The sequence below is a fragment of the Solibacillus sp. FSL K6-1523 genome, assembly GCF_038005225.1.
Lineage (GTDB): Bacteria > Bacillota > Bacilli > Bacillales_A > Planococcaceae > Solibacillus.
Genome location: NZ_JBBOSU010000001.1, coordinates 3224259 through 3281929, shown reverse-complemented (window position 1 = coordinate 3281929; position 57671 = coordinate 3224259). Strand labels below are relative to the sequence as shown.

Sequence of the window (57671 nt, the reverse complement as noted above, 5' to 3'; positions counted from 1 at the left end):
AAAACGTGTCGATAAGAAAAAATAAATTAGAAAATTTCATAAATCTAATAATTTATAATTTATTGTAAATTCAATAAATTTAACTACTATTTTTTTCATAAAATTGGTAGAATAGATTTGATTCACTAATTGTTCTTGGGGAGGAATAAGCGATGAAAATAGGGGTACCGAAAGAAATTAAAAATAATGAAAATCGAGTGGCAATGACGCCAGCTGGTGTTTTATCACTTGTAACGTCTGGACATGAAGTGGTAATAGAAAAAGGAGCAGGTTTAGGTTCTGCGTTTACTGATGCAGATTATCTTTTAGCGGGGGCAAAAATCGTTGATAGTGCAGAAGAGGCTTGGTCTGCCGAAATGGTTTTAAAAGTGAAGGAACCGGTTGAAAGTGAGTATGGCTATTTCCGCGAAGGGTTAATTTTATTTACGTATTTACACTTAGCAACCGAGCTAGCATTAACAAAAGCATTGAACGACAAAAAAGTAGTAGGCATTGCATATGAAACGGTACAATTGCCGAACCGTTCATTACCATTATTAACGCCGATGAGTGAAGTTGCAGGTAAAATGGCAACGCAAATCGGTGCACAATATTTAGAAAAGCTACCAGGTGGAAAAGGGATTTTATTAGGTGGTGTATCAGGCGTTCAGCGTGGAAAAGTAACGGTGATTGGGGGAGGAATTGCTGGTACGAACGCAGCTAAAATTGCTGTTGGCATGGGAGCAGACGTGACAATTATTGATTTAAGCCCTGAGCGATTACGTCAGTTAGAGGACATCTTTGGACGAAATGCACAAACATTAATTTCAAACCCGTATAATATTGCACAGGCTGTGAAAGAAGCCGATTTAGTTGTAGGGTCTGTATTAATTCCAGGAGCAAAGGCACCAAAGCTTGTGACAGAGGACATGATTCGTTCGATGTCACCTGGTTCAGTTGTTGTAGATATTGCCATTGATCAAGGAGGCTGCTTCGAAACATCTGAAAAAGTAACAACACATGACAAACCAACATTCGTGAAGCATGGTGTCGTACATTATACAGTTGCAAATATGCCAGGTGCAGTTCCACGTACGTCAACGGTTGCATTAACAAATAATACCGTTCCATATGCATTACAAATTGCTAACAAAGGCTATGTGAAAGCATGTTTAGACAACCCAGCTTTAAAACTAGGTCTGAATACATTAGAAGGTCATGTAGTGTATGAGGCAGTGGCCAATGCACAAGGTGTACCATGTGTTTCAGTAGATGATCTATTAGGTGTTTCATCTGGTTTAACGAATTAATAATAAGAAGCTGACGAATTCAAGGTTCGTCAGCTTTTCCTATGAGTAATTAATTTTCCACCGCAATAAGCTCTGTTGAAGTATTGCCCTCATAATCCGTTATTTTAATAATGCCATAACCCTTTGCAATAAATAATGTTGAGCCGTTTGGATAGTTTAACACAACTACATTATTGAACATGCCGGCTTTTGTATGGACGATTTCGGTAGTACTAACCACCACCACTTCAGTATACTCACTTTTTTCTACTTCATAATCCATGTCGCGAATAGTTGACGTTGCGTTCATTGGTAAATCTAATGAAAAATAGAAAACATCTGAATTGGCATCGCCCATTGTAAAGCTTTTAGGGGATTCAATATACGTATAGCCTGTGTATTCATCTTCTAATAAATTGACAGCATTGTCGAAGTAGGGATTTTTTGTAGCGATATACGTCGTTTTTTCCGGTCCTTGAAAAGACGGTTCGTATGTGTAGCTTTGATCTGTTTTAGGTAGGAGGCTGGATATTATTTGTGTGGAAGTTATTGTATTTATTTCGGTCGATTTGTTCGTCTGAGTTAATCCATACATCGTGTTAAGTCTCGCTTGATACTCTACCGAAGCCCATTTGTTTTTTACTGCATGAACAATTCCTATTAGGTGATTTTGAAATAGTGCTATTTTTTCAGTATGCATTGGAGACGCACCATGAAAGAATAGATCATTTTTAATTTGAAAATCGTACACAGATGCAGCCTGAATGAAAGCGGATTTAGGAGAACTAAGAGGCGATACGATTAAGACGAATGAAATGAACGTAATTTTAACTATTTTTTTCATGGCGCACTCCCTTTCTTACTTCTGTTATTTTGCCTATTAAAACAAGGGAAAGAATGTAAAGGAAATAGGTTTCCTTTTATGAAGTTAATAAAGTTTTAATAGAAAAAGCCGTTTTGAAATCTATCAAAACGGCTTTTTACAATTATATGAAACTATATTTTATAAAATGACTAAATCTTTTGTGAATTTCGTTAAAATTTCTACGCCATCCGCTGTAACGACCACATCATCCTCGATGCGAACGCCCGCAACGTCCGTTTTATAAATTCCTGGTTCAATTGTAAATACAGTACCCGGATTTAAAACCATTTCGTTTGTCCCTGTAATGGACGGGAATTCATGAACCGAGATGCCAAGTCCATGTCCAAGACGGTGCGTGAAATATTGTCCGTAGCCTGCTTCTGTAATGACATTACGCGCAATTTTATCTAAATCCATCGCAATTACACCTGGTTTTACAGCAGCAATCGCATCTTCATTTGCTTTGCGAACAGCATTATAAATTTTTACTTGTTCTTCATTCGGCTGACCGAACGCCACAGTACGCGTAATATCAGAGCAATACCCTTCATAAACAACGCCTAAATCAAATAAAATAAAGTCCCCTTTTTGAACTTTTCGATCTCCAGGTGTCCCATGTGGAGAAGCTGCTTTTTCACCTGCGAGCACCATTGTATCGAAACTCATCGAATACCCTTTTGCTTTAATAGCAGATTCAATCGTATTTAAAATGTCCATTTCCGTTTTGCCTTCAGCAATCGCATCACAGCCGACTTGAATAGCGTAGTCCGCCAGTTCTGCAGCTTTACGCAGTTTTGCCAATTCATCTTCATCCTTTTGGATACGCATTGCATTAACTTTTGTATCAATACCCGCAAATTGAGCTGCTGGATAACGCTCTTGTAACGCTTCTAAACGTTCAACCGTAAGATGTGCTTTTTCAATGGCAAGTGAAGATAGCTGAACATTTTTTGAAGCAACTGTTTTCGCTAATACATCCCAAGCGATTTCCGTATCTTCATGACCGACGACATCATATGCCCAGCCCGCAGCTTTCGCATCAGGCACTTCCATCTTCGGACAGATTAAAAAAGGTTGCTCCTGTTTAAATACCATAATTCCTAATAAACGTTCATGTGGATTGCTTTTGAAACCCGAAAAATAAAAAACATTGTCCGGTGTTGTAATGAAGGCAGCTTCTAAATTGTTTTCAAACAGATAATTTTGTAATTGTTGTAGTTTTGACATATGCAAAACCCCCTTCTTTTTAATTGAACTATGCAGTATAGTGAAAGTTCTGACATAGAATAGCATATCAAAAAAAGGGATTTCTGCATATTCCTCGAATTAAAGATATAATGGCTAGAATAGGAGGGGTTTTTATGCGAATTTCATTTCATGGACATTCAGTTGTAAAAATACAAACGAATAAACAAACGATCTTAATTGATCCATTTATTAATGGGAATGGTCAAACAGATTTACAAGTTGAAAAGGAGAATCCCGATGTTATTTTATTAACACATGGGCATAATGATCATGTTGGGGATACGGTGGAACTTGCGAAGAAAAATGATGCACTTGTTGTAGCACCGAATGAATTAGCGAATTATTTAGGTTGGCAAGGGTGTCGTGTACACAATATGCATATTGGCGGTGCGCATGTATTTGATTTTGGTAAGGTGAAATATACGCAAGCTTTTCATGGGTCATCTTATGTAACCGAAAACAATGAAATGATTTATACGGGTATGCCTGGAGGGATTTTATTTACGGCGGAGGATATTACGATCTATCATGCAGGAGACACGGCGTTATTTGGGGATATGGAGCTGATTGGCAAACGTCATCCAATCGACGTAGCATTTTTACCAATTGGGGATAACTTTACGATGGGACCTGAGGATGCGGCATATGCAGTGTCGTTATTAAAGCCGAAAATCGTTGTACCAATTCATTACAATACATTCCCACCAATTGTTCAAGATCCAAATGATTTTGCAAAATTAGTAGAAGATGCAGACGTTCAAGTTTTAAAAGTTGGTGAAGAAGTAAACTTTGAATAGTTGATAGAAAAAAGTAGCGAAAACGGCTACTTTTTTTTATGTGTACAATAATATCAAATGAGCATCATCATACGTATGACCAATAGTTAAAATTGTATAAATGTAACTTGATTTAGCAAAAGTCCCTTACTTCAATAAGTGGGATAGATGCCAAATAGGCAATTCTATTTTTGTGGGTGTTCAAACCTTGGCTGCACTTAGGAAGAAAGGCTAAACCCACAACGCCTTTGTGACCAACATCGTGTTGGCCCAAGCCCCGGCGGATGTCACAGATTTTTTAGAGGAGCTTTTCGAGCGTGCTCGAAAAAAAATCCGGACACAATTACGCAAGGGCGTAATTGATTAGTCAAATATGGTACACTAGGGAAAGAACGAATGATGGGGAAATAGGTGATAATATTGTCAACAAAACACGAAAAAATACTACAATATATCGAATCATTACCAGTTGGCGATAAAATTTCAGTACGCCAAATTGCAAAGGAAATGCAAGTAAGTGAAGGGACAGCTTACCGTGCGATCAAGGAAGCCGAAAATCGCCGTTTAGTAAGCTCGATTGAACGAGTAGGTACAATTCGTATTGAGAAGAAAAAGAAAGAAAATATTGAACGCCTAACATTTGCAGAAATCGTCAATATTATAGATGGACAAGTATTAGGTGGCAAAACAGGTTTACACAAAACATTAACAAAGTTCGTCATTGGTGCTATGAAACTCGATGATATGATGCGCTACACTGATGCAGGTAGTTTACTTATTGTTGGAAACCGTACACAAGCACATGAATACGCATTGAAAACGGGCGCAGCTGTATTAATAACAGGTGGCTTTGATACAACCGATGAGAATAAATTACTTGCAGATGAATTGGATTTACCGATCATCTCAACGAGCTATGATACATTTACGGTGGCAACAATGATTAACCGTGCCATTTATGACCAATTAATTAAAAAGGATATTTTGTTAATTGAAGATATTTATGTTCCGATGGAAGATACAGCGGTGCTACGTAATACGCATTTAATTGCGGATTATCATAAACAAAATATGCGTACAACACATGGGGCGTTCCCGGTTGTCACTGCTCAAAATAAGCTAGTCGGAATGATTACAAGTAAAGATGTCATCGGACGTGATGAATCGGAAGCGATTGATAAAGTCATGACGAAAAATCCAATTGCTGCTTCGATGAAAACAAGTGTTGCAACTGCAGGGCATCGCATGATTTGGGAGGGTATTGATTTACTTCCGATTATTAATGAAGATGGTTTATTGCAAGGTGTTATTACCCGTCAAGATGTTTTGAAAGCGCTGCAATTAGCACAACGTCAACCGCATCATGGTGAAACAATTGATGATTTAGTGAAAAATGAGATGCGTGTGTTAGGTGATGAGGATCTAGTAGTGGAGTTTAAAGTGACACCGCAAATGACCAACCAGTTTGGGGCGATTTCTTACGGTGCTTTTACAACATTGCTAGCTGAAGTAGGCTCATTTGCATTAAAACGCCGTAAACGTGGGGATGCCGTGGCAGAAAATATGACCATTTATTTCATTAAGCCAGTGCAAATGGAGAGCATATTAACTGTTCGCCCACAAATTTTAGATATGAGTCGTAAGTTTGTAAAAATGGACTTTGAAGTATTTAATGGCTCGCTTTTAGTAGGAAAAGCATTAATGATGTTCCAGTTATTAGAGAGATAATGAAAAAGGGGCAACCCTCAAAATAGGACGCCCCTTTAATCAATTACGCCTCGGCGTAATTGCGTCCAGATTTTTTCGAGCTAGCTCGAAAAACTTCCCTTAAAAATCTGTGACATCCGCCGGGGCTTAGGTCAACACGAAGTTGATCACAAAGGCGTTGTCACAGGACGTGACGGGTTTAGCCTTTGTTCCCCAATGCAGCTGGGGTTTGAATCCCAACGGAATAGAATTGCACATTTTGGCATTCATCCCCCACTTATAGAAGTGGAGGAATACAGCTGGATCAAGTCAGAATTTATTCAGTTCGTATTCTTCAAGTACATATTTACCTTCGTGACGCATACGTTTAAAGTTATTCACACTAAGTCCAATACCAATAACGGCAAAAATAGCCGCTACAATAAAGCCGATTACATCAGGGTAAAGAATGATGGCATTACAACTAAAGAAAATAAGAAATATACCTAATGCAACACCAGCTTTTGCTGTATACCACTTTTTGCGAATTGGTAAAGTAGCGCGGAATTGTTTCGTTTTAAAATAAAAGTAAAAAACGAATGAAATAACAATAGCTGCGACAAAAATAAAGTTTAAATAAATCATAGTGAACCTCCCAAGTAGCATAGCTAATAAGTATTGTACCGATTTTTTAGCAAAATTGCGACTGGAATTCACTGACTATTAGGGGGAAACACTTGTGAAACGACAAATCATCGACACAATTCAGCAATACGAAACAATTATTGTACATCGCCATGTACGTCCAGATCCAGATGCATATGGGTCACAGTTTGGCTTAGCAGAGCTTATTCGAGTAAATTATCCAAATAAAAAAGTTTATACCGTTGGAGAGCATGAGGAGTCGCTTACATTTTTAGCGCAGCCACAGCAAGTCCAAGACGAAACATTTAATGGGGCGCTAGTTTTAGTAACAGATACTGCTAATACGGAGCGTATCGATGATCAGCGCTATAAAACGGGCGCATTTGTTATTAAAATTGATCACCATCCAAATGACGATGCTTACGGAGACTTGCTTTGGGTAGATACGAATGCAAGTTCTTGTAGTGAGATGATTTATGAATTGTATGAGGAAGCGAAAAGTCATGCCAATTGGACGATGTCAGATGAGGCAGCACGTTTACTATTCGCAGGAATTGTAGGAGATACGGGGCGCTTTTTATTCCCAAGCGCAAGTGAAAAAACATTCGAAGCAGCAGGTCATCTCGTTTCGTATAATTTCAACCGAAGTGAATTATTTGATGCGATGTACGAAATGGATCGTAAATTACTGCATTTACAAGGGTATATGTATCAAAACTTTACAATGGATGAACATGGCGCGGCCCATATTAAAATTACAAAAGAAGTTTTAAAAGAATTTGATGTTACCCCTTCTGAAACGTCATTATTAGTAGGTTCTTTAGGTAATGTAAAAGGCATTTGTGCATGGGTTATCTTTATTGAAGAAAATGATACAATTCGTGTGCGATTACGTTCAAAAGGACCGGTTATTAATACGTTAGCGAAAAAATATAAAGGTGGTGGACATCCATTAGCATCGGGTGCCACAGCTTATTCTTGGGAAGAAGCGTACCAAGTGATTGAAGAGTTAAAAGGAATTTGTAAAAATCATTCATAAAGTGAGGAGGGATGAATAGTGTCAATTGGTTATCCACAAATACGGACAAGTGCAGATTTATTGAAAAGTACGATTCGTATCGAAGAGCTCATCCCTTTTTTACAACACCAAGAGGCAGAAGCATGTGCAATCGTGAATACGAAATTGTACGGGCTTTTGCCTTTTTGGCATCAAATGAAAAAAGCTGGGATTCATCCTGTCATAGGTTTAACGCTTCAAATTGAAGTGGCGGAAAATCAGTTATTACCGTTAGTCCTCTATGCAAAAAATGATGCAGGTTATAAAAATTTATTGAAAATTTCAAGCAGCATTGCAATCCGTCCTCAAAATACGTTGCCTTTAAGGTGGTTAGTTGCCTACGGAAAAGGACTTGCTCTCGTTGTACCGGTACTCGAACAGCAAGCAAATTGGACTCGTGATACACATTATTCCACGGCTCAAAAGTTAAAAGAACAATTTGCGGACGACTTTTTTGTTGCCATCTCGAGAGCAAATGGAATTTCCGAAGATGAGCCATTTGCATTACAATGGGCGGAAAAAATGGGTGCAACAATACTTGCGACACATGAAAGTTTGTTTTTAAAGCGTGAAGATTCTTTTGCATTTGAAGTCGCACAAGCAATTGATACGGGTCAAAAACTGAGTGAATCGACGCAAAATAACGAACAAAATGAAAGCTATGTGTTATCAAAAAGTGAGTGGGAGCAGCGTTTTGCGGATAAATCAGAGTGGCTTCATGCAACGAGGAACCTATTACTAAGCTGTCGTGTAACGGTGGAAAGTAATACTGTGCATATGCCGAAATTTCCTGTGGGACCAGATCAAACGGCAGAGCAATTATTATATGATGAAGTGAAAAGAGGACTGCAAGAGCGTCTACATGCCGAACAACTTCCGGAACAGTACGAGAAGCGTATGCATTATGAGCTGCAAGTCATTCAAACGATGGGCTATTGTGATTATTTTTTAATCGTAGCAGATTTTATGCGTTTTGCGAGAGAGCAGCAAATACTAACAGGGCCTGGACGTGGATCTTCGTCATCATCACTTATTGCTTATGCACTACGAATTACGCAAGTGGACCCGCTCCAATATGATTTATTATTCGAACGGTTTTTAAATCCTGAGCGCGTCTCCTTACCCGATATTGATATCGATTTTCTCGATACACGTCGCCATGAAGTCATTCAATATGTTGTAGGGAAATACGGAAAGCAATATGTCGCACAAATTATTACGTTCGGTACGCTGTCTGCAAAAGCCGTAGCTAGGGATGTTGCGCGGATGTTTAATTTCGATAGTGAGACGCTTGAAATGATTTCTAGAATGATACCGAATAAACCAGGTATTACGTTAAATGAGGCATATGCGGGGTCCGAGAAGCTAAGACAGTGGATCATGGCTGAGCCGGTCCACCAAAAGTGGTATGAAGCGGCATGTCGCCTAGAAGGTTTACCACGAAATTCCTCAACGCATGCAGCAGGTGTTGTGTTAAGTCCAGTGCCATTAGTCGACGTTGTACCGATAGAAGAAGGACATGAAGGCATTTATTTAACGCAATGGCCAATGAATGAAGTGGAGCAAACGGGCTTATTAAAAATTGACTTTTTAGGCTTACGAAATTTAACGATTATTGAACAAATTCGACGTTCGATTCAATTTTCACATCAAATACAACTAGAATTAAATAATATTCCGTTGGCGGATGCGGCAACTTTTACATTATTACAGCATGGAGATACAGCGGGAATATTCCAGTTAGAATCAGATGGCATGAAAAATGCGTTGCGCGAAATTCAGCCGACTCATTTTTTAGATATCGTGGCTGTCAATGCTTTGTATCGACCAGGTCCTATGGAATTCATCTCGAATTATGCACGTCGGAAGCATGGTCAAGAGCAAGTGCTCATGCCTCATCCCGCACTCGAGCCAATTTTACGTGAAACTTACGGGGTCATTATATACCAAGAGCAAATTATGCGCATCGCCAACGTGATGGCAGGTTTTACAATCGGTGAAGCAGATTTATTGCGCCGCGCAGTGAGTAAGAAAAAACGAGAAGTGCTCGAGCAGCAGCGAAATGCTTTTGTACAAGGAGCCCGCAACCAAGGATTTACCGAGCAAGTGGCAGATGAAGTATATGCATTAATTGTTCGTTTTGCAGACTATGGTTTTCCGAAAAGCCATGCTGTGGCGTACAGTATTATTTCTTATCAAATGGCGTATTTAAAAGCGAATTTCCCTGTAAACTTTTATGCGGCGTTATTAACAAATGCTACAGGAAATGCTGACAAATTAGCTCAAATTATGGCTGAAGCAAAGTCGCGTGGCATTGAATTTTTGCCACCATCAATTAATCGTAGCGTGCGCCATTTTAAAGTGGAAAGCGGGAAAATCCGTTTTAGTCTTTCGGCGATCAAAGGAGTTCCGCAACCATTTTTACAAAAATTAATGGCGATACGAGAGGACAAAGAGCAGGCATTTCAAGATATTTTTGATTTGGCAATTTCATTAAGTGCCGCTCATTTTTCAAGGAAAGTAATGGAGCCTTTAATTAAAGCAGGTGCGTTAGATGAATTTGGAAAGGAGCGAGCGACATTATTAGCGACAGTGGATGGTGCGCAAAAACAAGCAGAACTCGTGCGCCCAAATGAGGCAGCATCGTTATTCGCCAATTCAATGTTTGTATTTGGAAAGCCTAAACATAATGAAGTACCACCACTTTCAGAGAAAATAATATTACAATTTGAAAAAGAAGTACTTGGTTTGTATTTATCAGATCATCCACTTGTCAAAATTCGTCCGCAATATCCGCAAGCGACGACAACGGTGCAAATATTAGCTTCGTTAAAAGATAATACGTATGTAAAAATGATTGGCTTTGTAAATGAAATCCGTCAGTTGCGTACAAAAAAAGGGGAGATGATGGCTTTCGTTCAAATGGAAGATGAGTTCGGTAGCGTGTCATTAACATTATTCCCAAAAGAATATGAGCTCGTTGCTGGAAAGTTAGTCGAAGGAACATTTGTAGCGATTGAAGGTTTTTTCGAACAACGATTTAATAAACAGCAAGTGAAAGTGAAACAAATTATTATAATATAAATAGTAAAAGAGGTTGTTCTATGTATTAAAAATAGAACGACCTCTTTTCTTATTGTGAAAAATATTGTAGAAAAAGTAAGTTTATTAGTTATAAAAGTTGAATAATTCTTATATATAATAGGAGCCCAAACTATTTTTTACTTTACATTTCTAAAAACATTTTGTATTCTATGGTAAGAAAATGGTCAGACCACTTTTACCTTCAGTCAGTAGAAAGCTCACCTTTTGATTAGTGGTGAGAGTAATGCCCTGTTTGTATTTTTCAAACGCTTATTGAATTAGTGGGACTCTGACAAAGAACGCCAAGGTGTAGTTGATAATGAAGAGGTGAAAAAAAGTGGAGCAAAAGCCTACGAAAAAAATGTTTCTCCAAATTGTGAAGCAGCTACGCGATTTAATTGCTGTGCAAAATATTCAAGAAGGAGAAAAATTACCTTCCGAAAGAGTATTGAGCGAACAGTTAAATGTAGGGAGGTCTTCTGTAAGAGAAGCTTTGCGAAGTCTGGAACTACTTGGATTAATTGAAACAAGGCATGGTGATGGTACTTATTTGACAAGTATGAAGCAACATCATTTAGTAGAAATTGTCGGATCATTTATTTTACAAGATGCAAGCTCTGTTGCTGATGTACATGCAACACGTGAAATGCATGAAAAAGAAGCAATCAAAATTATTTGCCAATCGGAATCATTGAGGAAACTCCCAGTTTGGGAAAGTATTTTTGTAAAAGTTGAATTAGAGCAACCGTTGCAACGTGAAGCGATATTGCGTGAATGTATGATCGTAACGGAAAATAGGCTAGCGTTTAAAATATGGCTACAATTATCGGCATATAGTAATAGTGCATTAGTGAATGATGTGACAAATGAAGAAAAACCACACTTACAAATTATGCTTGCTTCAATGCAAATGGGCTATTTACCCGAGGCGATGGAAGCTTATGAAAAATGGATAAAAGCAATGAAGTAATAATATTAGCAGTGATAACAAAGGGGGATTCTCATGGCAATTCGTGATTTATTTTCGATTAACCGTAAGAAGAATGCAGCAAGTTTAATTAAAAAATCGGACGAGAAGCACTTTCCAGAAGGTATCGTAACAAAATGTCCGAAGTGTAAAACGATTCATGTAACAAAGGAAATTGAAAAGAATATTAAGGTATGTCCGAAATGTACACATCACTTTAATATGACAGCGCACGAACGAATTAACTGCTTTTTAGATAAAGATTCTTTTACTTCAATGGATGACCATTTACAAACAACCAATCCGTTAAATTTCCCAGCCTATGTTGAGAAAGTAAACGCTGATATGGCAAAAACAGGGTTAAATGAAGCAGTTTTAACAGGGGTAGGCACATTAAAGGGAAATCCGGTTGCTATCGCTGTGATGGACTCTCATTTCCGTATGGGCTCAATGGGTTCGGTTGTTGGCGAAAAAATAACGCGAGCGGTTGAAAAAGCGACAGAATTACGTATTCCTTTCATTATTTTTACGGCGAGCGGTGGTGCGCGAATGCAAGAAGGCGTACTGTCATTAATGCAAATGGCTAAAACAAGTGTTGCATTGAAACGCCATAGTGAAGAGGGGTTATTATATATTTCGATTATGACACATCCAACGACGGGTGGTGTATCTGCTAGTTTTGCGTCGATTGGGGATTTAAATATTGCGGAACCACAAAGTTTAATTGGCTTTGCGGGAAGACGTGTAATTGAGCAAACTGTACGTGAGAAGTTACCAGAAGATTTCCAAACGGCGGAGTTTTTACTCGACCATGGCCAATTAGATGCTATTATTAGCCGTTTAGATATGCGTGATAAAATTGCAACGATTGTGAAATTACATGTACAAGGAGGCGTGTCTCATGTCTAAATTAATGGCGTTTGAAGAACCCGTTGTAAAGCTACGTGAAAAAATTGATGAGTTAAAGACCATCGCAGTAGAAGCAGATGTCGACATGAGCGGTGAGATTGAAAAGCTAGAAACGCGCTTGTCACAATTAGAGCAAAGTCTGTATGCCAATATGGAACCATGGAATCGCGTTCAAGTCGCTCGTCATCCGCAGCGACCAACAACGCTTGATTATATTGAACGAATTTTTGAGGATTTTATTGAATTACATGGCGATCGTAGTTTTAAGGATGACGAGGCAATTGTTGGTGGAATCGCGTCATTTAATGGACAACCGATTACGATTATTGGACATCAGCGAGGAAAAACAACGAAGGAAAATATTCGTCGTAATTTCGGCATGCCCCATCCTGAAGGGTATCGAAAAGCACTACGATTAATGCAGCAAGCTGAAAAGTTTAAGCGCCCAATTATTTGCTTTATCGATACGAAAGGCGCTTACCCAGGAAAAGCTGCAGAAGAGCGTGGTCAAAGTGAAGCGATTGCGCGTAATTTATTTGAAATGGCAGGCTTTAAAGTACCGATTATTAGTATTGTCATTGGTGAAGGTGGAAGTGGCGGCGCATTAGCACTTGGGGTAGCAAATAAAATTTTTATGCTTGAAAATTCAACGTATTCAGTCATTTCACCTGAAGGAGCGGCATCGATTTTATGGAAAGATGCAAGCTATGCAAAACAAGCTGCGGAAGCAATGAAAGTTACTGCTCCTGATTTAAAACGATTGGGTGTAATCGATGGCATCATCCCTGAAGTTGCAGGAGGCGCACATAAAAATATTGATCAACAAGCAAGCGCGATGAAGGAATGCATCGAAGACACGTTAGCTCATTTAAATCAACTATCCGTAGAGCAATTAATTGAAGAACGTTATGTTAAATATAAAAATATTGGACAGTATACCGAATAGATGATGGAGTAGCAATTCTTATGAAAAATCAATTACACGTTCGTGTAATTGATTTTTTTGTAAAGCTTTTAATAATTGTTCCTCAGAATAGTTACATATCAACCGTTTTTCTGTTAATGTGAATAGTAGCATAGGAGGAGAACATTTGATGAAGAAGATAGCAGTTTTAACGAGTGGGGGAGACGCTCCAGGGATGAATGCTGCCATCCGTGCTGTAGTTCGTAAAGCACGATATCATGGCGTAGAAGTCGTTGGAGTTTATCATGGCTATGAAGGGCTCTATAATGAAAATTATAAACCTCTAGATATAGGCTCAGTTGGAGACATTATTCAGCGTGGTGGTACAATCTTATATTCTGCTCGTTTCCCAGAGTTTAAAGAGGGAGATTATCAGGAAAAAGCAATTGAACGCATGAAAAAAGCAGGCATTGAAGGATTAGTCGTTATCGGTGGTGACGGCTCTTACCGTGGTGCGATGCAATTAACCGAAAAAGGTTTTCCGTGTGTTGGAATTCCGGGGACGATTGATAATGACGTTCCTGGGACAGAATATACAATAGGTTTTGATACAGCATTAAATACAGTGGTAGATTCAATCGATAAAATTCGTGATACAGCAACAAGTCATGAAAATACATTTGTCATTGAAGTGATGGGTCGTGATGCGGGAGATATCGCATTATGGGCAGGACTCGCAGGGGGAGCAGAATCGATTTTAATCCCTGAAGAAAATTTTGAAATTGAAGATGTCGTGACGCGTTTAGAGCGTGGGGCTTCACGAGGAAAGCGTCATAGTATTATTATCGTTGCTGAAGGTGTGATGAAAGGCCATAAGCTCGCAAAACAATTAGAAGGACGTACTGGGGTAAAAATTCGAACTTCTGTATTAGGACATATTCAACGTGGTGGTTCACCATCCGCACGTGACCGAGTTTTAGCCGGTTTATTCGGAGCGCGTGCAGTAGAACTTCTAATAGAAGGTAAAGGCGGACGTGCTGTCGGTATTAAAAGTCATGATGTAATTGATTATGATTTTAAAGAAGCATTTGAGCAAAAGCATCAAGCAGATTTAAGTTTATACACATTATCAAAAGAACTATCAATTTAATGCCCCGGCATAATTGATATTACACAAACGGAGATGACATAGGATGAGAAAAACTAAAATTGTATGTACGATTGGACCAGCAAGTGAATCACCAGAAATGTTAGAAAAATTAATTACAGCAGGTATGAATGTTGCGCGATTAAATTTTTCACACGGGGGTCATGAAGACCATGCTGTTCGAATTGCGGCGATTCGCGATGCGTCGGAGCGTATGAAGAAGCCTGTCGGAATTTTATTAGATACGAAAGGACCAGAAATTCGTACGCATACGATGGAAAATGACGAGGTTCATTTAGTATCGGGACAAGTAATTGATATTTCAATGACTGAAGTAATCGGAAATGAATCTTGTTTTTCTGTAACTTATGATCGTCTTATTGAAGATGTAGAGCAAAATGACCGAATTTTATTAGATGACGGCTTAATCGAACTACGTGTTTTAGCAAAGGATACAGAACAAGGTCGAATCCATACAATTGTAGAAAATGCGGGCGTTTTAAAAAATAAAAAAGGTGTAAATGTACCAGGTGTTTCAGTGAAATTACCGGGAATTACTGACAAAGATGCATCAGACATTTTATTTGGTATTGAGCAAGGTGTAGACTTTATTGCAGCATCATTCGTTCGAACAGCTAAGGATGTTTTAGAAATCCGTGAATTGTTGGAACAAAATGAAGGAAGCCATATTCAAATTATTCCTAAAATCGAAAACCAAGAAGGCGTTGATAATATTGACGCAATTATCGAAGTTTCAGATGGCTTAATGGTTGCGCGTGGGGATTTAGGTGTAGAAATTCCTGCTGAGGAAGTACCGTTAGTACAAAAAAACCTAATCAAAAAATGTAATCAAGTAGGGAAACCTGTTATTACAGCAACACAAATGTTAGATTCTATGCAACGTTTCCCACGTCCAACACGCGCAGAAGCTTCAGACGTGGCCAATGCAATTATCGATGGTACAGATGCGATCATGCTTTCAGGTGAGACGGCAGCTGGATTATACCCAGTGGAATCAGTAGCAACGATGAATAAAATTGCAGAACGCACGGAAGACTCTTTAGATTACCGCGCAATCGTTTCACAACGTAGCCGTGAAAGACAAGCAAATATGACAGAAGCCATTTCTCAGGCGGTAGCTTTCACTTCAATTAACCTAGGTGTAAAAGCAGTATTAGCGCCAACTGAAAGCGGAAATACGGCACGCATGATTGCCAAATATCGCCCAGGGGTTTCAGTTATTGCCGTTACAAGTCAGCCAACAACTGCTCAAAAATTAACATTAGTTTGGGGCGTTAAACCAATCGTTACTTCTCGCGTATCAACAACGGATGAAATTTTAGAGCTATCTGTTGACGAAGCGTTAAAGCATGAGTTTGTCAATCATGGTGATGTTGTAGTTATTACAGCAGGCGTACCAGTTGGTGAAGCAGGTACAACAAACTTAATGAAAGTTCACGTAATCGGGGACTTATTAGCGCGCGGGCAAGGAATTGGTAAAGCATCCGTTGTCGCAAAAGCAGTTGTAGCGAAAAATGCAGGAGAAGCATTAGCGTACGATACAGAGGGTGTTATTATCGTAACGGTTGGTTCGGACCGTGAAATGATGCCTGCCATCGAAAACTGTGTAGGAATTATTACAGAAGCAGGTGGGTTAACGAGCCATGCAGCAGTAGTCGGCCTGAGCTTAGGAATCCCAGTAATTGTTGGTGTAAAAGAAGCAACAACATTAATCCGTCATGGTCAAGAGATTACAATGGATGCCGAAACAGGTGTCATCTATAAAGGTCATGCAAGCGTATTATAATAAAATAAATTTATAAACAAAAAAACATCATTAGATTATTTTATCTAAATGATGTTTTTTTGTTGTGATAACTTGAAACTTTTTTGCCGAGAAAACGTATATAAGTTAAGTAACAATAGGAGGAATATGCATGAAAAAATTATTAGTAGGACTATTTGTTTTAGTATTTGCTGAAATTGCGACGTTTATCATTGTTGGTAAAGCAATCGGCGTTTTATATACATTATTATTAATTATCGTGACATCCGTTGTGGGCGTGTTAATTGCCAAAAAGCGCGGTACAAAATCTTTCCAAGCAATTCAAAACAGTGTTGCACAAGGTCAGCCTCCTGGTGTACCAATGATTGAAACGTTTATGATTTTTATCGGAGGAATTTTATTAGCTTTACCAGGCTTTTTAACAGATATTATTGGACTATTATTTGTATTAGGCATTACAAGAAGTTTATTTAAGCCGCTTATTTTCTTGTGGTTACGCAAAAAGATGAAGCATGGACAAGTCGTTATTTTGCAAAAATAGCACTTTGTTTCACTTTTACCGCAAGCATTAATAAAATCGGGCTTAAGAGGATACCGTAAAATCCGAATAGTAAAATCGAGGCAGCACTGATTAAAAAAGTATGGACCATGCGTAAATGTAGCGTATGTGACCATAATTTTGATTCAGCTAGTTGCCTTGTTATTTGGACGAATACATAAAGTAAGATGAGCGCTATCGCTAATGTTAGCTTGTTTACAAAAAAATAATAGGCTGCGAGTGGAAGTAAAAAGATCCCGATTCCTAAAAAAGGAAGCGCATCCGCTAATGCAATTAAAAAAGCTTTGCTTACAGGCGCATCAAATTGTAAAAAATAAAAGCCTGTACAAAGTAAAATAAAAGTCAGTGTAAATAGTTGGAGCTCGACAAAAATAAAATAGCTAATGAGTTCCATTGATTTCGAGAAGTAATGGGACCATTCTTTTCGAAAAGATTTTGGTGTGTAAGTGAAAAACCAAAGTCTATTTTTTTTGCTCTCAAAAATAGAAAAGTAGAAAACGATAAAGAAAATAAATAACTCGAAAATAGAATTGAGTAAACCTTTTATAAAACTAATAAAAAATAACATAGCATCATTCAAAAGTGTAGAAACTTTCTCAAGGAAAAAGGGCAGTAAGGGATGTGTAATATAATGACTTGAAAAGGTCTGAAGTGCGTTTTGTATTGTAGGGAGTAATTGAAGTGTACTTTGTAGAAATAAAAACAATAACGTTGCTATAAATGCAAGGAAAAGTAGCGTAACAAAAATGACCGCAATGAAAAAGGGAATCTTTAATCGCCCTTTTAAAAAAGCGATGACTGGATAGATGATGTACGCGGCGAAAATACCTATTACGATTGGAAAGGTGAAAAAAAGTAAGGAAATATAGAGCAATAGGACGACATATTTCCAGGTCCGATTCAAAAGTCCGCTAAAATTATACATTTCTTTCAATTAATCCACTCCTATTTTATGCCGGATATATCTCGTTAGAAACTCGAAATTCTCTTTAGAGCGTTAAATCGATTAGATTTTCTTTTTTTTACTAAAATAATGGGAATACATTCACAAAGCCGTCAAAATTGATTATAATGAATTATGTAAGCGATTTACTTATAGGTTCATTGAGCAGAACAAAAATGAGTGTACTTTTATATTTTTAAGAAAGCACTTACAAAACTAATTTATCATGTGAAGGAGCGATTTTTTTATGTCAGCAACTAAAGGTTTAGAAGGTATCGTTGCAGCGGAATCTAAGATTAGTTCTATCATCGATGATACACTTACTTATGTAGGTTATAACATTGACGATCTTACTAACAATGCAACGTTTGAAGAAATTATTTACTTATTATGGCACACTCGTTTACCAAAAGCGGACGAGCTAGCTGAATTAAAACAACAACTTGCTGAGAACATGTCTATCCCGGCGGCAATTACAGACTTATTCAAATCTATGCCAATCAATACAGTACATCCAATGGCTGCATTACGTACAGCAGTATCAATGTTAGGTGCATTTGATGAGGAAGCAGACGTAATGGAAACAGAAGCTAACTACCGTAAAGCAATTCGTTTACAAGCGAAAATTGCTACAGTAGTAACAACTTTTGCTCGCGTTCGTCAAGGTAAAGAGCCAATTGCTCCGAAGCCGGAATTAGGCTATGCAGCAAACTTCTTATATATGCTATCTGGTGAAGAGCCAGAAGCAATCGCAATTGAAGCATTCGACAAAGCGTTAGTATTACATGCTGACCACGAATTAAATGCTTCTACATTTACAGCTCGTGTATGTGTAGCAACATTATCAGATGTATATTCTGGTGTAACAGCTGCAATCGGCGCATTAAAAGGCCCATTACACGGTGGTGCAAATGAACAAGTTATGAAAATGTTAACTGAAATCGGTTCAATTGATAAAGTTGAATCTTGGGTTCAAAACAAATTGGATAACAAAGAAAAAATCATGGGCTTCGGTCACCGCGTATACCGCAAAGGCGACCCACGTGCGCCACACCTACGCATTATGTCTGAGAAACTAACTAAATTAACTGGTAAACCAGAATTATATGATATGTCTGTTAAAATTCATGACATGATCGTAGAACAAAAGAAATTACCAGCTAACGTAGATTTCTTCTCAGCATCAGTATATGACTCTTTAGGTATCGAGCATGACTTATTTACACCAATCTTCGCAGTATCTCGTACTTCAGGTTGGGTAGCACATATCCTTGAGCAATATGCAAACAACCGTTTAATCCGTCCACGTGCAGAGTATGTTGGACCAGGTATGCAAAAATACATTCCAATTAACGAGCGTTAATCAGAAAAGTATGATAACATGTTTAGGACTGTGCGGATGCCGGTCCTAGATTTACGATTATTAGGAGGCAATTTTCAATGACTAACAAAATAGTAGTAGATAACGGTAATTTAATCGTTCCAAACAATCCAGTGATCCCTTTCATCGAGGGTGACGGTATCGGTCCAGATATTTGGGCAGCAGCTTCTCGCGTAATCGACGCGGCTGTAGCAAAAGCTTACAACAATGAAAAGAAAATCGAATGGTTAGAAGTTTTAGCTGGTGAAAAAGCATTTAACAAAACTGGTGAATGGTTACCACAAGAAACTTTAGACAAAATCAATGAATATTTAATCGCAATTAAAGGTCCTTTAACAACTCCAATCGGTGGCGGTATTCGTTCCCTAAACGTAGCATTACGTCAACAACTTGACCTTTATGTTTGCTTACGTCCAGTACGTCACTTTGACGGTGTTCCTTCACCAGTTAAACGTCCTGAAGATGTAAACATGGTTATTTTCCGTGAAAACACAGAAGATATCTATGCTGGTATCGAGTTTGAAGCTGGTTCAGACCAAGCTAAAAAAATCATCGACTTCTTACAAACAGAATTCGGTACAAAAAACATCCGTTTCCCAGAAACTTCAGGTATCGGTATTAAACCAGTATCTCAAGAAGGTACTCACCGTTTAGTGCGTGCTGCAATCGAGTATGCAATCAAGCACAACGAACCAACAGTTACTTTAGTACACAAAGGTAACATCATGAAGTACACAGAGGGTGGATTCAAAAAATGGGGTTATGAATTAGCAGAAACTGAATTTGCTGATCAAACTTTCACTTGGAACCAATACGATGCAATTAAAGCTGAACAAGGTGAAGCTGCTGCAAACGCTGCACAAGATGCTGCACTAGCTGCTGGTAAAATCTTAGTTAAAGATTCAATTGCTGATATCTTCTTACAACAAATCTTAACTCGTCCAAATGAGTTCGACGTAGTAGCTACTATGAACTTAAACGGTGACTACATCTCAGACGCATTAGCTGCTCAAGTTGGTGGTATCGGTATCGCTCCAGGTGCTAACATTAACTACGTAACTGGTCACGCGATCTTTGAAGCTACTCACGGTACAGCTCCAAAATATGCTGGTCAAGACAAAGTTAACCCATCTTCAGTATTACTTTCAGGCGTATTAATGCTTGAGCACTTAGGATGGCAAGAAGCTGCAGACTTAGTTACAAACTCAGTTGAGAAAACAATCTCTTCTAAAGTTGTAACTTATGACTTTGCACGCTTAATGGATGGCGCTACTGAAGTAAAATGTTCAGAGTTTGCTAGCGAATTAATTAAAAACCTATAATTTGTAAACGACTTTGCCTATTCATGTGAAATAGTGCACAAATTATTAATAGTGTAATTAGAAAAGGGAGAGACTTTTAAGTTTCTCCCTTTTTGTTCGATAGAAACGCATTTATTTGTTATTTAAGTTAATCCCCCGGCGGATGTCACAGATTTTTTAGGGGAGGGAAGTCAGCCTAAAGACGTCACATCGTGTGACAACGTCTGACTGACCCACGTCCTGTGGGCCCTCGAAAAAATCTGGACTAAAGTTAGCCAAGGTGTAATTGATATACGAACAATCGTAAAACAAATGAAGAGGAGTGGATTGGACATGTCATTGAATCGTAAAAAAATCTCTGTAATTGGCGGTGGCTTCACTGGGGCGACTGCTGCGTTTTTAGTAGCACAAAAAGAGCTAGGTGATGTTGTTTTAGTAGATATTCCAGAAGTAGAAAATCCAACTAAAGGTAAGGCACTTGATATGTGGGAAGCTGCACCTGTGCAAGGCTTTGACTCTTATGTAAAAGGGACATCAAATTATGAAGATACGGCAGATTCAGACATTGTTCTAATTACTGCGGGTGTGGCGCGTAAACCAGGCATGAGTCGCGATGATTTAGTACAAATCAATCAAGGTGTGATGAAGTCAGTGTCTAAGCAAATCGCAAAGTACTCTCCAAATGCAACAATTATCGTATTAACAAATCCTGTTGATGCGATGACCTATACAGTGTTCAAAGAAACGGGATTCCCAAAAAATCGTGTTATTGGACAATCAGGTGTGTTAGATACCGCGCGTTTCCGAGCTTTCATTGCAGAAGAGCTTAATATTTCGGTCAAGGACATTACAGGCTTTGTATTGGGCGGTCATGGTGATACGATGGTTCCGCTTACTCGTTATTCATTTGCAGGTGGAATTCCACTAGAAACGCTCATTTCAGCGGAGCGTTTAGAAGAAATTGTTCAGCGTACGCGTGGTGGTGGTGGCGAAATCGTAAATCTATTAGGAAATGGTTCTGCTTATTATGCCCCTGCTGCTGCAATGGTTGAAATGACCGAAGCGATTCTGAAAGATCAAAAACGTGTATTACCGTCAATTGCCTATTTAGAAGGCGAATTTGGTTATGAAGGGATTTATTTAGGTGTCCCGACATTATTAGGCGCAAATGGCATTGAAAGAATATTTGAATTAGAGCTTACAGTAGAAGAAAAAGCAGCATTAGATCACACAGCCGAAGCGGTTAAAGAAGTCATGAATGCGTTAATTTAAACTTTGAAAAACCCAAGCAGGAAGAATAATCTTGCTTGGGTCTTTGTTTTGAATATCTATTATAAAACAATTTTAAAAATTCCTTACACCTGTATTTGTACTTTATTGAAAAAGTTGATACTATGAAGATAATCTCAAGATGAAGGGGTTGCGCATATTTGTTGAAACCGAATGGAAAAGTAGGTAGGAAAATTGATGAACTGGAAATTGGTGAGCGGTTACACATTACAGAAACGATAGAGGATAAGGATTTATTATTATACCTAGGTTTAACAAATGACAGTAATCCATTATATATCCAGCATGATTATGCAGTAGACACACCGTTTGGCAAACCAATCGTACCAACGATTATGCTAAATGGTATTATTACTTCTGCTATTTCTAAACATATGCCAGGACCGGGTTCAAATATTTTAGAGCAACATTTAATCTATTCACATCCTGTCTATCATTACGAAACGATTGAATTCACATTACAATTGGAACAAATTGATGAGGCGAAAAATAGGGTTGAAATTAGCGTGCAAGGATATAATGCACAAAAACAATCGATTGTTGAGGGAATTTTAAAAGTTTCACCACCATATTAATGGAAGTAATTGATTTGAGATGGGGGTTTCAAATCGATTTTGGAGGAAGCAAAATGACAAAAACAATTTTAGTAGTAGAAGATGAATTACCGATTGCAACGTTATTAAAATATAACTTAGAACAAGCTGGCTTTGAAGTACTGCTTGCACATGATGGGCAAACAGGGTTAGATATTGCTGTTGAGCAGTCACCAGATTTAATGCTGCTCGATTTAATGTTACCAAAATTAGATGGCGTAGAAGTTTGTAAAGAGCTTCGCAGGTTGCGCATTAATATTCCAATCATCATGCTTACGGCAAGGGATGATGAGTTCGATAAAGTGCTGGGGCTTGAACTAGGGGCCGATGATTACATGACGAAGCCATTTAGTCCAAGAGAAGTCATTGCACGTGTAAAGGCCGTATTACGACGCTTTTCAACTCCAATTGTAGAAGAAGTGGTTGAGCCAGGTGAGGTTGTTTACTCATATGGAAAATTACAAGTGTATCCAGAAAGATTTGAGGCATTTATCGATGAAAAATCTTTGGAATTTACGCCAAAGGAATTTGAGCTTTTAGTGTATTTACTTGAAAATAAAAATCGAGTATTAACGCGCGATCAATTGCTAAGTGCTGTTTGGAACTATGATTTCGCAGGGGACACTCGAATCGTCGATGTACATATTAGTCACTTACGAGATAAAATTGAAGAAAATAGTCGAAAACCGATTTATATTAAAACAATTCGAGGGTTAGGCTATAAGTTTGAGGAGCCTAAAAAATAATGAATGCCATGACAAATCGCTTATTTCATACGTTAATATTTGTTTTTGGATCCATTTTAGCTGTTCTAGTATTATTTATAGGACAGCTTTTCCCTTTTTTTGCCCAGGATTATGTAGAAATTACAACAAGTTTAAATCAACAGCAATTTGAGCAAGTATTAAATGAGCAGCAAATCCAGCTTTCTACTACTGAAAAAGAAGCATTGCTAAAAACGTATGAAATAGATAAAACCGCCGATGATTTTGTCCCAATTCATAAACGGCTTTACTTATTTCTTGGCGTATTAATGTTTATTTCATTCGTACTAATGGTGATGATGTCACTTCGAGTAGCTAATAATTTCATTCATCCGATTATTAATATTACGAGGACTGCTATGGAATTATCGAAAGGGAATTATCGGGCAAGAGCATTTGCGAATGGACCGAAAACGGTAGTAGAGCTACGAAATTCAATCAATTTATTAGCAAGGAATTTACAAGATATTACAAAGTCGAGAATGATGGAAGAAGAACGATTGAAAACATTAATTGAAAATATGGGCAGTGCCCTTATGATGATTGATCGTGAGGGAAATGTTTCAATCGTCAATCGGAAATTTCAAAAGCATTTCGAATTGGATAAAAATCAATTAATAGGGAAAAGCTTTTTAAACCTTGGATTGCCAAATGTTTTAGAAGAATTTATTGATCATGTATTTTTAACAGAAATGCCTTATCGTCAACAATTGGAAATGAAAATCGAACATGAATGTTATATTGAACAAGTATATGGTGCACCTGTTGTAGGGGAGCATGGACGCTGGTTAGGTGTCGTCATCGTCATGCATGATATAAGTGAACTCATTCGTTTAGAGCAAATTCGAAAAGATTTCGTTGCCAACGTATCGCATGAATTGCGTACGCCGATTACTTCAATTAAGGGATTTTCAGAAACGCTGCTTGATGGTGCTTTTAAAGATGAGCAAATGATGCTGTCGTTTTTAGGAATCATTAATGAAGAAAGTAATCGCATTCAAGTACTTGTAAATGATTTATTGGAACTATCTAAAATTGAACAGCACGGCTTTACAGTAGAGGCTTTGCCAACCCGTTTGCAAGATATTTTAGTTCGTGTAGTGGACATAACGAGCGCTCAACTGGAAAGTAAAAATATGCAGTTTGAAGTGGAAATTGAACAAGACTCTATAATTTTAGGGGATGCAAATCGATTAATTCAAGTTTTTACGAACTTAATTAATAATGCAATTGCTTATTCGAAAGAGGGTACGATGGTTACAATACGAGTTAGTGCTAATGATCAATATGGCATATTTGAAGTGAAAGATCAGGGAATGGGTATTGAAAAAGCAGAAATTGCCCGCATTTTTGAACGTTTTTATCGGGTAGACCGAGCGCGTAGTCGAAATTCCGGCGGCACGGGATTAGGTTTATCCATCGTGAAGCATTTAATTGAGGCCCATCATGGGAAAATTCAAGTAACGAGTGAAGTCGGAAGTGGAACGAGCATGAAGGTGTATTTACCCCTTTCACAGGAAGTTTAACAAAGTCTTTACAAATCGTTTATATATACTTTATATTTGGATGCTAAAGTTATTTATAGAAACCCCCAGTTTCAAAAATAGCTCACCCCTAAATAATACATCGCACAGCTTGTCCAATTGTTAATGGACGGCTGTGTTTTGTTTTGGTTGAAATGATGCAATTCCCAAAAAACTGCCCTTTCAGCGCAAATATTGTTTAAAAATTCCCTAAATTAATAATCTTACATAAAAATGAAACTAATTACTCGCCATTTCCGTAAATGTAATAGAAATGCAAATATGGATAGGAGGTTTTTTTACAATGGGCGTAAAACGTACATTATTATTTATCGGTCTTAGTCTTTTCGCACTTATTGCACTTCTCGCTGTGACGACGTCTTGGTATACCGTTGACGAATCGGAGCAAGCAGTTGTTATTACTTTTGGCCAGGCAGGTGAAACGGTGCAAGATTCGGGGTTACATTTTAAGCTCCCATGGCCGATTCAAACGGTGGAAGTTTTATCGAAGGAAACATATAGTTTACAATTTGGCTATAAACAAAAAGCAGATGGCACAATGGATACATTTGATAAAGAAACGAAAATGATTACAGGAGATGAGTACATTGTATTAACGGATTTAGTTGTACAATGGCGTATTATTGATCCAAAGAAATATTTATTTAATTCACAAGAACCACAACAAATTTTACATAGTGCGACATCGAGTGCAATACGATCCGTTATTAGTAGCTCAACAATTGATGCCGCACTAACAGATGGAAAAGCAGATATTGAAGCGAAAACGCGTGATATACTCGTGTCACTTATTGAAAACTATGATATTGGGATTGGCATTATGGGGGTCAAACTACAAGATGTCGATGTTCCGAATGAAGAAGTTCGAGCTGCCTTTACAGCTGTGACCGACGCAAGAGAAATGCAAAGAACAAAAAATAATGAGGCAGATAAGTATCGAAATCAGCGTCTAAGTGAAGCAGAAGGAGAAAAGAAAGCGATTATTTCAAAAGCGAATGGTGAAAAAACAGCCCGTATCGAACAAGCAAATGGTGAAGTGGCAATCTTTAATAAATTATACGAACAGTACCGATTAAATAAAGAAATTACTCGTGAGCGTTTAGTGCTTGAAACGTTAGAAGCGGTGTTACCGAATGCCCAAATGTACATTATGAATGATGATGCGAATGGGACGATGAAGTATTTGCCGATCCAGCCCGTTCAAAAAACACCTCCAGCTGAAAAACCAACAGAAGGGAGTTCAAACTGATGAGCAATAATAAAAATAATTTTGATGGAGATTTAGATAAGTTTGTAAAAAAACTATTTGGCAATAAAAAGGCAGCGAAAGTTGTAAAAGACGTGACTTCTGATGAGCAAAAAGAGTCCAATCAATCTAGCGGCCCAACACCGATCAAAAAGAATAAAAAACCAGCGAATGTGCGTCAGTGGCTCGCATCTACAATTATTGTGACGGGGGTATTTGCCGCACTTGTCGTTGTATTAGCGAATTTATATGTAGTAAAGGAGAATGAATTTAAAGTTGTTCGTCAGTTTGGTGAAGTTGTAAAATATGAAAAAGAGCCTGGTCTTCATATGAAAATCCCATTCATTCAAAGTGTCACGACATTACCTCGTAATTTAATGACACATGATATGATGGAAGAGGAAATTAGTACGAAAGATAAAAAACGAATCATTATTGATAACTATACGGTTTGGCGTGTGACCGATCCGAAAGCATTGATTTCTAATGCAGGTCAGTTGTTAAATGCAGAAAGTCGTATGGAAGAGTTTATTTACTCCGCATTGCGTACTGAATTTGGTCAAACGATGTATGATGATATTATAAATGAAAAAAATTCATCGCGTGGGGATATTAATGACCGCGTGACAGAGCGTGTCAATGAATTAATTACGGATGCGAATTTTGGTATTGAAGTGATGGATGTGCGAATTCGTCGTACAGATTTACCAGCAGAAAATGAGCAATCTGTTTATACGCGTATGGTTTCTGAACGTCAATCCATCGCCCAAAAGTATTTATCTGAAGGGGACGCAGAAAAACGTAGTAAGGAAGCGAATACAGATCAAGAAGTGCAAGAAATGCTAGCAACAGCGAAAAAAGATGCAGCACTTATTCAGGCTGAAGGGGAATCACAAGCAGCGCAAATTTATAATAATGCTTATTCCAAAGATCCTGAGTTTTATAGCTTATTCCGTACACTAGAATCGTATAAGAAAACGATTAATGAGGAAACGATGATTATTATTCCATCTGACTCACCGTATGCAAAATTATTATCGGGCTCTTTAAAATAAATGAAAGCACCTTTAATGGCGGTTTATCCATCAATTGAAGGTGTTTTTTTCTCTGTATTTATGAATCCTATTCATAGAGTTAAACTATATTACTTTAAAATAATATGTTTTTTGATATAATAGCATATGTAACTTGAAAAAGGAGTGATTGCATTTGAGTAAGTGGATTCAAAATACATTAATAGCCTTTATTATCGCAACTTCCGTAACAGCATTATTCCAAGGGACAAGTTTTACTTGGATCAATGCAACGATTTTTCATATACCCGTTCTATTTATTATTCTATTATTTTTAGGCTTTATCATTGCAGAAGATGTAAGAGATTCGTTTAAAAAAGTATTGTGGTTCGAAAAGCGTAAGGATAAGCGACCAATTTGGCAAGTTGGTATTGGGATGATATTTTACTTCACGCAAATCGGTTTTGTGGAAGTATTTGCGCTCTCACTTATGCATTATGATTTAGGTGGGATGCCCCTGTATTTTGTGATACCATTCTTAAATGCGTTTCTATTAACGGTGATTTTTGAAGAGATTTTTTATCGTGAAGAAAAAAGTACAGTGGAAAATTATAAATTTAAGAAGCTGAAATAATAAAAAGATAAACGATACAAACGTTCATTTTGCATAGAAGCGAAATGGGCGTTTTTTTTTGCGCATTTTTATTGTTACTAATAAACTAAAATATAAGGGGAATGGAAATATTCATTGACATGGAAAGGGAATAGTTGCAGAATTTATGTGATTGATTGTTATAGGTGAAAAGTTTTTCGGTAAACTAAATTGGACCTATGTAATCCATAAGGGAGGAGGAACTCACCTATGAAAACGTTAAAACGAATGCGCAAGGATCTAATTTTATATGTCATGTTACTTCCAGGGATTATTTACTTCACGATCTTTCATATTATCCCGATCGTTAATATGAAGCTTGCGTTCCAAGATTATAAAATCATTGGAGAAAATACATGGGTTGGCATGAAGCATTTTAATACGCTTTTCAGTTCGCCAGCGTTTCAGGATGTACTAATGAATACGATTATTATTAGTACGATGAAAATTATTTTTATTTTCCCAATTCCGATTATACTTTCACTACTTATTAATGAATTACGTTTTGGTCCTTATCGGAAATTTATTCAATCCGTTTCTTATTTACCTCATTTTCTATCTTGGGTAGTTATTGCGGGGATTTGGATAACACTATTAAACCCTGCTGATGGTGCAATCAATATCATTCGAAATTTTTTCAACCTTCCTTCGCTCGATTTTATGACGAGTAAAGAGCATATCCGTTGGGTGCTTGTGTTCTCGGAAATGTGGCGAAGTGCCGGATGGGATACGATTTTGTATATTGCAGCAATATTAAAAATTAGCCCATCTCTTTACGAAGCAGCGAAAATGGACGGTGCATCAACGCTTCAACAAATGCGCTATATTACACTTCCAGCGATGATGAGTACGGTTATTACTGTATTTATTTTAAATTTAGGTTTTTTCATGAATGCTGGATTTGACCAAGTTTTCAATTTAATGAATGATTCGGTTTTAAGTGTCATTGATATTTTGGATACATATGTATATCGAATTGGATTAATGAATGGGCAATATGCCTATGCAACAGCGGCAAGTTTATTTAAAGGTGTAATCGGTTTAATTTTAATTTTAGGGACACATTTTGTATCGAAAAAGCTTACGGGTAAAGGCGTATGGTAGGGGATGATTAAAGTGAGGACATTTTCTGTTACAAAATCGATTATTCAATTTATATTGTTTTTATTCGCGCTTGCGATTTTAATCCCATTACTAAACATTTTAGCGATGTCATTATCTGATCCGGCCCGAGTAAATGAATTATCCGGCTTGGATGTGTTACCTAAAGGATTTTCGTTCATCAATTATGAAATTATTTTTTCGAACCCATTAATTATAAAAAGCTTACTGAATTCCTTATTTATCACGATTACTGGCACGTTATTAAACTTATTTTTAACAGCTATGACAGCGTACGTATTAGCGCGTACGGATTTTATAGGGAAGAAGTTTGTGTTGTTTGTATTAATCGGCATTATGGTATTCGAGCCATCGATGATTACAGAGTATTTACTAATGAAGGATTTAGGGTTATTAAATTCCTATGCGTCGGTCATTTTGTATAAGGCGATTAATGTGTATTACTTGTTTATTTTAATGCGATTCTTCCAAGAAATACCGGATAGCATTGTGGAAGCAGCACGTATTGATGGTGCGGGGCATTTCCGTATTTTTACCCGTATCATACTGCCGCTATCAAAGCCTGCATTAGCTACAATGGCACTATTTTATGGTGTGTATCATTGGAATGAATATTTCCGTGCCACGATCTATATAACAGATCCAAATAAATGGCCATTACAAGTTGTTTTGCGTCAATTTGTTGTGTCACAAGATAATATGACGATGTTACAAGGGGTTGAAGGAATGACACCAGAATTGCTTGCATCACTTGATTTCGGTTCGTTGCAATCTACAACGATTGTGATAGCAGTCATACCAATGTTATTACTGTATCCGCTTATCTTGAAATACTTTACAAAGGGAACGATGGATGGCGGAGAGAAAGAATAAAAATGAAATGGAGGTATTTCAAATGAAGAAATTTAGTTTATTATTTTTAACTTTATTTGTGTTAATTTTAGCAGCTTGTAGTAATAAGGGTGACATAACGACGGAACCACAAGTAAATGAAGACGGCAAAACCGTTATTAAAGTAGTATTTAAAGATGACGGTCCATCAAATCCAGAAGCGGTAAAGTTTTATGATGCATTAGAGGTTGGATTAAAGGAAGATAAAGGTTTAGATGTTGAATTTGAATTGGTTGAGGTAGCACAAGGTTCTTATGCAGAAAAGTTAAATTTACTATTATATAGTGGTACAATTCCAGATTTAATTTACTTCCAAGGTGGCGATGAGCAAATCGCGAGCCAAGAACTTTTGGAAGATTTAACGCCATATATCGAGAAATCCGAACATTTAAAAGGTATTTTACAAGCGCATAATAAAACACGTTTGGAAAATTACCCATATCTTTTATGGGTGAAAAATATCGACAATAAAGTGCCGGTAGTACGTACGGATTTCTTAGAACAAACGACATCGGGTACTGCTCTAGTGCAAAATCCAACAATAGAAAACTACACTGCATTCTTTGAAGAGTTAGTAGCAAAAGGACTCGTGAAAAATGGTGTAACGGTTGCGGGTGATATTGCTGAGCTCGATTATATTTTCAATGATGCATTTGGTGTTACTTCTTCATGGTTACAACAAGATGGCACATTCGTTTACAAGAAAGTATCTGAAGCAGAAAAAAATAAATTAGCTTATTATAGCGAGCTTTATTCAAAAGGTTTACTGGATAATCAATATTTAACAAAAGCATGGGATACAAAAGAAGATGCATTTTATAATAATGAAACAGGTGTCATTGTAGGGACGAATGGTAAAGTAGTCGATTTCTACAACAGCCGTCAAAAGCAAGTGAATGATGAAACGGCAACATTAACTGTATTACCTCCAGCGAAAGGGGTAAGTCAAGGGTATGGTGCAACAAGTGTAACGAAAGAAACGCGCGGCTTAGCCATTTCTTCTCAATCACCGAACAAAGAGCTTGTATTTGAGATTTTAGATTACTTAGCGAGTCCAAACGGTTTAAAATTAGATTCTTTAGGTTATGAAGGAACACATTACACAGTAAACGGTGATGTAGTCGAGTTAAATGATCAATATTACTCAGATTGGTTTGCACGTTATTGGGAACCATTGAATGTTGATTTTGGTGTGGAAGTTAGTGAGGATACGCCATTATTAAGTGCACCTGCGAAACAATCACAAGAAGCGGTAAATTCGTATTATCATGAGGATAATAACTTTACGATCCCAGAGGATATGATTGCCGAGTGGGATGCGATGGAGAATTTATACAAAGAATATGCAGCAGATATTATTACAGGGAAAAAATCAATCGATGCATTTGATGAGTTTGTTACGAAATGGAATGCTTCTGGTGGTGAGCAATTGACGGAGTATGCAAACGAAAATATTAAGTAACGGCATATACAATACTTTCAGCAAATGAAGATGCTCTTGGTTCAAACCCTGGCTGAATTGGGGAACAAAGGCTAAACCCGTCACGTCCTGTGGGCACTCGAAAAAATCTGGACTAAATTTACCCCGAGGCGTAATTGATTAGACAATAAAGGCTTGTCTATATTTAAGAGCTGTTACTGAAAGTGCACTTGTACTTTCAGTAACAGCTTTTTGAATTCTTTAACCATAATGGAATAAATGGAAATATTTATTATAATATTCTGAAATGAAGACCAAAAGTAATGTTGATGTATAATAGTGAGTATAGTATTAAGGGTTTAATTCAATTGAAAAATAAAGAAATTAAATACCTAATATTAATATAAATTTAGGTATATCGGATGGTATATCGAACAAATACATGTTTGAAGAAAGTATTGGAGGAATAATTTTGATTTTACTTGATACTACATACATATCGCCGCTTTTGTCAGAAACACTTTATGAAAAAGACATTGTCATGTGCGATATACAGCAAAAAGAAATACTGGGACAAAATTTAGTAGAGCAACACGATTTAGAAAATGTATTTCGATCAGAGGAATTAATCATTATGAATTCTGAGGAGGCTTTTCAACTATTAAATGAATTTCATAGTCAAGCAAACATAACAAAAGTAGCCAATTTATTTAAAAATAAAGTGGATTTTAGGAAATGCTTGTCAAAAATTTACCCCCATTTTTTCTTTTTAGAAGCTTCGATGAGAGAATTACATCATATAGATACTGAAATACTGCCTTATCCAATTATATTGAAACCTTCGATTGGCTATTCAAGTGTGGGGGTTTACAGGATAGAAAATAAACATGAATATCAACGGGTTCTTGAAAATTTAGTCAGTACAATGCAATCGGGTAGTGAAAATTACTCATCGGATGTATTAGATACCAATTCATTTATTATTGAGAGCTATATCGAAGGTCAGGAATTTGCTGTAGATCTATATTTTGATGACAACAACGAACCGGTTTTACTGAATGTTTTTTCAAGGATGTTTAAAGACGAAAAAGATATGAGTGATCGCATTTATTATACAAGTAAGCAAATATTAGCCGATTATTTAGCGCCTATTTCGGCGTTTATAGCTAGACTAAATACATTATTTGATTTGAGAAAAATGCCATTACATATTGAGCTAAGAATGCAAAGCAATGGAGAGTTTATACCTATTGAAATTAATCCACTGAGGTTTGCTGGAATAGGTACAACAGAGTTAGGCTATGTTGCTTACGGTGTCAATCCGTATCATCACTTCTTTGAACAATCAAAGCCGGATTGGCCACGGTTAATACAGGCAATGGACGATAAAATATACAATTTTACATGTGCAGAATTCGATCATGATCTAAAAATCGATTCAAATTTCGTGATTTTGCATGATCAATTAAAAAAGCAGTTTGATCATATTTTAGAATATCGACATATCCCTTTAGAAAGTGGATCAACATTTGCCGTTATTTTCTACAGCTGTGATTCACTTGAACAAAACAATCATATCCTATCGCTGGACTTTATGTCATTTGTCGAGAAGAAAATGGCGATATCAAATTGAAATTCAAAATAGCAAGGAGGGAAAAGCTACTATTAATTATAGGTAGCTACCAATGTTAAAAATTATGAATTCAGTAAAATCGAAGGTTCTGTTAGCAGTTTTGATTCCGATTGTTGCGGTGAGTATCGTTTTTGGTGCTGTACTATTTTTCGTTTCAAGTAATTTAATCACTAGTCATATTATCCCGCAGTACAATCAAAATTTAATATTAAATATGGAAAAGTTTAGTGTGATGTTTGATGCAGACATTGTAAATAATGCAAAATCTGATGAAGCTACCTACAAGGAGTTACAGCGAGAAATCACAGCATTCCAAAATGAATTTGAGCTAGAAAATGTCTATATTATGAGTAAGGTAGATGGAGAAGAAGTGATATTAGCCTTAGGTAATGCCGATGACTATTTAACACCATTAGCATTTACATCTGATCAAGCTAAGGCATTAAGCACACGGGATATGATTGTGAGTGAAATTTATGAAGACGATTATGGAAAGCATAAATCAACGTTTTTACAAATCCCAGGAACGGATTCTGTATTAGGATTAGATGCTGATGCCGATTTTATTGATGAGTTAAATAGTTTTTTAATAAAAATTGTTATGGGCCTTTTAGTTGTTGCAGTAACTTTAGGTTCGATTGTAGCGGTGATAATTTCCAAAAGGATTGTTAATCCTTTAATCGTATTAGCGGATCATACAGAGGTTGTAGCAGCAGGAGACTTATCTAAGCAACTTGAAGTAAAAGGGCAGGATGAAATTGGTCGTTTAGCACAGAGCTTCGAACACATGCAGTCTCAATTAAGAGAAACGATTGTGCATGTTACGGATACTTCTCAACATGTAGAAGAAGGTTCAACTACATTAAAATTGAGTGTAGAGCAATTAACGATTGCATCCAATCAAGTTTCTGGTGCCATTCAAGAAATTGCATCAAGTACAGAGCTTATCACATCAGGAGCAACTCAAAATCGTGTAGCAGTACAACAAATTGTTGATCAAATTACAGATATATCAGATTTAACTCAGTCGGTTTCAAATGAAGCAAGTAATGCGGCAAATGTAGCAACACAAGGAAATGAAGTTATTCAAAAATCAGTTGCTGGGATTGAGGGCATCAATGAGACAGCTAAGCTATCATTAGCTAAGACGCAGCAGATGAATAGCCGCTCTACAGAAGTAAGCCAAATTACGAAGATTATTTCAAATATTTCAGACCAAATTAATTTACTAGCATTAAATGCGGCCATTGAAGCAGCACGTGCTGGTGAATATGGGAAAGGTTTTGCTGTTGTAGCAGATGAAATTCGTTCTTTAGCGGAGCAATCAGCTAACTCAGCAAGCAATATTACCTCTTTAATAGCTGAGATGCAAATAGATTCAAATGAATCCGTTGTTGCCATGAATAATGTAGTTTCTAAAATTGAGCAGGAAAGTTTGACAATTTATTCGGCAGGTGAAACATTTAATACGATTTCTAACTTAGTGGACGAGATGAATAAAGAGATTCAAACGGTGACGATGACGATTCAAGAAATTTCGAATGGTTCACAGCAAATTCTAGAAACAACTAATGCAACAGTACAATCATTAGAAGCTACAAATGATCATTCACAAAGCATTGCAGCATCGATGGAAGAGCAAACAGCTTCTTCTGAAGAAATGTTAAGTATTGCAACAGAGCTAAATGAAATGATTATTAAATTAAAATCTCAAATTAATCGATTTACTATATAATTCTGCGACGAAATGATAGCGACAGGAGCGCAAATTTAAATGACAAGCCTAGAGCGTGGAGTAGTTCTTCCTTCTAGGCTTTTTTCTTGTTTTTTCTACACTTATATTGGCATTTCGGTAAAACAATCGCTAAAGTAGAAGGAGAACAGATAAGTGACTTTATGTTGATATAAATGGATTGTATTGGAGGAACACAGCATGACGAAAGAAAAATTACTTTTATTAGATGGGAATAGTTTAGCGTATCGTGCATTTTTTGCATTACCACCGCTAACAAATGATAGTGGGATCCATACGAATGCTACTTACGGCTTTACGACGATGCTACAAAAAATTATTGGTGAGGAAAATCCGACACAAATGCTTGTTGCGTTTGATGCGGGAAAAACGACATTCCGCCATGAATCTTACGGAGAATACAAAGGTGGACGTCAAAAAACGCCATCTGAACTATCGGAGCAATTCCCCTACATTCGAAAGTTGGTTGATGCGTATCAAATTAAGCGCTATGAGCTCGCTATGTATGAAGCGGATGATATTATTGGTACTTTAGCGAAACAAGCCGCAGCACAGGGAACTGAAGTAATCATCATTTCAGGTGATAAAGATTTAACGCAATTAGCTTCAGATGAGGTAACGGTATATATTACGCGTAAAGGGATTACGGATATTGAAAAATATACACCTGCCTATATTGAAGAAAAATACGGCTTAACACCTGAGCAAATTATTGATATGAAAGGCTTAATGGGTGACCAATCCGATAATATTCCTGGTGTGCCGGGTGTCGGTGAAAAGACCGCAATTAAGCTATTAAAAGAGCACGGAACAATCGAAGTACTTTACGAGGCAATCGGTTCGATGAAAGCATCTAAAATGAAGGAAAAGCTGATTGAACATGAAGAGCTTGCCCATTTATCGAAAAAGTTAGTGACAATCCATACGGAAGCGCCGATTGAAGTGTCATTAAATGAGCTAGCTTATGCAGGCCCAAATGAAGAGAAATTACTGGAAGTGTGGCAGGAGCTCGGCTTTAAATCATTGATTGAAAAAAGTGATTTTGAAAATGAGGAAATTGAGCAAGAAGAGCTACACTTTTCAATAAAAGAAGTTGTCACAGCGGACATGCTTCAAAATACGATGGCAATGCATTTAGAGCTTGAAAATGAGCATTATCATAGCTGTGCGGCGCTTGGGTTAGCGTTAACGGATGGTGCGAATACAACCTTTACATCTGTTGATAGTATTGCGGAAAATAGCGCTTTAAAAGAATGGTTAGAAGATGCGGCGAAGAAAAAATACGTGACGGACAGTAAAGCAACACAGGCGATGCTACACCGTTTAGGCATTGAGTTAAAGGGTGTTGAATTTGATTTATTATTAGCTTCTTACATTATGAAACCATCTATATCGGGTGATGACGTAGCGACACTTGCAAAAGAATTTGGTTATCAAAATGTCCAGTCCAATGAATCTGTTTATGGAAAAGGTGCAAAATGGGCTGTTCCAGCAACAGATGTATTGGCAGAGCATGTGAGCCGAAAAGCAATGGCGATTTGGACGTTACAGCCGATTCTAGAAGGAAAATTAAAATCGAATGAACAGTTTGAGTTATATAACGAGCTAGAGCTACCACTTGCGCATATTTTAGGGAAGATGGAGAGCGAGGGCATTACAGTAAACGCCGATACATTACAGCAAATGGGTGCTGACTTAAAGCAAAAACTAGATGTAATCGAAGCGACGATTTACGAAGCGGCAGGCGAAACGTTTAATATTAATTCACCGAAGCAATTAGGGGTTATTTTATTTGATAAACTCGGTTTGCCTGTTATTAAAAAAACGAAAACAGGCTATTCTACCGCGGCGGATGTGTTAGAAAAGCTTCAATCAGAGCATGAAATTGTGCAGCATATTTTAACGTATCGAACATTGGCGAAACTGCAATCAACTTATATTGAAGGATTAACGAAAGAAATTCATGAAGCAGATTCAAAAGTGCATACCCGTTTCCAACAAGCGTTAACGGCAACAGGTCGCTTAAGTTCAACTGATCCGAACTTACAAAACATCCCGATTCGTTTAGAAGAAGGGCGAAAAATACGACAAGCGTTTATTCCGTCTAAAAAAGACTGGATTTTATTTGCGGCAGACTATTCTCAAATTGAATTACGTGTATTGGCGCATATGTGTGAGGACCCTGCGTTAGTGGATGCATTTAAACAAGGGATGGATATTCATACGAGAACCGCGATGGATGTATTTAAGGTCGAGGCGGATGAAGTGACGAGCAATATGCGTAGAACAGCGAAGGCAGTAAATTTTGGAATTGTTTATGGTATTAGTGATTATGGTTTATCGCAAAGCTTAGACATTACTCGTAAAGAAGCAGCAACCTTTATCGAAAACTATTTAGCAAGCTTCCCGGGTGTAAAAAATTACATGGATTCAATCGTTGAAGATGCGAAAGAGCAAGGGTTTGTGACAACGATTTTAAACCGTCGTCGTTATTTACCAGATATTACGAGCTCGAATTTTAATTTGCGTAGCTTTGCAGAGCGAACAGCAATGAATACACCAATTCAAGGAAGTGCAGCAGACATTATTAAAAAAGCAATGCTTGATATGGATGCGCGTTTGCAACAAGAGGGCTTGCAGGCAAAATTATTGCTACAAGTACACGATGAATTAATTTTTGAAGCACCTAAAGAAGAAATTGAAATTTTAGAACGTATCGTACCTGAAGTGATGGAAAACGCGATTCAATTATTAGTGCCATTGAAGGTTGATTTTTCATATGGCGACACATGGTACGACGCGAAGTAAGGAGTTGTCATCATGCCGGAATTACCAGAAGTAGAAGGCGTTGTCCGCGATTTAAAGCCGATTGTGGAAGGGAAAACGATTGAAAAAGTCACATTATCCAGCGTGATTTTTGCTTCCAATGAGGCGGGCAAACAAGCGATTGTTAAAAATATGGAACCGCATTTATTTGAACAACTGCTGCAAAATTGGACGATATTAGAAATTAAAAGGCGTTCGAAATACATTTTCTTCATGCTTGAAAATGAAGGGGAGTCCTTTGTTTTGGTCAATCATTTAGGGATGAGTGGCGCGTGGTTTGTCGTAGGCGATGTGCTGGAAATTACAGAGGAAAAATTTCGCAAGCATGTTCATGCCGTCTTTACATTAACGACGGGTGAGCTATTAGTGTATTCGGACATTCGCCGTTTTGGAGAATTGCGTTTTTTAAAGGAAATCGCGGATCATCCACCACTATTGAAAATGGCGCCAGAGCCGTTTGATGAAGAAGCTTGTGCGTTCTTTTTGGCGCAAAGTGAAAAACCAAAATATGCGAATAAGCCTATTAAAGAAGTCATTATGGATGGCCAAGTCATTTCTGGTTGCGGCAATATTTACGCGACCGAGGCACTTTTTAAAATGGGCATTCATCCTGGGCGTAAAACAAATCGCATCAGTCAGGCGAGGAAAGAAGCATTGTTTCAAGTTATTTGTGAGGTGCTTCAAGAAAGTATCGACTTAGGTGGCTCGACCATTTCAGATTATCGCAGCATTAATGGCGGGGCGGGGACGATGCAGCATCGACTGAAAATGTACGGCAAGAAAGATTGTTTAGCGTGTGGAACTGAAACAAAGTCAATGGTCATTGGCGGAAGAACATCTGTCTATTGCCCATATTGTCAAAAATAAGGGGTGTAATTATATGATTATTGGGTTAACCGGAAGTATTGCTAGTGGAAAAAGTACGGTCGCAAAAATGCTGGAGGCTTATAAACTACCAATTGTCGATGCCGATTTAGTAGCGCGCCAAGTAGTGGAGCCTGGAACGAACACGTTGCAGCAAATTGCCGAGGCGTTTGGTCCTGAAGTTATTGCAACGGACGGGACGATGGATCGTGCAAAAGTGGGTGCGATTATTTTTCATGATGAAGAAAAGCGCGCGGTACTCAATGGTATAATTCATCCGGCCATTCGTGCGGAAATGATTCGTCAGCGGGATGGACATGTAGCAAAAGGTGAACAAACCGTCATTATGGACATACCATTATTATTCGAAAGTAAGCTTCAGCATTTTGTTGAAAAAATCTTGGTAGTGACTGTTTCAGAGAAAAATCAACTTGACCGTCTTATGAAACGAAATGGCTTGTCGATGGAAGAAGCGCGCGCCCGTATTGCGACGCAAATTCCCGTTGCCGAAAAAGAAGCATTGGCAGATGCTGTCATTTTTAATAATGGCACGCTAGAAGAGACGGCTGAGCAATTAGAGCAAATTTTGAAGCAGTGGCAAGTGACCCGGGTTGCTATAAGCGAATAATGTTTTCGAACCGAGAATGCATCGTTTTTGTCTAACGATGCATTCTATTTGTGATGAGCGATAAATTTTTTTGTAAGTACGTATGTAATCGTTTTCAGAAAATAACAACTTTATTATTGTTATTTAAATATGTTCACTATTAGAAAAAATGTGTTATACTAATGAGCGAATATAACAATTAGACTTAATCGTACTTTTAGGAGGATTTAAATAATATGACAGTTTCTATTGCAATCAATGGTTTTGGCCGTATCGGTCGTATGGTTTTCAGACAGGCGATGATGCAAGGTAATGTAAATATCGTTGCAGTTAATGCTAGTTATCCAGCTGAAACGTTAGCACATTTAATTAAGTATGACACAAATCATGGTACATTCCCAGGAACAGTTGAAGCTGAAGAAGGCGCTTTAATTGTAAATGGTAAACGTGTTGTATTAGTGAGCGAACGTGATCCATTAAAATTACCTTGGACTGAGATGGGTGTAGATATCGTTATCGAAGCAACTGGTAAATTTAATGACCGTGACAAAGCAGCAATGCATTTAGAAGCTGGCGCGAAAAAAGTTATTTTAACTGCTCCAGGTAAAAACGAAGATATTACGGTTGTTCTAGGTGTAAACGATGAGAAATTAGATTTAGCAAAGCATGATGTTATTTCGAATGCATCTTGTACAACAAACTGCTTAGCTCCAGTAGCGAAAGTATTAAATGATGAGTTTGGTATTGTAAACGGCTTAATGACAACAGTTCATGCTTATACAAATGACCAAAACAACATCGATAACCCACATAAAGATTTACGTCGTGCGCGTAACTGTGCATCGTCAATTATTCCAACTTCAACTGGTGCAGCAAAAGCATTACGCCTAGTGTTACCAGAATTAGATGGCAAAATTCACGGTATGGCATTACGTGTACCAACACCGAATGTTTCTTTAGTAGACTTAGTTGTAGACTTAGAAAAAGATGTAACAGTAGAAGAAGTAAATAATGCATTCAAAGCGGCAGCTGAAGGTAAAATGAAAGGTATTTTAAACTTCACAATGGAGCCACTTGTATCTTCTGACTTCAATACAACAACTTTCTCTTCTACAGTTGACGGTTTAACAACAATCGTTTTAGGTGACCGTAAAGTAAAGGTTTTAGCTTGGTATGACAATGAGTGGGGTTATTCTGCTCGCGTTGTAGACTTAACAGTGAAAATTGCTAAAGAATTAGCGACAGTAAACGCTTAACATTAACTTCAATCAGCTGATGTTTAAACGCCGAATCATTGAAAATAGAAATCCTTTGCGAAAAAATCAACTTTTTTTCGCAAAGGTTTTTTCTATTGCGCATACATATTCTTTAGCTGTATAATTTTCGAAAACGGTGCACGCGCAGGAATGACTATTTCACGCGTGTTATTTTTGTTATAATAAGATTATGACTTAAGAATCAGGAGAAAAAAATTATGAGATGCCCAGCTTGTCAATACAACGGAACACGTGTTGTAGACTCTAGACCTGTTGATGATAATAAAGAAATTCGTAGACGTCGTGAATGCGAATCGTGTAGCTTTCGATTTACAACGTTTGAAAAAATAGAAGAAACACCATTAATTGTCGTGAAAAAAGAAGGTTCTCGCGAAGAATTTACGCGTGAAAAAGTTTTGCGTGGACTGATTCGTGCGTGTGAAAAACGTCCAGTACCATTAGATCAATTAGAAGAACTTGTAATGAACATCGAAAAAGAGCTACGTCGTGTAGGTAATGCCGAAGTACGTTCAGAAGATGTCGGTGAAATGGTTATGGATCGTTTGGCGAAAATTGATGAAGTGGCGTATGTTCGATTTGCGTCGGTTTATCGTCAGTTTAAAGATATTACTGTATTTATAGATGAGCTTAAAGATATTATGCTACGTCAATCGCATGATAAATAGTTTAGAGGGGGGACAAAGATGGTTCATTTGATGAAAGAATTACAACCTACGGATCATTTTGAAATCAAGCTCCCTCATGCATTATCGACAAATGAACGTCAACTTGTCACATTGTTTTATCAGCCCTTAACAGGAGCAGAACCAATTAGTTTGTATTTAACATTATGGGCAGAGGCAGAAAGCTACGTTCCCCAGGAGATGAACCATTATTATTTAATGAATGTGTTATCGATGCCGCTCCCGAAAGTGTTTGAGGCGCGTATTGCTTTAGAAGCGATCGGATTATTGCGGACATGGAAAAAGGATTTAGGAACGAGTCGTCATTTTATATATGAGCTTGTGCGTCCATTAGATGCCCAAAGCTTTTTTAAAGATCCGCTACTGTCGATGTTTTTATTTAGCAAAATTGGAGAAGGCCCTTATCGAAAGCTGCGTCAACGTTTTATAATACAGCCAAATAATGAAGCATTTGAAGAAGTGACCCGGACGTTTATTGATGTATATAAACCGGTGCATACGAATGTACCAACTGATTTTAATGAAGAAGCACCGAAGCAACAGGATTATCCATTTTATTATGAACAATTTGATTTTCAATTATTACAATCGGGTTTGTCTGAACAGCTCGTCCCTTCTTCTGCGTTGTCAATTGAAGCGCGAGAAATGATTGCGAAGCTTTCCTTTTTGTATAAGCTTTCCCCGTTGGATATGCAAAAAGTTGTTATTTTAGCACTGGATGAACAAATGAAGTTGCCGACGGAGAAGCTGAAAAAGGCTGCTGCGGATTACTATAAATTATCTGTTTCAAAAGACGCGCCGACGTTTACGAAAACCTTCCCAAGTAAGCAAACGGAAGAACCCGTCCATCAAAACTTATCAAAGGAACAGGAATTGCTTCAATACTTAGAAACGACACCGCCCGTACAAGTTTTACGGGATATTAATAAAGGGAAAGAACCGCTCCCTTCGGCGATTCAGCTGGCAGAAGATTTAGTTGTAACTTACAGTATGCCAATTGGTGTTGTAAATGTACTGCTTGAATATGTCATGCTGTCGACAGATATGAAGTTGCCGCGAAGTTATGTTGAAAAAATTGCCGACCATTGGAGTCGAAAGCATTTGAAAACGGCGAAGGAAGCGATGGATTTAGCGCGCCAAGAACGTGATAAGTATGCAGAGTGGAAGGCGGAAAGTGCAAATCCAAAGCCTGCGCCGACTCGAAATAAAACATACCAAAAATCCTCGTCGTCCCGTAAAAATACACGTGACGAACAAGTGCCAGATTGGTTTTATAAGCGCAATGAGCAACCGAAGCAAGAAGATGCAAGCTCAGTTGATTTCGAAAAAGAACGCTTGAAAATATTGCAAAAGCTAGAACAACAACATAAGTAAGTAGGTGAATTCCAATCGAACCGATTAATGAACAATTAAATCAAATAAAGAAAAAAATGCCGTCTTTCGAAGAACAATTTGAAGCAATGCGTAGAGAAACGGTCGAGCATCCGAAAGTACAACAATTTTTATTAGAACATAATCAGCAAGTGACGAAACAAATGGTCGATATTAGTTTGCCGAAGCTATATGAATATATTACGCAGGACACAGAATGCTGTGGGTGCGGTGATACGAGAAATTGTACGAATTTATTAAAGGGTCACGTCCCGAAACTGTATACGACATACAATGCGATTGATACGACCTATGTGCCGTGCGAGCAAAAGTTAAGAGAGGACGAGCGACGTGATGTAGCGAACATGATTGCTAGTATGCATATGCCAAAAGATGTGTTGAAAGCGACGTTAAAAGATTTAGCAATCGACAATCATTCCCGTTTAAGCATTGCCGATCAAGCAGCGGAATTTGTTGCGGAATACAGTCGTACAGGTGTGTTACCAAAAAAAGGATTTTATTTATATGGTCAGTTTGGCGTAGGGAAATCCTTTGTACTCGGTGCAATTGCCAATGAGTTGGCGACATTAAAAGTGCGCTCTGTCGTTGTATTTGTCCCAGAATTTTTACGTGAAATGAAAAATGCGATTTCAGATAATACATTAAATAGTAAAATTGATTATGTAAAAAAAGCTCCTGTTTTAATGCTTGATGATATTGGCGCCGAAACGATGTCTGCTTGGACGCGTGATGAAATTTTAGGGACAATTCTTCATTATCGCATGAGTGAGGAACTACCAACGTTCATTACATCAAACTTTGATTACGCAGGACTAGAGCATCATTTAGCACAGTCTCAACGCGGAGATATCGAGGTTGTGAAAGCTGCGCGAGTAATGGAACGTATTAAAGCAGTAACGATTCCAATTCAAATGGATGGCATTAACCGCCGACTATAAGTTTTCGCAAAAGCATCCATTAGCAGTTGCAATTCGCATGAAACGAGCGTATACTACTGTAGTAATTAACTCGATTTAGCAGATGTCTCCTACTTTTAAAATTTAGGATAAATGCCAAGTGTAAACTTTATTCAGAGTGTGTTTAAATCACAGCTAAATCAAGTTATGCCCTGGCGGATGTCCCAGATTTTTATAGGAGTTTTTCGAGCAAGCTCGAAAAAAATCTGGACGCAATTACGCCGAGACGTAATTGATCAACATATATAATGCAATGAAGAGGACAACAAGTTTTGCGAACTAGCTTTTAGAGAGGGAAGTCATGGCTGCGAGCTTCCTAGCAATAGCGTAAATCTTTACTACCTTGGAGCAGTGACGGGGCGAATCCGTCAACGTTTCTCAGTACGTTAACTTGACCGAGAGCTTCTTATTCGTATTTGACGAAGAAGGAAGAAGGGTGGCACCACGAGCATATACAGCATCGTCCCTTTACCGGGATGGTGCTTTTTATTTTGCCAAAAATAAGGAGGACAACAACATGTCAGAATTGATTCAATTAACTTTCCCAGATGGCGCAGTGAAGGAATTCGCTAAAGGTACATCTATTTTAGACGTAGCAGGTTCAATTAGCCCAGGTCTAAAAAAATCAACATTAGCAGGTAAAATTAATGGCACATTAATTGATGCAAAAACAGGGATCGAGCAAGACGGGGCAATCGAAATTATTACAAACAAATCACCAGAAGCACTAGAAATTTTACGTCACTCAACAGCGCACTTAACAGCACAAGCAGTAAAGCGCCTGTTCCCAGAAGTAAAATTAGGAATTGGTCCAGTTATTGATTCAGGTTTCTACTATGATATCGATGCACCGACACCGATTACTGCAGAAGATTTACCAGCAATTGAAAAAGAAATGAAAAAAATTATCGCTGAAAATATCGAAATCGAGCGTAAAGCTGTTTCTCGTAATGAAGCACAAGCGATTTATGAACAAGTTGGCGACGAATACAAATTAGAATTATTAGAAGCAATTCCAGCAGATGACGAAGTGTCAATCTACTACCAAGGCGACTTCTTTGACCTTTGCCGTGGCGTTCACGTGCCATCAACAGGTAAATTAAAAGAATTTAAATTATTATCTTTAGCAGGTGCTTACTGGCGCGGAAACTCAGATAATAAAATGCTTCAACGTATTTACGGTACAGCTTTCTTTACGAAAGATGAGTTAAAACATCACTTACAAATGATTGAAGAAGCAAAAGAGCGTGACCACCGTAAAATCGGTAAAGAATTAGATTTATTTATGACAAGCCAAACAGTTGGTCAAGGTTTACCATTATGGCTGCCAAACGGTGCAACAATTCGTCGTACAATCGAGCGTTACATCGTTGATAAAGAAATTGCTTTAGGTTATAAGCATGTTTACACACCAGTACTTGGTTCAAAAACATTATACGAAACATCAGGTCACTGGGATCACTATCAAGATGGCATGTTCCCGCCAATGGAAATGGACAATGAAACGCTTGTATTACGTCCAATGAACTGCCCTCACCATATGATGGTATTCAAAAACGGTTTACATTCGTACCGTCACTTACCACTTCGTATTGCGGAGCTTGGAACAATGCACCGTTATGAAATGTCTGGAGCAGTTTCAGGTTTACAACGTGTACGCGGGATGACATTAAATGATGCGCATATTTTCGTTCGTCCAGATCAAATTAAAACAGAGTTCAAAAAAGTAGTGGAATTAATTCTTGAAGTTTACAAAGACTTTGATTTAACAGACTACTCATTCCGTTTATCTTACCGTGATCCAAACAATAAAGAGAAATACTTTGATGACGATGAAATGTGGGAAACAGCACAACGCATGTTAAAAGAAGCCATGGATGAGCTTGGCTTAGATTACTTCGAAGCAGAAGATGAAGCGGCGTTCTACGGGCCAAAATTAGACGTTCAAGTAAAAACAGCGATTGGTAAAGAAGAAACATTATCAACTGCACAACTTGATTTCTTATTACCACAGCGCTTTGACCTTTCTTACATTGGTGAAGATGGTCAACCGCAACGTCCAGTAGTTATTCACCGTGGTGTTGTATCAACAATGGAACGCTTCGTAGCCTTCTTAATTGAAGAATACAAAGGGGCATTCCCTACATGGTTAGCGCCAGTACAAGCGACAATTATTCCAGTATCGAACTCGGTGCATTATGATTACGCACGTGAAGTACAAGAAAAATTAGCAGCGGCTGGTATTCGTGTAGAAATGGATGATCGTGAAGAAAAATTAGGCTATAAAATCCGTGAAGCACAAATGCAAAAAATTCCATACATGCTTGTTATCGGAGACAAAGAAGTGGAAGCTAGTGGCGTAAATATTCGACGTTATGGCTCAAAAGATTCTGAAACACTTAGCTTTGATGAGTTCTTAACAATTATTTCAGCAGAAGCCAAAAAATAATATTCGTATAGAAGTTACTCGAAAGGTGAATCCTTTTGGGTAACTTCTTTTTTATGCTCATGCTACAGAAAAATAAAAAAACGGCATTCTGACAACGCGTCAAAATACCGTTATATTTGGAGATTCTATAGTTTAAATTGCGCGACTGAATTTTGAAGCTGTTCAGCACGATTGCTCAAGTCAGTTGAAACGCTTGCAATTTCTTGCATCGATTGAATTTGCTCAATAATGGCATCATTTGATTGAGAGGATTCTTTTGAAACGATTGCTGCTTGCGATGCTAGTTCCTGCACGGAAGCAGTAACTTCCTCAGCTGCAGCCGAAATTTCCTCGGTTACAGATGAAACATCCTCGATTTGTTCTTTCATTTGATCGACGGCTGTTGAAATATTATTGAAGGATTTTTCTGCATTTTCAATAATTCCAACCCCTTGTTCAACAGATGTTAAACTATCTTGAATTGCATTTTCTACATTTTTCGTATCTTTTTGAATTTCTGTTGTTAATGAAACAATTTGACCTGCTGAATGGTTCGATTCTTCTGCAAGTTTGCGTACTTCATCGGCTACGACAGCGAAACCTTTACCATGTTCACCCGCACGTGCCGCTTCAATTGCCGCGTTGAGTGCCAATAAATTTGTTTGGTCTGTAATGCTTGTAATCACCTTAGAAATATTTTCGATTTCAGCAGATTGCTTCGTTAATTTTTGAATCAGTTCTGTTGTTAATTTTGTTGATTGATAAATTGTTTGCATTTGTTGTTTTGCTATTGAAACACTAGCCTCGCCTTCATCTGCAATCGTCGATGTAGCCGTTGCTGACGAGTGGAGTGTATGCGCGGATTCCGCAATGCGCTGGATGGCGGAAGAGGTTTCTTCCATTGCTACGGCACACTCTTTGGCTGCTGCAGCGGCACTTGATGTGTTTTCTGTAGATAGTCTCGCACTTTTTGAAATATTTTCGGATGTACTTGTCATCTCAATTGTTGAAGCGCTTAATTCTTCAGAAGAGGCACTTAAATGCTCAGCGTTATTTGCCATTGAATGAATTAACTGCTGAATCGTGCTTTTCATTGTGTTAAACGATGTTGTCAATTGTCCAATTTCGTCTTTTGATTTTACTTGAATATCGGGTTCGCTTAAATTACCAGAGGCAAGTGTTTGAACAGCTATTTTCAATTTTTGTAAAGGTGTAGAAATTTGACGACTTAGTACGAGCGCAAGAATAATACCAACAATAATTGCTATGAAAAAGTTAATCGTTGAAATCATTCGGGCCATCGTCATATTTTGGTCACCAAAATTTTGGGCTTCATCAAATAATTGTTTTATTAAATTGTTTAATTCATTCCCCGCTGCTATTGCCTCATCACGCGCTGGTAAAACATTATTCGTATAATAAACTACCGCCGTTTGAGCGCCATCTCGTTCATTTAATGAAAGGGTTTGAGTTAATTGTTCTTCATAAGTGTCTACTTTTGTAGCAAGCACTGCAAGCATATCCCTTGTATCAGAGCGTGTAAAACTATCCTTTAAAGAAGCAATCGCCGCTTTCAAATTCGTTTGTGTATTATGGAAATTTTGTAGAGAAGCATTGTCCCCTAATATGTAAGTTTGGGCTTGTGAAGCTTCTAATGTAATATAATGTTGGATATCGCTTACTTCATATAATTGAGGTAAACCCGTTTTTAATGTATCGCTATAATGTTTATCTATATTCGTTAGCTGAGTGAAAAGAACGGTACAGGCGACTATTATAATTAAAATCATTGCTGAAAAACCAAAAAGTAATTTCTTTTTAATAGACATTATGAACACTCCTTTAGTATAGTTATATTTAGCTTAATATAAAGTAAGTTAAAATGATGTGTCAGAATAGTGAGAAAGTAATATTTGGAAGTATTATTTTTTTCTCTATAAATACGGTTGACATTATTAAATGAATCATGTTATTATTATTTAGGTTATGAATACAAAGATTGAAAGTAGAGGCTGCCCGCTTCTCACCTGACGAATGCTTTCGAGTTATTTACAGGTAATGACACGTTGAATTGTTTTACGCAGTCGTTGCGTATGCACATATAGCGGGCGGACATCTCAAATGTCCGTCTTTTTTGTTGGTTAAACCGCAAAATGATTGGAAATATGAATTTATTTTCAAGAGACATATGGACATATCACGGAGGTGTACCGTTCGACCAGGGTATACTTTACACCAACTCATGTATTCGAGACACTATCTTGGAGGTGGATTAATATTAGCAAAGACATGTATGTAAACGAAGGCATTCGCGCACGTGAACTTCGATTAATCGATCACAATGGAGATCAACTAGGCGTTAAAACACGTATTGAAGCGTTAGAACTTGCTACTCGTGCTAACTTGGATCTTGTCCTTGTGGCCCCTCAAGCCAAGCCACCAGTCGCTCGTATCATGGACTATGGTAAGTTTAAGTTTGATCAGCAAAAGAAAGACCGTGAAATTCGTAAAAATCAAAAGGTTATCAGTATGAAAGAGGTTCGTTTGAGCCCGACAATTGATGAGCATGATTTCCAAACGAAATTACGTGCTGGCATTAAGTTCCTTGAAAAAGGGGACAAAGTGAAAGCATCTATACGTTTCAAAGGTCGAGCAATTACACACAAAGAAATTGGTCAGCGTGTGTTAGATCGCTTTGCTGAAGCTTGTGCCGAAATCTCAACGGTTGAACAAAAACCGAAGATGGAAGGCCGAAGCATGTTCTTAGTTCTTCAACCGAAGACTGAGAGCTAAAAGTATTGTTAGAAACAAGTTTAGGAGGAAATCGACATGCCAAAAATGAAAACTCACCGTGGAGCTGCGAAGCGTTTCAAAAAAACAGGTACTGGTAAATTAAAGTTTGACCGCGCTTACGGAAGCCACTTATTCGCTAACAAATCAACAAAAGCAAAACGTCACTTACGTAAAGCTAAAGTTGCATCATCTGGCGATTTCAAACGTATTCGTACATTATTAGTTTACATGAAGTAATCGTTTATCGACTTTTCGGTAAAACAAAAACAAAAAAACAATTAAACATTCGAAAGAATTAGCAGGAGGTAATTGCTATGCCACGCGTAAAAGGCGGAACAGTAACACGCGCTCGTCGCAAAAAAGTATTAAAATTAGCTAAAGGTTACTATGGTTCAAAACATACATTATATAAAGTAGCTAACCAAGCAGTAATGAAGTCAGGTTCTTATGCATACCGTGACCGTCGTCAAAAGAAACGTGATTTCCGTAAATTATGGATCACTCGTATTAACGCGGCTGCTCGCATGAATGGTTTATCTTATAGCCGTTTAATGCACGGTTTAAAATTAGCTGGTATCGAAGTTAACCGTAAAATGTTAGCTGACTTAGCTGTTAACGATGCTGCAGCATTCGCTCAATTAGCTGAAGCTTCTAAAAACGCTCAAGCTAAATAATTTACACTTCAAAAGACTGACAGGGAGAATAGCTCTCCTTATCAGTCTTTTTTTCGGTCGTAAGGAAGTAGCTAATTTAGAGGAATCGAGTCACACGTCTTTATGTGGGCTTTTTTCTTAGCGAAAGGGAGAACGAATTTTTATGGAATTAGCAGCTCTTGCATACGTTTCGATTGTTTCGCTTATATTATGTATCTATATGTATAGTGACAAAGAACGTGCTAAAAATAAAGAATGGCGAATCTCTGAAAAAACATTAATTACGTTAGCGATATTTGGAGGAGCAATTGGTGGCGTGCTCGGCATGTATTTATTCCGCCATAAAACGAATCATAATAAATTCGCATTTGGCTTTCCGTTGCTCGCTGCCGTACATGTTTTTTTACTTGTGCAACTATTTTAATTACAAATCCATTCATACACAGCAAAAATCCACCATTTTCAATGAAATGGTGGATTTTTGGTGGAAAAGCTGCGATGAATGATTCTGAAATTTAATCCTTCATCAATTGTTCAATTGGATTCTTCCAGTTAATTTTCGCATTTGGATAATTCATTAAAATTTCCTTTTCTAAATAAAGAAAATCTTCTTTTGTAAAACCTTGCAACTTCATCGGATCATGCACAAAAACGAAAATGCTGACCACTTCAAACGCATTTTCAGTAGTGCCTAAATATTTTTCACCTTCAAATAACGCATCTTTATAGGAAATGAAAAAGTTTTTACGAATATTTTTGACATCATCATAAAAATAATATTGCCCATTTTCGTATGCTTCATCAAGTTTACGCTTCGGATCTGTTAAATAACGTACCCCTTTATAAAATATGTAAATGATGAGAATAATAATGGCAATGCGCAATAATAGAGCCATAGAACTTCCCCCTTGCTTACGCTGTTTCCATGCTATACGATTGAGTAGAGAAAAGGTTTCATTTTTTTTAGAAATAAGGAGAAATAGTATGGAATTTAAACAATTATTTGAAATGCAGCGTGCGCTTGATCAATTTATCGAGGAAACGCAAAATGTACAAAAGGATGTATTTGAAGAAAAAGGTTTAGCACTCCTCGTTGAATTATCAGAACTTGCGAATGAAACGCGCTGTTTTAAATTTTGGTCAACAAAGGGCCCGTCAGACCGCGAAGTAATCTTAGAGGAATTTGTTGATTCGATTCATTTCATGCTATCACTTGGAAATATGCGAGGATTTCTATTAACTCAGTGGCCAAACTTATCGCAAAATCGGGAGCTAACGCCATTATTTATCGAACTGACACAAGTTGTTTTGACATTTATAAATGAGCAAACCGAAGTAAGTTATAAAGCGCTTTGGAATAGTTATAGTATATTGGCGTATAATTTAGGGTTTACTGTGGAAGATATTTTAAAAGCTTATAAAGATAAAAACGAAAAAAATTATGAGCGTCAACGTTCGGGTTATTGAATTGATGAGTACTATTTCACATTTCGAAATAATTTCGTTATAATATGGAATGAAGTACATACTTAGGAGGCAAATGAAGAATGACAAAACTTGACTCAACATTACAAATGTTTAAAGATTTAACGGATGCAAACGGAATTCCAGGAAATGAGCGTGCACCTCGTGAAGTAATGAAAAAATACATTACACCTTTTGCTGATGAAATTGAAACAGATAACTTAGGGAGCCTAATCGCGAAAAAAGTAGGCGATGAAAACGGACCGAAAATTATGGTTGCGGGTCACTTAGATGAAGTTGGCTTTATGGTAACACGTATTGACGATAAAGGTTTCGTATTTTTCCAAACAGTTGGCGGTTGGTGGGGCCAAGTAATGCTTGCTCAACGTGTGACAATTACGACACGTAAAGACGGAGAAATTATTGGGGTAATCGGTTCAAAACCACCCCATATTTTACCAGCTGAAGTGCGTAATAAACCAGTTGATATTAAAGCGATGTTCGTTGATATCGGTGCAACTTCTAAAGAAGAAGCGATGGAATGGGGCGTTCGTCCTGGCGATATGATCACCCCATATTTTGAATTCCACGTAATGAAAAATGAAAAGCATTTATTAGCAAAAGCTTGGGATAACCGTATTGGTTGTGCGATTGCAATCGATGTATTAAAAGCATTAAAAGACGAAAAACATCCAAATATCGTTTATGGAGTAGGGAATGTACAAGAAGAAATCGGCCTACGTGGTGCAAAAACTTCAACGTTTAAAGTACAACCAGATATCGGTTTCGCAGTAGATGTAGGTGTAGCAGGTGATACACCAGGCGTAACACCAAGTGAATCAACATCTAAAATCGGTGCAGGTCCACAAATTGTTGTGTATGATGCATCAATGGTGTCACATACAGGCTTACGTGAGTTAGTTATTGATACAGCAGAAGAAGCAGGTATTCCATATCAATTCGAAGCAATGGCTGGTGGCGGTACGGATGCGGGTTCAATCCACATCACAGCAAATGGTGTTCCTTCACTTTCAATCGGTGTTGCAACACGTTATATTCATTCACATGCGGGTATTTTACATCGTGATGACTATGACAACGCTGTTAAATTAATCGTAGAAGTGATCAAAAAATTAGACCGTGATACAGTGAATAAAATTACGTTCGAATAATAAATTAAGCTGTAGAGATTTCTAGTATATGTAAAGGGTAGATTGATTCTGTTATGGGATTGACCTACCTTTTGCATTTTATAAAAAGTTTCCATACATAAAAATGAATAAGAAAAGAACAGAAAAGGAGGAAATCCATTGATTTGTTTCATATTAGCCGGGCTATTTGTCTTTTTAGGCTTTGCGGTGCATAAATTAAAATGGTACTTCTTAATTTCGGGCTACAATACAATGTCAAAAGAGCGCAAGGCCAACGTTGATACAAAAGGACTCGGGCGCGTGATCGGAATGTATATGTACTTTCTTGCGCTGTTATTTGTAATAATGGGTGTCTTGCAGTTGATGGATAAACCGGCATTGTCAGCACCAATTATAATTGTATTTGTCATAGCAACGATTATTATGATTGTGAAAGCGCAAAAATTTAATGGAAATTTATTTGATGAAAAGGGTAAATGGAAAAAAGGTGCGAGCAAGCAATTAAAAATGCCGATGATTATTTTAGCAATTACGTTAATAGGTGTAGCGATTTTAATGTATTTTTCAACGCAGCAGTCGGGCATTGTCGCAAGTGTTGATGCGCTTGAAATTGGTGGCATGTATGGGGATGTATATGAATGGGCGGAAATAGAGCAACTTACTTTAATGGAAGAACTTCCTGAAATCTCATTGCGTACAAATGGATCAGCTGTTGGTTCCCATTTAAAGGGTCATTTTAAATTTAAGAATGGAGAGAAGGCAAAACTTTTCGTTGATAAAAGTGTGCCACCATTTATTTCGTTTGTCGTGAATGATAAGAAGGTTATATTCAATTTAGATACAGCAGACGAAACTACGGCGTTTTATAACAAGATGGAAGCCAAAGTTCAGCAGTAGCAATAGAAAACGGCGTATGAAAGGGTAGAACTTTCATGCGCCGTTTCAATTTAGCTACGTATAGAAGATTCTCCATTTAATTTAGCATGAATAGCTTCAATCAATTGTTCTGTCATTTGTGGGACAAAAGTTTCCAAAACGGGATTAATCATCATCCCCATTATACCGCTAGCAGAAAGGTCGAGGCTTCCTGTAAATTGTGTTGTCGTTTCGTTCACTTCCAGTAGTTTAAAATAGCCATGCCCATTAAAGCTATCTGAAAGTCCTGTTAACTTGAACTTCACATCGGACGGAGCAGTAACTTCTTGAATATCCACTTGTAATTTGATTGTTTTTTTCGTGAAACCAAGATCCGCTTTAAATACCCAATGAAATTGCGTATCATTTTGTACCTCATGGGCTAAGTAACCTGGAATTAATGGTGCCCATGCATTAAAATCCTTCGTAAAATTCCAAACGACCTCATTGCTTAATGCGATTTCAACTGCATGAATTGCTTGTGGCATTGCTCGCTCATCCCCTTTGAACTTCATTTCGAATGGTTTTGTATGGAATAGGAAAGCTTCCAAATGAAAACCAATCATTCGTTTCATTATTACGGAAAATAACTATAATTTCAATATAGCTTTCTATAAATTCTAATAAAATTAGTTATCTGCTACTTAAAGCGGATATTTTCTTTATGCTCAAAAAGTTATTTTATGCTTAACTACAAGAAAATTAAATATTTAATTTTTTATAATAATCCACTTGATTTTATAATTATGCATATGTATAATAAAGACAACATTAAGGTTACAGAGGTGTAGAGACATGAAATTGTTAGAAGAGATTCAGTTAAAGCCTGTCGAAAGCTTAAAGGGTAAAGATTTGCTAACATTGCTTGATTATACAAGTGATGAAGTTCAAGAGTTGATTAAATTAGCAACACAGCTTAAAACGATTACGAAAGCGGGTAAATGCCCACGTTTACTAGAAGGTAAAACGTTAGGGATGATTTTTGAGAAAAGTTCAACTCGTACGCGCGTTTCATTTGAAGTGGGCATGCAGCAGCTAGGTGGCTATGGCATGTATATGAATGCAAAAGATATGCAAATTGGCCGCGGTGAGCCTGTTTCGGATACAGGTAAAGTTTTATCAGGCTATTTAGATGGTATTATGATTCGTGCTAATTCACATACAATGGTGGAAGAACTTGCAGAAGCTGCTTCAATTCCAGTAATTAATGGTTTAACAGACATCGATCACCCTTGCCAAGCGTTAGCCGATATTGAAACAATTGCGGAAAACAAAGGTGAATTAAAAGGCTTGAAAATTGCCTATGTTGGGGATGGCAATAATGTCGCTCATGCATTAATCGTTGCAGCTGCACATGTAGGTATGCACGTAACGGTTGCAACACCAGTTGGCTATGAATGTGATGAAACGATTATCGAAAAAGCACAACAAATTGCAGCAAAAAATGGCAGTATCGTTTTTGTTACAAATGATCCTGTAGTAGCTGTAAAAGATGCGGATGCGATTTATGCAGATGTTTGGACGTCGATGGGGCAAGAGGAAGAAACGGCACAGCGATTAAAGGATTTTACTGGTTATCAAATTAATGATGCACTTGTTGCCCATGCGAAGCCAGATTATATGTTCCTGCATTGTTTACCAGCACATCGCGAGGAAGAAGTGGCGACATCTGTTATTGATGGGCCAAACTCGTATATTTTTGAACAAGCAGAAAATCGTCTGCATGCACAAAAAGCAGTGTTAGTTTCATTATTGGCTTAGCTTGATTCAGTAGGAGTCCCCTACTGAATCAAGTTAAGTCCCAGCGGATGTCACAGATTTTAAGAGGAGTTTTTCGAGCTAGCCCGAAAAAAATCTGGACACAATTACGCCGAGGCGTAATTGATCAAATAAGCTTCACGATTATGGGTTGTAATCGTGTTGCTATATATGAATGCATATCTACTTGCAAGCAGGAAGGGCGAACAAGTAGATAGTAGCGCTGTTTGATGTTGGAATGGGAGACGCTGTGACACATCAAATAACTACACGTGATGAACGTACTCAAGATGGAATACCTCATCACTACATAGTAAAAGTAATCCGGGAGACGCTGGATTGCTTTTTTTTCTGTGATGAAGGATATTCCTATTTAATCTTGAAATATATTAAGTGGATTAAGTAAATTCCATCAATAATATGCGGGATATTGAAAATAGTTATAGGGGGAGATTTTAAATGTCGTTTCATATAAGAGTGCGAGCAGGGGCGATTATCATTGAAAATAACAATATATTATTAACAGTTTATAATGACCCGTTAAGAGGGATTATTTATGATTTGCCAGCTGGTGGCGCAGAACCGAATGAGTCGATTACGGATGCAGTCAAAAGAGAAGCGAAAGAAGAAGCGTGTATAGATGTAGAAGTCGGTCCTTTAGCCTTTGTTTATGAGTATGCACCGCATCTCAATTTTGAAAAGTTTGGGAAGACCCATACATTAGTGATGATGTTTGAATGTAAAATAATAAACAACACGATTCCAAAGCTTCCAGAAAATCCAGACCCTAATCAAATCGGTGTTACATGGCTACCAATTTCAGAATTACAAAATGTTAAAATATATGCGAATATCGGTGCACATTTACAGGAATATATGATTAACGGTAGAAATATTGACTTAATAGAAGAACATAAATTAAGTCGAACTTTTACGTGAAATGATAAGACATTTAATCTTTATCGTATAGAAAAGGGGATGAATGATGGACACATTAATTCAAGAAATCAAACGTTGGGTTCATAATTCGGATAAGAAGCTAATCATTGGAATATCCGGTCATGGCGCGGCAGGAAAGACGACCTTTGCACATATGTTAATGGAAAAGTTAAAGCACAATATAAATTACCTTAATACAGATCCATACATAGTAAGTTCAGCGGTACGTAAATATGCAATGATTGATTATTTACATAAAGGAACAATGCATCACTCTAAAATGACAGCATGCCATCCTGCGGCACATCATATACCGTCTTTGGAAAGAGATGTATGGATGCTAAAGGAAAATATGAATTTACGCACGCTTGACACACATTATTTAAAAAGTGAAATACTGACTTCACAAAATAAACTAACAATTGTAGAAGGTATGAGTGTTGCCTTTGCCAATCCAAATCTATTTGATGTTCTTATTTATTTTTATACAGATGGTGATACGGAGTTAGAGAGACGATTCGGCCGAGATATAGAAGAAAGAGGAACCGATATTGATTATTTAAAGCAATCTCACAATGAGCGTCGTATTCAGTATGAGGTGTTTATGCATCCGTACAGTAAGCATTTCGATATTATTATAAAAAATGGCAAGGGAAAAAGTTATGTTGAGGAAAATACCTTTGATTTTAGTTGATTTTGTCCTTTTAAGAATGTTAGGAAATTATAAATAAGTACAAGGAGGATTCTTTCTATTTATTAGAGAATTGGTTAGGTGGAGGGGGGATAACATGCAATTACTTATTGAAAATATGAATGAAGATTTAGCCAAAGATATTGTTAGCTGGGAATATGAGAAGCCATATGATTTTTACAATAATGAAATATCAGATGGAGCTGTGAAGGAACTACTGGATGGTTCATATTTTGCACTTGTTAATGAGGATCAAAAATTACATGGATTTTTTTGTACGGGAGACAATGCGCAAGTTCCTGTGGGGAAAAGGTTTGGTGTTTATTCAGAGAATTCAATTGATATGGGACTCGGTATGAACCCTAAATATGTAGGTAAAGGAAGCGGTTTTGAATTTTGCTCTTTTATTTTGCGTTATATTGAAGAGAACCATAAAGGTACACCGATTAGACTGACTGTGGCAAAGTTCAATCAAAGAGCAATCCATCTATATGAAAAGCTTGGTTTTGAGAAGAAAGACGAATTTCGCACCGATTTTGCAGAATTTATGACAATGGTTAAAAGGAAATGAACCATTTTTATAAATTTAAAAAATACAGTTAAAGGGAGCATTCAAAATTGATTAAAGGTTTATATGAAGCACATTTGCCAGTTAGTAATTTAGAAAAATCCATACAGTTTTATAAAAGTCTTGGTTTAGAATATGACCACAGTGTAGATAATAAAATAGCTTTTCTATGGATTGAAAAGGATAAAAGTTGGTTGGGTTTATGGGAAACGGATAAAGTAGAGCTTGAATATCACCCTTCAATAAGACATATCGCTTTCCAAGTGACGATAGAAGGACTGAGAGATTCGGTTGCTTGGCTTAAAGAGAAGGGATATGAAGCAAGAGAAGCATTTGGTTTTAAACCGATTGAGCCGTTTGTGATGGCACATGATGATTATGCTCACGCCAAAATCCATTTTAATGATCCTGATGGAAATAGTTTGGAATTGATTTGTAAATTAGAAAATCCTAAAAAAATTACAAAACGAATGTATTTAAGCGAGTGGGAACAATTAAATGCATAATAAAATAACGTAATAATCTTTCATTTTCTATGATACAACGTTAAATTTGCGGTACATAGATGGCTAACGGACAGCATTTCTACAATAAGTGGAAATGCTTTTTTACTAGGTAAATAGATAAGTTGAACATGAAGGGAAATGTTCAACTTAAATAGAATAAACTAGATAGCGGTTCTTCTCGATATAATTACAAATCAATTGTTGAAAAGTAAGATGAAATGAATGGAGGAATAATAATGGAAGCTATTGTTATTCAAAAAAATTTAACAAATTGGAGTGCCCGTAAAAAATAAGGAACGACGCAGGTAAGTTTAATTAGAGGGATAGATTTTGATTTTATAGAAAACTAAAAATATGAATTTTTGGAGATGGAAAAGTGATTTTTGAAATAACTAATCAAGTTCGTGTAACTGATTTTAAAGCAGGGCATAAATGGTATGAAGTACTACTAAGCAAAAAAGCGGATTTCATACCACATGATGGATTTGCTGAGTGGGAAATAATTCCGGGTTGCTGGTTGCAAGTTGCTGAAGGAACACCTTCCAAAGAAAATGGACCTTTACGTTTAGGTGTAACAGATATAATGGCTGAAAGAGAAAGGCTAGCTAAAGAGCTCGGAATTAATAAATTTGAGATTTATTCCCGTGAAGAAGTTTCTGCAAAATGGGGAACTTTCAATGACCCTTGGGGAAACCGACTTGGACTATTTGAGTATATGGATAAGAAAGAAGAAAATGACCGTATAAAAGCAAT

General features: G+C 37.4%; 53 protein-coding genes (1 of these 53 only partly in view). 46 read left to right on the top strand and 7 right to left on the bottom strand.

Going from position 1 to position 57671, the window contains the following annotated elements:
• Positions 1-152: 152 nt before the first annotated feature.
• Positions 153-1289: an alanine dehydrogenase gene (gene ald / locus MHI10_RS15810; protein ID WP_340787106.1), complete on the top strand. Its 1137-nt coding sequence runs from the start codon at positions 153-155 to the stop codon at positions 1287-1289.
• A gap of 49 nt (positions 1290-1338) precedes the next feature.
• On the opposite strand, the gene MHI10_RS15805 is transcribed toward ald, so the two are convergent.
• Together MHI10_RS15805 and MHI10_RS15800 are read right to left on the bottom strand one after the other, a co-directional pair.
• On the bottom strand, positions 1339-2112 hold the full coding sequence (locus MHI10_RS15805; RefSeq protein WP_340787104.1) for a hypothetical protein: 774 nt from the start codon (positions 2110-2112) through the stop codon (positions 1339-1341).
• Between the two features lie 159 nt (positions 2113-2271).
• Positions 2272-3360 carry a M24 family metallopeptidase gene (locus MHI10_RS15800; RefSeq protein ID WP_340787103.1) on the bottom strand — a complete coding sequence of 363 codons (1089 nt, stop codon included), beginning with the start codon at positions 3358-3360 and terminating at the stop codon, positions 2272-2274.
• Positions 3361-3494: 134 nt separating this feature from the next.
• Between MHI10_RS15800 and MHI10_RS15795 the strand changes: the two genes are divergently transcribed.
• Complete coding sequence (locus tag MHI10_RS15795) at positions 3495-4178, top strand: metal-dependent hydrolase (protein ID WP_340787101.1); 684 nt, start codon at positions 3495-3497, stop codon at positions 4176-4178.
• Between the two features lie 399 nt (positions 4179-4577).
• Positions 4578-5885 (top strand): DRTGG domain-containing protein, encoded by a 1308-nt coding sequence (locus MHI10_RS15790; RefSeq protein WP_340787099.1) that lies wholly within the window; start codon positions 4578-4580, stop codon positions 5883-5885.
• Between the two features lie 288 nt (positions 5886-6173).
• Here MHI10_RS15790 and MHI10_RS15785 read toward each other — a convergent pair whose 3' ends face one another.
• Positions 6174-6488: a YtpI family protein gene (locus MHI10_RS15785; RefSeq protein WP_340787097.1), complete on the bottom strand. Its 315-nt coding sequence runs from the start codon at positions 6486-6488 to the stop codon at positions 6174-6176.
• A 94-nt stretch (positions 6489-6582) separates the two neighbouring features.
• Here MHI10_RS15785 and MHI10_RS15780 point away from each other — a divergent pair, with 94 nt between their 5' ends.
• The 8 genes from MHI10_RS15780 to MHI10_RS15745 all read left to right on the top strand — a co-directional run bounded on the left by MHI10_RS15780 (position 6583) and on the right by MHI10_RS15745 (position 16883).
• Positions 6583-7527, top strand: coding sequence for a DHH family phosphoesterase (locus MHI10_RS15780; protein WP_340787096.1), 945 nt, complete (start codon positions 6583-6585; stop codon positions 7525-7527).
• Positions 7528-7545: 18 nt separating this feature from the next.
• Positions 7546-10629 (top strand): DNA polymerase III subunit alpha, encoded by a 3084-nt coding sequence (gene dnaE / locus MHI10_RS15775; protein WP_340787095.1) that lies wholly within the window; start codon positions 7546-7548, stop codon positions 10627-10629.
• 337 nt (positions 10630-10966) lie between these two features.
• Positions 10967-11599, top strand: coding sequence for a FadR/GntR family transcriptional regulator (locus tag MHI10_RS15770; protein WP_340787094.1), 633 nt, complete (start codon positions 10967-10969; stop codon positions 11597-11599).
• A gap of 33 nt (positions 11600-11632) precedes the next feature.
• Positions 11633-12505, top strand: a complete 873-nt coding sequence (gene accD, locus MHI10_RS15765; protein WP_340787093.1) for an acetyl-CoA carboxylase, carboxyltransferase subunit beta — start codon at positions 11633-11635, stop codon at positions 12503-12505.
• On the top strand, positions 12498-13451 hold the full coding sequence (locus MHI10_RS15760; RefSeq protein ID WP_340787092.1) for an acetyl-CoA carboxylase carboxyltransferase subunit alpha: 954 nt from the start codon (positions 12498-12500) through the stop codon (positions 13449-13451). The genes accD and MHI10_RS15760 overlap by 8 nt, the downstream gene beginning before the upstream one ends.
• Before the next feature lie 148 nt (positions 13452-13599).
• Positions 13600-14559, top strand: a complete 960-nt coding sequence (pfkA, locus tag MHI10_RS15755) for a 6-phosphofructokinase (RefSeq protein ID WP_340787091.1) — start codon at positions 13600-13602, stop codon at positions 14557-14559.
• Between the two features lie 43 nt (positions 14560-14602).
• Entirely contained in the window at positions 14603-16363 is a 1761-nt protein-coding gene (pyk, locus tag MHI10_RS15750) for a pyruvate kinase (RefSeq protein ID WP_340787089.1), read from the top strand.
• Positions 16364-16493: 130 nt separating this feature from the next.
• Positions 16494-16883, top strand: a complete 390-nt coding sequence (locus MHI10_RS15745) for an FxsA family protein (RefSeq protein WP_340787087.1) — start codon at positions 16494-16496, stop codon at positions 16881-16883.
• Here MHI10_RS15745 and MHI10_RS15740 read toward each other — a convergent pair.
• Positions 16867-17826, bottom strand: a complete 960-nt coding sequence (locus MHI10_RS15740; RefSeq protein WP_340789268.1) for an AI-2E family transporter — start codon at positions 17824-17826, stop codon at positions 16867-16869. The two genes, MHI10_RS15745 and MHI10_RS15740, sit on opposite strands and share 17 nt — an antisense overlap.
• Before the next feature lie 265 nt (positions 17827-18091).
• On the opposite strand from MHI10_RS15740, the gene citZ reads away from it, so the two are divergent.
• The 22 genes from citZ (at position 18092) to thrS (ending at position 45501) form a co-directional block, all read left to right on the top strand.
• Entirely contained in the window at positions 18092-19207 is a 1116-nt protein-coding gene (gene citZ, locus MHI10_RS15735) for a citrate synthase (RefSeq protein ID WP_340787085.1), read from the top strand.
• Positions 19208-19284: 77 nt separating this feature from the next.
• On the top strand, positions 19285-20547 hold the full coding sequence (icd, locus tag MHI10_RS15730) for an NADP-dependent isocitrate dehydrogenase (protein WP_340787082.1): 1263 nt from the start codon (positions 19285-19287) through the stop codon (positions 20545-20547).
• Positions 20548-20859: 312 nt separating this feature from the next.
• A complete protein-coding gene (mdh, locus tag MHI10_RS15725) occupies positions 20860-21798 on the top strand; it encodes a malate dehydrogenase (protein WP_340787079.1) in 939 nt (312 codons plus the stop codon).
• A gap of 158 nt (positions 21799-21956) precedes the next feature.
• Positions 21957-22391: a MaoC/PaaZ C-terminal domain-containing protein gene (locus MHI10_RS15720; RefSeq protein ID WP_340787076.1), complete on the top strand. Its 435-nt coding sequence runs from the start codon at positions 21957-21959 to the stop codon at positions 22389-22391.
• Between the two features lie 53 nt (positions 22392-22444).
• Complete coding sequence (locus tag MHI10_RS15715) at positions 22445-23155, top strand: response regulator transcription factor (RefSeq protein WP_340787074.1); 711 nt, start codon at positions 22445-22447, stop codon at positions 23153-23155.
• Positions 23155-24699, top strand: coding sequence for a two-component system histidine kinase PnpS (gene pnpS / locus MHI10_RS15710; RefSeq protein WP_340787071.1), 1545 nt, complete (start codon positions 23155-23157; stop codon positions 24697-24699). The genes MHI10_RS15715 and pnpS overlap by 1 nt, the downstream gene beginning before the upstream one ends.
• 301 nt (positions 24700-25000) lie before the next feature.
• Positions 25001-25966, top strand: coding sequence for an FtsH protease activity modulator HflK (gene hflK / locus MHI10_RS15705; protein WP_340787068.1), 966 nt, complete (start codon positions 25001-25003; stop codon positions 25964-25966).
• Positions 25966-27018 carry a protease modulator HflC gene (gene hflC, locus MHI10_RS15700; RefSeq protein WP_340787066.1) on the top strand — a complete coding sequence of 351 codons (1053 nt, stop codon included), beginning with the start codon at positions 25966-25968 and terminating at the stop codon, positions 27016-27018. Before hflK ends, hflC begins: the two co-directional genes overlap by 1 nt.
• A gap of 154 nt (positions 27019-27172) precedes the next feature.
• Positions 27173-27610, top strand: a complete 438-nt coding sequence (locus MHI10_RS15695; protein WP_340787065.1) for a DNA polymerase I — start codon at positions 27173-27175, stop codon at positions 27608-27610.
• A gap of 228 nt (positions 27611-27838) precedes the next feature.
• The gene (locus tag MHI10_RS15690) at positions 27839-28732 is read left to right on the top strand and encodes an ABC transporter permease (protein ID WP_340787063.1); all 894 of its coding nucleotides are present in this window, start codon (positions 27839-27841) and stop codon (positions 28730-28732) included.
• A 12-nt stretch (positions 28733-28744) separates the two neighbouring features.
• Positions 28745-29623 (top strand): carbohydrate ABC transporter permease, encoded by an 879-nt coding sequence (locus MHI10_RS15685; RefSeq protein WP_340787062.1) that lies wholly within the window; start codon positions 28745-28747, stop codon positions 29621-29623.
• 22 nt (positions 29624-29645) lie between these two features.
• Complete coding sequence (locus MHI10_RS15680; protein WP_340787061.1) at positions 29646-31103, top strand: extracellular solute-binding protein; 1458 nt, start codon at positions 29646-29648, stop codon at positions 31101-31103.
• Positions 31104-31533: 430 nt separating this feature from the next.
• The gene (locus MHI10_RS15675; RefSeq protein ID WP_340787059.1) at positions 31534-32694 is read left to right on the top strand and encodes an ATP-grasp domain-containing protein; all 1161 of its coding nucleotides are present in this window, start codon (positions 31534-31536) and stop codon (positions 32692-32694) included.
• Positions 32695-32746: 52 nt separating this feature from the next.
• Positions 32747-34429, top strand: a complete 1683-nt coding sequence (locus tag MHI10_RS15670; RefSeq protein ID WP_340787057.1) for a methyl-accepting chemotaxis protein — start codon at positions 32747-32749, stop codon at positions 34427-34429.
• A gap of 198 nt (positions 34430-34627) precedes the next feature.
• Positions 34628-37255, top strand: coding sequence for a DNA polymerase I (polA, locus tag MHI10_RS15665; RefSeq protein WP_340787055.1), 2628 nt, complete (start codon positions 34628-34630; stop codon positions 37253-37255).
• A gap of 12 nt (positions 37256-37267) precedes the next feature.
• Complete coding sequence (gene mutM, locus MHI10_RS15660; protein WP_340787054.1) at positions 37268-38140, top strand: bifunctional DNA-formamidopyrimidine glycosylase/DNA-(apurinic or apyrimidinic site) lyase; 873 nt, start codon at positions 37268-37270, stop codon at positions 38138-38140.
• 13 nt (positions 38141-38153) lie between these two features.
• Positions 38154-38765, top strand: a complete 612-nt coding sequence (gene coaE / locus MHI10_RS15655; RefSeq protein ID WP_340787051.1) for a dephospho-CoA kinase — start codon at positions 38154-38156, stop codon at positions 38763-38765.
• Between the two features lie 215 nt (positions 38766-38980).
• The gene (locus MHI10_RS15650) at positions 38981-40000 is read left to right on the top strand and encodes a glyceraldehyde-3-phosphate dehydrogenase (protein ID WP_340787049.1); all 1020 of its coding nucleotides are present in this window, start codon (positions 38981-38983) and stop codon (positions 39998-40000) included.
• A 218-nt stretch (positions 40001-40218) separates the two neighbouring features.
• Positions 40219-40686: a transcriptional regulator NrdR gene (gene nrdR / locus MHI10_RS15645; protein ID WP_340787042.1), complete on the top strand. Its 468-nt coding sequence runs from the start codon at positions 40219-40221 to the stop codon at positions 40684-40686.
• Between the two features lie 18 nt (positions 40687-40704).
• Entirely contained in the window at positions 40705-42078 is a 1374-nt protein-coding gene (locus MHI10_RS15640) for a replication initiation and membrane attachment family protein (RefSeq protein WP_340787039.1), read from the top strand.
• A 14-nt stretch (positions 42079-42092) separates the two neighbouring features.
• Entirely contained in the window at positions 42093-43034 is a 942-nt protein-coding gene (gene dnaI / locus MHI10_RS15635) for a primosomal protein DnaI (protein ID WP_340789267.1), read from the top strand.
• Positions 43035-43569: 535 nt separating this feature from the next.
• Entirely contained in the window at positions 43570-45501 is a 1932-nt protein-coding gene (gene thrS / locus MHI10_RS15630) for a threonine--tRNA ligase (RefSeq protein WP_340787036.1), read from the top strand.
• Positions 45502-45626: 125 nt separating this feature from the next.
• Here the strand turns inward: thrS and MHI10_RS15625 are convergent, their stop codons facing one another.
• Complete coding sequence (locus tag MHI10_RS15625) at positions 45627-47309, bottom strand: methyl-accepting chemotaxis protein (protein WP_340787034.1); 1683 nt, start codon at positions 47307-47309, stop codon at positions 45627-45629.
• Positions 47310-47769: 460 nt separating this feature from the next.
• Between MHI10_RS15625 and infC the strand changes: the two genes are divergently transcribed.
• From infC to MHI10_RS15605, 4 genes are all read left to right on the top strand, one after another.
• Positions 47770-48273, top strand: coding sequence for a translation initiation factor IF-3 (gene infC, locus MHI10_RS15620; protein WP_340787031.1), 504 nt, complete (start codon positions 47770-47772; stop codon positions 48271-48273).
• A 36-nt stretch (positions 48274-48309) separates the two neighbouring features.
• Positions 48310-48510, top strand: coding sequence for a 50S ribosomal protein L35 (rpmI, locus tag MHI10_RS15615; RefSeq protein ID WP_340787030.1), 201 nt, complete (start codon positions 48310-48312; stop codon positions 48508-48510).
• A gap of 77 nt (positions 48511-48587) precedes the next feature.
• Positions 48588-48947 carry a 50S ribosomal protein L20 gene (gene rplT, locus MHI10_RS15610; RefSeq protein WP_057989770.1) on the top strand — a complete coding sequence of 120 codons (360 nt, stop codon included), beginning with the start codon at positions 48588-48590 and terminating at the stop codon, positions 48945-48947.
• Positions 48948-49089: 142 nt separating this feature from the next.
• Entirely contained in the window at positions 49090-49350 is a 261-nt protein-coding gene (locus MHI10_RS15605) for a DUF1294 domain-containing protein (protein ID WP_340787025.1), read from the top strand.
• Positions 49351-49441: 91 nt separating this feature from the next.
• Here MHI10_RS15605 and MHI10_RS15600 read toward each other — a convergent pair whose 3' ends face one another.
• Complete coding sequence (locus tag MHI10_RS15600) at positions 49442-49822, bottom strand: sigma-w pathway protein ysdB (protein WP_340787024.1); 381 nt, start codon at positions 49820-49822, stop codon at positions 49442-49444.
• An 88-nt stretch (positions 49823-49910) separates the two neighbouring features.
• Here MHI10_RS15600 and MHI10_RS15595 point away from each other — a divergent pair, with 88 nt between their 5' ends.
• The 3 genes from MHI10_RS15595 to MHI10_RS15585 all read left to right on the top strand — a co-directional run bounded on the left by MHI10_RS15595 (position 49911) and on the right by MHI10_RS15585 (position 52438).
• A complete protein-coding gene (locus MHI10_RS15595; protein ID WP_340787023.1) occupies positions 49911-50393 on the top strand; it encodes a dUTP diphosphatase in 483 nt (160 codons plus the stop codon).
• An 80-nt stretch (positions 50394-50473) separates the two neighbouring features.
• Positions 50474-51562 (top strand): M42 family metallopeptidase, encoded by a 1089-nt coding sequence (locus MHI10_RS15590; RefSeq protein WP_340787021.1) that lies wholly within the window; start codon positions 50474-50476, stop codon positions 51560-51562.
• A 138-nt stretch (positions 51563-51700) separates the two neighbouring features.
• Positions 51701-52438 (top strand): DUF3784 domain-containing protein, encoded by a 738-nt coding sequence (locus MHI10_RS15585; protein WP_340787019.1) that lies wholly within the window; start codon positions 51701-51703, stop codon positions 52436-52438.
• Between the two features lie 50 nt (positions 52439-52488).
• On the opposite strand, the gene MHI10_RS15580 is transcribed toward MHI10_RS15585, so the two are convergent.
• Positions 52489-52944, bottom strand: coding sequence for a CoxG family protein (locus MHI10_RS15580; RefSeq protein ID WP_340787017.1), 456 nt, complete (start codon positions 52942-52944; stop codon positions 52489-52491).
• 307 nt (positions 52945-53251) lie between these two features.
• Here MHI10_RS15580 and argF point away from each other — a divergent pair, with 307 nt between their 5' ends.
• The 6 genes from argF to MHI10_RS15550 all read left to right on the top strand — a co-directional run.
• A complete protein-coding gene (gene argF / locus MHI10_RS15575) occupies positions 53252-54217 on the top strand; it encodes an ornithine carbamoyltransferase (RefSeq protein WP_340787015.1) in 966 nt (321 codons plus the stop codon).
• 456 nt (positions 54218-54673) lie between these two features.
• Entirely contained in the window at positions 54674-55153 is a 480-nt protein-coding gene (locus MHI10_RS15570) for an NUDIX domain-containing protein (protein WP_340787012.1), read from the top strand.
• Between the two features lie 46 nt (positions 55154-55199).
• Positions 55200-55847, top strand: coding sequence for a uridine kinase family protein (locus MHI10_RS15565; RefSeq protein ID WP_340787009.1), 648 nt, complete (start codon positions 55200-55202; stop codon positions 55845-55847).
• Between the two features lie 94 nt (positions 55848-55941).
• A complete protein-coding gene (locus tag MHI10_RS15560) occupies positions 55942-56415 on the top strand; it encodes a GNAT family N-acetyltransferase (RefSeq protein ID WP_340787007.1) in 474 nt (157 codons plus the stop codon).
• Positions 56416-56462: 47 nt separating this feature from the next.
• Positions 56463-56918: a VOC family protein gene (locus MHI10_RS15555; RefSeq protein WP_340787006.1), complete on the top strand. Its 456-nt coding sequence runs from the start codon at positions 56463-56465 to the stop codon at positions 56916-56918.
• 376 nt (positions 56919-57294) lie between these two features.
• Positions 57295-57671, top strand: the 5' portion of a protein-coding gene (locus MHI10_RS15550) for a VOC family protein (protein WP_340787004.1). Its footprint extends 13 nt past the window's final position; the window shows 377 of its 390 coding nt (coding positions 1-377); its start codon is at positions 57295-57297; its stop codon lies beyond the right edge, outside the window.

Coding starts and splice junctions, on each gene's coding strand:
- ald (WP_340787106.1), top strand. CDS start 153: ATGAAAATAGGGGTACCGAAAGAAATTAAAAATAATGAAAATCGAGTG.
- MHI10_RS15805 (WP_340787104.1), bottom strand. CDS start 2,112: ATGAAAAAAATAGTTAAAATTACGTTCATTTCATTCGTCTTAATCGTA.
- MHI10_RS15800 (WP_340787103.1), bottom strand. CDS start 3,360: ATGTCAAAACTACAACAATTACAAAATTATCTGTTTGAAAACAATTTA.
- MHI10_RS15795 (WP_340787101.1), top strand. CDS start 3,495: ATGCGAATTTCATTTCATGGACATTCAGTTGTAAAAATACAAACGAAT.
- MHI10_RS15785 (WP_340787097.1), bottom strand. CDS start 6,488: ATGATTTATTTAAACTTTATTTTTGTCGCAGCTATTGTTATTTCATTC.
- accD (WP_340787093.1), top strand. CDS start 11,633: ATGGCAATTCGTGATTTATTTTCGATTAACCGTAAGAAGAATGCAGCA.
- MHI10_RS15760 (WP_340787092.1), top strand. CDS start 12,498: ATGTCTAAATTAATGGCGTTTGAAGAACCCGTTGTAAAGCTACGTGAA.
- pfkA (WP_340787091.1), top strand. CDS start 13,600: ATGAAGAAGATAGCAGTTTTAACGAGTGGGGGAGACGCTCCAGGGATG.
- pyk (WP_340787089.1), top strand. CDS start 14,603: ATGAGAAAAACTAAAATTGTATGTACGATTGGACCAGCAAGTGAATCA.
- MHI10_RS15745 (WP_340787087.1), top strand. CDS start 16,494: ATGAAAAAATTATTAGTAGGACTATTTGTTTTAGTATTTGCTGAAATT.
- MHI10_RS15740 (WP_340789268.1), bottom strand. CDS start 17,826: ATGTATAATTTTAGCGGACTTTTGAATCGGACCTGGAAATATGTCGTC.
- citZ (WP_340787085.1), top strand. CDS start 18,092: ATGTCAGCAACTAAAGGTTTAGAAGGTATCGTTGCAGCGGAATCTAAG.
- icd (WP_340787082.1), top strand. CDS start 19,285: ATGACTAACAAAATAGTAGTAGATAACGGTAATTTAATCGTTCCAAAC.
- mdh (WP_340787079.1), top strand. CDS start 20,860: ATGTCATTGAATCGTAAAAAAATCTCTGTAATTGGCGGTGGCTTCACT.
- MHI10_RS15715 (WP_340787074.1), top strand. CDS start 22,445: ATGACAAAAACAATTTTAGTAGTAGAAGATGAATTACCGATTGCAACG.
- pnpS (WP_340787071.1), top strand. CDS start 23,155: ATGAATGCCATGACAAATCGCTTATTTCATACGTTAATATTTGTTTTT.
- hflK (WP_340787068.1), top strand. CDS start 25,001: ATGGGCGTAAAACGTACATTATTATTTATCGGTCTTAGTCTTTTCGCA.
- hflC (WP_340787066.1), top strand. CDS start 25,966: ATGAGCAATAATAAAAATAATTTTGATGGAGATTTAGATAAGTTTGTA.
- MHI10_RS15690 (WP_340787063.1), top strand. CDS start 27,839: ATGAAAACGTTAAAACGAATGCGCAAGGATCTAATTTTATATGTCATG.
- MHI10_RS15680 (WP_340787061.1), top strand. CDS start 29,646: ATGAAGAAATTTAGTTTATTATTTTTAACTTTATTTGTGTTAATTTTA.
- MHI10_RS15670 (WP_340787057.1), top strand. CDS start 32,747: ATGTTAAAAATTATGAATTCAGTAAAATCGAAGGTTCTGTTAGCAGTT.
- polA (WP_340787055.1), top strand. CDS start 34,628: ATGACGAAAGAAAAATTACTTTTATTAGATGGGAATAGTTTAGCGTAT.
- mutM (WP_340787054.1), top strand. CDS start 37,268: ATGCCGGAATTACCAGAAGTAGAAGGCGTTGTCCGCGATTTAAAGCCG.
- coaE (WP_340787051.1), top strand. CDS start 38,154: ATGATTATTGGGTTAACCGGAAGTATTGCTAGTGGAAAAAGTACGGTC.
- MHI10_RS15650 (WP_340787049.1), top strand. CDS start 38,981: ATGACAGTTTCTATTGCAATCAATGGTTTTGGCCGTATCGGTCGTATG.
- nrdR (WP_340787042.1), top strand. CDS start 40,219: ATGAGATGCCCAGCTTGTCAATACAACGGAACACGTGTTGTAGACTCT.
- MHI10_RS15640 (WP_340787039.1), top strand. CDS start 40,705: ATGGTTCATTTGATGAAAGAATTACAACCTACGGATCATTTTGAAATC.
- thrS (WP_340787036.1), top strand. CDS start 43,570: ATGTCAGAATTGATTCAATTAACTTTCCCAGATGGCGCAGTGAAGGAA.
- MHI10_RS15625 (WP_340787034.1), bottom strand. CDS start 47,309: ATGTCTATTAAAAAGAAATTACTTTTTGGTTTTTCAGCAATGATTTTA.
- infC (WP_340787031.1), top strand. CDS start 47,770: ATGTATGTAAACGAAGGCATTCGCGCACGTGAACTTCGATTAATCGAT.
- rpmI (WP_340787030.1), top strand. CDS start 48,310: ATGCCAAAAATGAAAACTCACCGTGGAGCTGCGAAGCGTTTCAAAAAA.
- rplT (WP_057989770.1), top strand. CDS start 48,588: ATGCCACGCGTAAAAGGCGGAACAGTAACACGCGCTCGTCGCAAAAAA.
- MHI10_RS15605 (WP_340787025.1), top strand. CDS start 49,090: ATGGAATTAGCAGCTCTTGCATACGTTTCGATTGTTTCGCTTATATTA.
- MHI10_RS15600 (WP_340787024.1), bottom strand. CDS start 49,822: ATGGCTCTATTATTGCGCATTGCCATTATTATTCTCATCATTTACATA.
- MHI10_RS15595 (WP_340787023.1), top strand. CDS start 49,911: ATGGAATTTAAACAATTATTTGAAATGCAGCGTGCGCTTGATCAATTT.
- MHI10_RS15590 (WP_340787021.1), top strand. CDS start 50,474: ATGACAAAACTTGACTCAACATTACAAATGTTTAAAGATTTAACGGAT.
- MHI10_RS15580 (WP_340787017.1), bottom strand. CDS start 52,944: ATGCCACAAGCAATTCATGCAGTTGAAATCGCATTAAGCAATGAGGTC.
- argF (WP_340787015.1), top strand. CDS start 53,252: ATGAAATTGTTAGAAGAGATTCAGTTAAAGCCTGTCGAAAGCTTAAAG.
- MHI10_RS15570 (WP_340787012.1), top strand. CDS start 54,674: ATGTCGTTTCATATAAGAGTGCGAGCAGGGGCGATTATCATTGAAAAT.
- MHI10_RS15565 (WP_340787009.1), top strand. CDS start 55,200: ATGGACACATTAATTCAAGAAATCAAACGTTGGGTTCATAATTCGGAT.
- MHI10_RS15560 (WP_340787007.1), top strand. CDS start 55,942: ATGCAATTACTTATTGAAAATATGAATGAAGATTTAGCCAAAGATATT.